We start from the raw sequence: 55,803 nt of genomic DNA on the forward strand, positions 1-55,803 counted from the left end.
ATGAGCTTCTTCATGCGCGCCGTGAAGACGACGCAAGGTGACGAGATCGGTCGCGCCCTGCATGGCCCGCAGGGGTCGGCCGCCGCCTATCTGGTGACGCGGGAGGGCGCGAAGGGGCTATTGTCGGCGCTCGCGGTAATGAAAATGCCGTGGGACGTCGCGCTCGAACGCTTTTGGGATACCGGCCTGAAAGTCTATTCGGTCCGCCAAAACCTGCTTGGCTTTGCCAAGAGCAGCGCGATATCAGGCATAGCCGGCCCCTCGGGCAGCTACAAATCCGCAAGGCTTGGCGGGTGGAGCCGGCTGAGCGCCGGCATGTCACGAGCCTGGGACGAGCTGCACCGCCTGCATCACGTGTTTTTGCGGCCGCCCTTGCCGAAGGAAATCCCGGACTACGCGAGGGACGACGTGCCGCGCAGCACCTTGCTGCAGTTCCTTGCGGCATTCGCCATTCTCGCGCTTGCCTCTGCAGTCTGGCGCGAGGCCGACACCTACCGCTTTGCGGGGATGGCGCTTGCCGTGGTCGCCGCGATCCGCTGGCTCAGGGTGGATCTGTGGACTTACAGCAAGCCGCTGATCGGATGGGTCGGCGGCCTGTGCGTGGGTTGGTCGCTGTATGTCTTCATCCGGCTGGCGATCGTCTATTTCGACAGCCACCAATTGGGCGGCGCCGAAGGCATCTACCTGTTTCCGCTGTTTTATGCGACGACAGGCTTCGCGTTTCTGCTGTTCGTCAGGCGGCCCGAGCGGCTCGTCCTGTGGTTCATGATCCTCAGCCTTGTCTTCCTGGCGGCGGATACAGGCTATTCGGACATCCTTCATGGCACCAGGCCAGTGCCGTGGCTTTTCAACAATCCCATTCATGCATCGTTGGCGGCTGGTTTCATCTTCCTCTGCACGCTGCAGTTCATCGCCCACACCGCTCAGAGAACGGACCTGAGCACCACAACCAGGAGCATGTACTGGGCGCTGTCGGCAGCCGTACTGCTGTTCGCCCTCGTCAACATCATCGCGCTGCGGTCAAAGGGTGTCTGGCTCGCGCTGGCGCTCGTGCTCGTCTTGTTGGCAGTCATGATCCTGGCGAGAGGCCATCGCCGCGAACTGATGGTCGGGGGCGGCGTGCTGGGAATAGTGGCGGCCGGCGTTGTCGCCGCGCAAGGCATCTTCTGGTCCACTGCCGGCGACACCATGATCTTCGTCAGAAGCCTGGTTTCGGACGTCTTGAGCCATGGCGTACTGCCAGCCTTCGACCGCGCCATCGCCAGCAACACGGTTCCGCTTGCGGCCAAGGAACGGCTGATGCTGTGGGCCGACGCGCTCGATATCTGGAAACGCCACCCGATCTTCGGAGCCAGTTCCAGCTGGCTCACCGAATGGCAGAATAGAACCTATCATCCGATGATCTTCAACGTTTTCCACAACGGCTATCTGGAAATAGGTGTGCGCTATGGTGTGGTCGGGCTGGCGTTCTTCGCGTTTCTCTACATCTGGTCGTCCAGGCAGGTTCTGCTGGCCGTGCGGGCCAGGTTGATCGCTCCGGCCGCATGGCCTTGCTACCTCTCGACGCTGGTCTTCTTCGCCATCAGCATCCTTAGCAATTCGAACAACCGGCTGTCGATGGGCGAGGGATTCATGTGGTTCGCCGCCGCGTTCGGCTTCTATTGCTTCTACCTTCGCCAGCAAAACGACCTTGTCGCGCCGAGAACCTATTTCTAGACGGGCTCAGCTCGCCTCGCGCATGGCCTCGGCGGCCTGCAGGTCGACCGAAACGAGCTGGCTGACGCCCTGCTCGGCCATGGTCACGCCGAACAGCCGGTCCATGCGCGCCATGGTGATCGGGTTGTGGGTGATGATGACGAACCGCGTCTCGGTGGTCTTGGCCATCTCATCCATGAGGTTGCAGAAGCGTTCGACATTGTGGTCGTCGAGCGGCGCGTCGACTTCGTCGAGCACGCAGATCGGCGCAGGGTTGGTCAGGAACACGGCGAAGATCAGCGACATCGCCGTCAGCGCCTGCTCGCCGCCCGACAGCAGTGTCATGGTCTGCGGCTTCTTGCCAGGCGGGCGGGCCAGGATTTCGAGCCCCGCCTCGAGCGGATCCTCGGATTCGATCAGCTGCAATTCCGCCGTCCCGCCACCGAACAGATGCGAGAACAACCGCTGGAAGTGGCTGTTGACGACATCGAAGGCGGCCAGCAGCCGCTCGCGGCCTTCGCGGTTGAGGCTCTGGATCGCTTGCCTGAGCTTGCGGATCGCCTCGATGATGTCCTCGCGCTCGGAGACGATCACCTCCAGCCGGTCGGAGAGCTCTTTCTGCTCTTCCTCGGCGCGCAAATTGACGGCGCCGAGCCGTTCGCGTTCGATCTTCAGCCGGTCGAGCTGACGTTCGATCTCGCCCATTTCAGGCATCGGATCGTCGGCTTCCAGGCCGGTATGGCGGATCACCAGATGCGGCGGCGTGTTCAGCGTTTCCTGGATGCGCGCCTCGATCTCCAGCCGGCGCTCGTCGGCCGCGGTCAGCCGTTCCTCGGCGCGGACGCGGGTCTCGCGGGCCTCGGCCAGCGACTGGATGGCGCCGGTGGCCGCTTTGTCCAATTCGGCCTGCCTGTTTTCCGCTTCCTGCAGGCGGTCGGCGGCCGCCTTGCGCAAGGTTTCGGCCTCGGTAAGCTGCGACAGCAGCGCGCGCCGTTTGGCATCGATTTCGTCGGGGGCGTCGGCCAGCCGCTCGCGCTCCGCCTCGGCCTCGGCCTTGCGCTCGCTGAGCGATGCGATCTGCGTCGAGGCATTTTCTGCGCGCACCAGCCAATTGCTGCGTTCGGCGCCGATGGCATCGAGCCGGCGTGCGCGCGCCTCGGCTTCGCGCCGCAACCCCTCATGGACGGCACGGGCGTCGGCAAGGGTGGCGCGGTCGCGGGCGACATTGGCCGAGGACTGTTCGAGCTGCAATTGCAGGTCGCCGAGATCAGGCGCGTCCTGCAGCAGCATCTCGGCCTCGACGAAGGCAGCCGACGTCTCCTCATGGCTGTCGACGATACGGGCACGCGCCTCATCGAGTGCCGCGCGCCGGCTCGACAATTCGCCGCCGGCTTTCTCGGCCTCGGCCAGCGTGTTGCGGGCGGCATCCAGGCGATGCTGGGCGTCGCGTCCGGCCTGGCGTGTGTTGCGCTCGGCCTCACTGGCCAAGCGAAGCGCCTGTTCGGCCTCAGCCAAATTCTCCTCGGCGTGACGCAGGACGAGCGTCGCCTGCACCGCCTCCGCATCGAGCTCCGCAAGCCGGTTCTTCTGCGCCAGGCGTTGCGCCGCGGCGGTCGGCGCATCGGCGCTGGCGGCAAGTCCGTCCCAGCGCCAGAGCGCGCCCTCGCGGCTGACCAGCCTCTGGCCGGGCGCGAGCAGTGCCTGCAGCCGGCGGCCGTCCGCGGCTTCGACAATGCCGATCTGCGCCAGGCGGCGGGCAAGCTGCGCCGGGGCGCGAACCACGCTGGCAAGGTTTTTGATGCCTTCGGGCAGGGGCGCGTCGCCGGGCTGGATCGCGCTTTCACCCCAGTGCACCGGTGCGCTGCGGTCGAGCGGAACGTCGAGGTCTTCGCCAAGGGCGGCGCCCAGCGCCGTTTCGAAACCGCGTTCGACGCTGATCTGTTCCAGCACGGAGGGGAAAAGATCGCCGCTGGCGGCATTCAGGATCTTGGCCAGCGTGCGCGCTTCGGTCTCGATCCGCGCCAGTTCGGCCCTGGCGTCCTGAAGCGGCGGCCGGGCGGTGCTTTCCGCGGCGCGGGCATCGATGACCGACTGTTCGGCTTGCGCCACGGCGGCTTCGGCCTCCTCCAGCAGCGCCATGGCCTGTTCGACCAGCACGCGCTTTTCGGCCGGATCCGGCAGGCCGGCCACCTTGGAGAGGATGTCCGACAATTCGCGGTCGACCTCGGCGAGCTGGCGGGCGAAGCGGTCGCGGCGCTCGGCGGTCTCGCGCAATGTCCGTTCGATCTGGTGGCGCGAGGCGGCGGCCTCGGCCCGTTCGGCGGTCAGCGTGGCCAGTTTGGCTTCGCTGCCGGCAAGCATCGATGCAGCCTGCTCGAATGCCGCGCGGGTGGTGGCCTCGCGCTCGGCGGCGCCGGCGTTCTCGGAATTCAGCGTGGCTTCCTCGGTGCGCAGGCGCTCGAGAACATCGGCATTGTCGCGCACCATCCGCTCCTCGCGGGCGATGTCGCCGTCGAGCTGCTGCAAACGCCGCTCGAGTTCGGCCTGGCGGGCGCGGATGCGGCCTGCCTCCTCCTCGATCTGCGACCTGGCGATCGACAGGCGCTGGAAAGCAGCGGCGGCGGCCGCTTCCGCGTCGCGCAGGTCGGGCAAGCGATGGGCGGCGATGCCCTGCTCCTTGGCCGCGTTCATCTGCGCGGCGGCGCGGTCGCCGACCAGTGCCGTGGCGACAGCCAGCGCCGAGCGCGCCTCGCCTTCCTGCGTCTTGGCCAGCGTCCAGCGCAAGTGCAGCAATGTCGCCTCGGCCTTGCGGATGTCGGCCGACAGGTTCTTGAAGCGGGACGCCTGGCGCGCCTGGCGTTTCAGACTTTCGATCTGGCTTTCGAGCTCGCCGACGACATCGTCCAGGCGTTCGAGGTTTTGTTCGGCCGCCTTCAGCCGCAGTTCGGCTTCGTGGCGGCGTGTGTGCAGGCCGGAAATGCCGGCCGCCTCTTCGAGCAGCGCGCGACGCGCCTGCGGCTTGGCCTGGATCAGTTCGCCGATACGGCCCTGGCCTACCATCGACGGCGAGCGCGCGCCGGTCGACTGGTCGGCGAACAGAAGCTGCACGTCCTTGGCACGCGCTTCCTTGCCGTTGATGCGGTAGAGCGAACCGGCCTCGCGCTCGATGCGTCGCGATACCTGCAATTCGTCGGCATCGTTGAAGGCGGCGGGCGCGGAACGGTCGCTGTTGTCGAGGAAAAGCGTGACCTCGGCGGTGTTGCGCGCGGGCCGGGTGCCCGAACCGGAAAAGATCACGTCGTCCATGCCGGACGCGCGCATGTTCTTGTAGGAGCTTTCGCCCATCACCCAGCGCAGCGCCTCGACCAGGTTCGACTTGCCGCAGCCGTTCGGCCCGACAATGCCCGTCAGGCCGCGTTCGATGACGAACTCGCCGGGCTCGACGAACGACTTGAAACCGAGAAGGCGGAGGCGCGAAAACTTCATTCACGCGCCTCACAGGCGGGTTCCGCGAAAGTGTTCCGAGGTTTTGCGACAAGAAACCGCGTCAAAACGCTAGAGCGGACAGCGCCGGAGCGCTGCCGCTTCAGCACTGAGCCGATGTCAGAGCAGAGGGTCGATGATCGCCGATATTTCCTCAATCGACATCGCCCCTTTGTAGGTCTTACCGTTGATGAAGAAGGTCGGTGTCGAGTCGACCTTGAATTCATTGGCGCCGCGCTTCTGGACCGATCTCACATCGTCCAGAAGTTTCTGGTCCGTCAAGCAGGCCTCGAAGGACTCCTGTGTAAAACCGGCAAGCTTCGAGATTTGCAGCAGCGCATCCTTGGTGTTCTGGACGCCAACCCAGTTCGCCTGCTGCCTGAACAGCACGTCGACCATCGGGAAATAGTTATCCTTGGCGCAGCGCGCCAGCATGAAACCGGCCTCCGCGCTCGGATCGAACGGAAATTCGCGCAGGATGTAGCGGGCCTTGCCGGTATCGATGTACTTCGTCTTCAGTTCCGGGAAGGTGGTCTCGGCGAAATGTGCGCAATGCGGGCAGGTCATCGAGGCGTATTCGACGATGGTGACCTTGGCGTCGTCCTTGCCGAGCTGCTTGTCGGGCAGCGCGCCCGGCTTCAACAGTTCCGCCATGTCGACGGTTCCCTGCGCTTCCGGCACCTGGACCGCCGCCGGCGTGGCCGGCTTTGCGGGAGTGGCCGGGTCAGCAGGCTTCACATCCGCCGCCTTGGCCTGTTCGCCGGAGTCACTGCAGGCGGCGAGCAGGGCGACCGCCGGAATGGCGGCCAGCGAAGACAGGACGTTTCTGCGAGACAGACTTTTGCCGAACGAGGGACGGTTCATACGAATCACCTGACAAGGGTTGAATTTTGCAATGCAAAGGCACGAAAAGGCGAGAGTTGGCGCGAATTAAGGCATCTCCGTCCCCAATCCAATCGCGAAACCTGACAAAGGCGATCACGAATGCGAGATGTTGACGACAAATCCATGACTGCCTTCAAGGGGTTTTCGACTTTTTTTCACCAAGAATGGTCGCGCCAAGCCTTTCCAGCGAGGCGCGCAGTCCTTCATCCTCGATCAATTCGACTGTGCCGGACAATTTCGTCTGCTCCGCGGCCGTCAGGGGCCTGAAGGTCGGCTTGGGCCGTGCTTTATCCGTTGTCACCGGCTTTTGCACGATCCTGATGCGGCCAATGGCGTTGAAGCCAAGAAAGGCATTCACCCTGTTGATGATTTCGCCGGTCTCGTGCTGCAGATGAAGTGCGGCCATGCCTTCGCAGGCGATGACCAGCACGGCCGGCTCGAATGGATCGTCCTCATGCAGGCGGCGCGGCCACTGGATCTTTTCAGGCCGCGAGCGGCTGGCGAGGCGCGGGCCGGCGATCTCTTCCCAGGACTGGACGAGGCCAATCGAGATGCCGGCCCGCTTGCGCAGCACCGGATCGAGGATTTTGGTCGCAAGATCGCTCACCGGGACGGGATTGCCGTAGGGCGTTCTCCCTGCCATGTACGTTCTCCAGCCATCACCCCAGCAGATACCGGCCAGGCCCATACAGATCAATGGCACCAGCAGACCAGACCCGCAAGGCCCAGAGCCACACGACCATGTCGGACAATCCCGCGTCGCGCCTGCTCGCCTGGTACGACGTGCACCACCGCGAATTGCCATGGCGCGTGACCCCGCGCGAGCACGCGCGCGGCGCGAGGCCAGACCCCTACCGCATCTGGCTGTCCGAAGTCATGCTGCAGCAGACCACCGTCGAGGCGGTGAAATCCTATTTCCGCGCTTTTGTCGAGAAGTGGCCCGATGTCGAGGCGCTGGCCGCGGCACCGACCGAGGACGTGATGAAGGCCTGGGCGGGGCTCGGCTATTATTCCCGGGCCCGCAATCTCAAGGCTTGCGCCGATCTGGTGGCGGCGCGTGGCGGCCGATTTCCCGACACGGAGGTTGCCTTGCGAGACCTGCCCGGCATCGGCGCCTATACGTCGGCGGCCATCACGGCGATCGCCTTCGATCGCCCCGCCGCCGTTGTCGACGGCAATGTCGAGCGCGTCATCTCCCGGCTGTTTTCGATCACGACGCCGCTGAGCGAAGCCAAGGGCGAAATCCGCGCCCATGTCGAACGCATGGTGCCGGCGACAAGGCCGGGCGACTTCGCCCAGGCGATGATGGATCTCGGCGCCACGATCTGCACCCCGCGCCGGCCACGCTGCATGCTGTGCCCACTGCGCGAGGACTGCAGCGCCGTCGTTTCAGGCGACCCCGAGCATTTCCCGGTGCGCTTGCCGAAGGCCGACAAGCCGCAGCGGCGCGGCGCGGCTTTCGTGGCCGTGCGCGGTGACGGCGCCATTCTTCTGCGCAAGCGGCCGGACAAGGGCCTGCTCGGCGGCATGACCGAGGTGCCGACGACCGCCTGGACCGCGCGGATCGACGGCGCAATCACCGAGGCGGCGGCGCCTTTCCCCGCCAACTGGCGGCGTGCCGGCCAGATCGCGCATGTCTTCACCCACTTCGCGCTTGAACTCGATGTCTTTCGTGCCGAGGTGGACAGTGCCGCGCCAGCGGGGCATTTCTGGTCGCTAGCCCATGAAATTTCCGGGGAGGCGCTGCCCACTGTCATAAAAAGGGCAATCGAAGCGGCGATACCCGGCGCGACGAAAAAGCCACGCCCGCATTGAAAGAGGCTCCATGACTGAAATCCGCCACATCGTTTTCGACATCGGCAAGGTGCTGGTCCATTACGATCCCAACATTCCGTTCAGCCGGCTGATCCCCGATGAGACGGAGCGGAAATGGTTCTTCGACAATGTCTGCACGCATGACTGGAACATCGAGCAGGACCGCGGCCGCACCTGGGAAGAGGCAGAGGCGCTTGCCATCGCGGAACATCCGGATCACGCGGAAAACATCCGCAATTTCCGTCGCCACTGGCACGAAATGGCACCGCATGCCTATGAAGACAGTGTCGCCATCCTGGAGAGGCTTATCGACACCGGCCACGACGTGACGCTGCTGACCAATTGGGCCGCCGATACGTTCGCCGAGGCACGGGGCCGTTTTCCATTCCTCGATCACCCACGCGGCATAACGGTGTCCGCCGAGATCGGCCTGATCAAGCCCGATCGCAGGATCTACGATCATCACGTCGCCTCATTCGGCCTCGAACCGTCGGCGTCGCTGTTCATCGACGACAGCCAGAAGAATGTCGACGGCGCCAGGGCGGCAGGCTGGCAAGCGGTGCTGTTCACCGACGCCAGGACGCTTCAAGCAGACCTTGAGCGCTTCGGAATCAAGGCGTGATCTGAATCGCTTCCGGCAATCCGCTGAGATTTTGAATCAACCAAAAATCGCACTGGCGGCAGGGGTTCAGCCCCCTGCCCGTTCCATGCCGAGACGAGCGATGCGGCGCAGTTCGTCGATCGGGGTCAAGCCGCCGCTGCGCTCATAGTGCCAGAAGGTCCAGCCGTTGCAGGCGTCCAGCCCCTGCACTTCGGCGCCGATCTTGTGGATCGAGCCGGCACTGTCGCCGATCGCCACCGTGCCGTCGGCGCGCACCTTGGCCGCCCAGCGCTTCTTGGCGTCGTAGAGCGTCGCACCCGGAACCATCAGCCCGGTGTCAATCAGGCTGACGAAGGCGACGCGGGGCTCGGCGCGCTTGCCGGTCAGCACTGTCAGGTCGGCATCTTCCAGCGGCCGCACGGCGTCGATGCGCTCGTTGGCGGCATCGATATAGGCCTGCTCGCGCTCGATGCCGACGAAATGGCGGCCAAGACGCTTGGCCACGGCACCGGTCGTGCCGGAGCCGAAGAAGGGGTCGAGCACGATGTCGCCCGGCTTGGTCGAGGCCATCATGATGCGAGCCAGCAGCGCCTCCGGCTTCTGCGTCGGATGCAATTTGTCGCCATTTTCGTTCTTCAGCCGCTCGCCACCGGTGCAGATCGGGAACAGCCAGTCGGAACGCATCTGGATGTCGTCATTCGACGCCTTGAGCGCCTCGTAATTGAACGTATAGCCCTTGCCCTTCTGGTCGCGCGAGGCCCAGATCATGGTCTCATGCGCGTTCTGGAAGCGGCGGCCGCGAAAATTCGGCATCGGATTGGTCTTGCGCCAGACGACGTCGTTGAGGATCCAGAAGCCCAGGTCCTGCATCTTGGCGCCGACCCGGAAGATGTTGTGATAGGAGCCGATGACCCAGATCGTGCCATTCGGCTTCAGCACGCGGCGCGCCGCCAGCAGCCAGGCGCGGGTGAAGGCGTCGTAGGCCTCGAAGCTCTCGAACTGGTCCCAGTCGTCGTCGACCGCGTCGACCTTGGACTGGTCGGGGCGGTGCAGGTCGCCGTCGAGCTGCAGATTGTAGGGTGGATCGGCGAAGATGACGTCGATCGACTTCTCGGGCAGGCGGTCGAGGGCCGCGACGCAGTCGCCCTTGAGGATCGTGTCCAGCCATTCGGATTGCTGGGGAGCAAGCGAAAGCTCGTCGAGAAGACGCACTGCAGACATTTTTACACCCCAGGCACACGTTACTGTTTTTACTGTCTGTTATGGTTACCGATCAGCGTAAATATTCGGTGAAGGCCGACGCAACGACCTGCCGGGTTTGCGAAGGCGGTGCCATTGGTGTATGCCGCGCCGCCTGAGCCCGTAGCGGCCATCCCTCCATCCTCCTTGTCCCGGATCCTCATGCCCCAGCCAGATCTTGTCATCTTCGATTGCGACGGCGTGCTCGTCGATTCCGAAATCATCGCCGCGCGGGTCGAGGCCGAGCTGATAACCCTGGCCGGATACGAGGTCTCGGCCGAGGAAATCGCCGAGACCTATGCCGGCCTGACCTTCAAGGACATTTTGATGCGGATCGAGGAGAAGTCCAAAATCCCGTTCCAGGTGTCGCTGATCGATCGCGCCGAAGAACTGGTCGACCGGAAGCTGCGCAGCGACGTGCGTGCCATCGAAGGCGTGCGCGAGGCGGTTGCATCGGTCACGACGCAACGCTGCATCTGCTCCAATTCACGCTCGGAGCGAATAGAATTCATGCTGGAGAAGGTGCACCTGCTGCCGTTTTTCGCCGGCCGCATCTTCTCGGCGCTGGAAACGCCCACCGGCAAAACCAAGCCGGCTCCGGACGTCTTCCTGTTGGCGGCGGAGAAACTCAACGCCAAGCCGGCGAACACTTTCGTCATCGAGGATTCCGTGCACGGCGTCCATGGCGCCAGGGCCGCCGGCATGCGCGTGATCGGCTTCACCGGCGCCAGCCACAGCTACCCCGGCCATGCCGATGCGTTGACGGAAGCCGGCGCCGAGACAGTGATCCGTCGCTGGGCGGAACTGAAAAGCGTGATCGCCGCGCTGTCGGAGTGGTCGGCGGACGCCTGACAAGCGTCCAGCCCGATGCACGCGGGTCTAAAGGCCGCTCAGTTGGTCGCTGCCGCCCGCTTCCTGTGGGTCTTCTTCGGCTTGTCCGTCGTCGTCTTGGGCGCGGTTTCGTCATAACCGGCATAGGCCTGATAGTCCTGGGCGGTCGGCGCCGGCACCACCACATTGGAATCGGTGAAGACGAACTGGGTGGCGACCGAGGGATCGGTGACCTGGACCTGATATTGGTGAATCTGCGAGTAGAGCACGTCGGTGCCGTGCATCACCGCGGTGCGGATCGGCATGGTGATGGTTCCGGGCGAGAACTTCGGCCCCGGCACGATCTTGCCGGCGACCGCGATCTTCATCGTCAGCTGCCCGTCGGCACGGCTGCAATCGCGGGTCACGTCGGCGATCGACGCCTGATAGATGATCCTCGCCGAATCGTCCGGCGGCGTGGCCGCGGCGGCGTCGGCCGCAGCCTGGGCGGCAGCGTCGGCCTCGGCGTCGCCGGTCTTTTTGAGCTTCGGCTTGGGCTTCCGGGCTTCGTTGGCATAGGTGTTGAAGAAGGCGGTGCCATCGCGCACCGTCACTCTCGGACAATAGGCGTTCAACTGGCTGGCCAGAATCTTGGGATCCTGTGGCGGTGGCGGGGCGGTCGGATCCTTCTTGCCGAAACCGAGGTTGAGGATGCCATTGTCGCCCGATTGGCAACCGGCGGCGGCGAGCATAAAGCCGGTAAGCGCCAGACCCGCCACAAAGCGACCGCTAAATGTATGAAACGCCATGAAACTCCCACTTCCCTCTCGCAAAGCTGGTGACGTATATCAACGGCGCGGCAAAAATGCGACTGAGCCAGCGCAGAAATTAACCACCTTGTGGTGAACGCAAAGCCACACGGCAAACGGATCTGTGACATGCAATATGTGAGTACCCGTGGGGAAGCGCCCGCGCTTGGATTTTCCGACGCCGTGCTGGCGGGCCTGGCGCGCGATGGCGGGCTCTATGTGCCGCGCGAGTGGCCGCAGTTTTCGCCGTCCGAGATCCGCGCCATGCGCGGCCTTGCCTATCCCGACCTTGCGATCCGCGTGCTGTCGCCCTTCCTTGGCGGCGAAATCGCCGCACCCGTCTTCGAGCGCCTGGTGCGTGAAGCCTATGCCACCTTCCGCCACGAGGCCGTCTGCCCGCTGGTGCAGATCGCTCCCAACACCTTCGTCCTCGAACTCTTCCATGGCCCGACGCTGGCTTTCAAGGACGTGGCGATGCAGTTGCTCGCCCGGCTGATGGACCATGTGCTCGCCGAGCGCGACCAGCATGCCACCATCGTCGGCGCCACGTCGGGCGATACCGGCGGAGCGGCCATCGACGCTTTTGCCGGGCGCAGCCGCACCGACATCTTCATCCTCTTCCCGCATGGGCGCGTCTCGCCCGTGCAGCAGCGGCAGATGACGACATCGACCGCGCAGAACGTTCACGCGCTTGCCATCGAAGGCAATTTCGACGATTGCCAGGGCCTGCTCAAGGACATGTTCAACGATCACGGCTTTCGCGACCGGGTGGCGCTTTCAGGGGTCAACTCGATCAACTGGGCCCGCATCATGGCCCAGATCGTCTATTATTTCTCCTCGGCCTTGTCGCTCGGCGCGCCGGACAGGCCCGTATCCTTCACCGTGCCGACCGGCAATTTCGGCGATATCTTCGCCGGCTACGCGGCCAAGAAGATGGGCCTGCCGATCGAAAGGCTGGTCATCGCCACCAACGACAACGACATATTGGCCCGCACCTTCGAGACCGGCGAATACCGCACAAAGGGCGTCTTCGCGACCACCTCGCCGTCGATGGACATCCAGGTGTCGTCGAATTTCGAGCGCCTGCTGTTCGAGGCCTCCGGCCGCAATGCCTCGACCGTGCGGCGTTACATGGCGGGGCTCAAGCAGTCGGGTGCTTTCACCATCGAAACCCAGGAAATCACTGGGATGCGGACCGAATTCGACGCCGGCCGTGCCGATATGGACCAAGTCGCTGCCACCATCCGCTCGACGCTTGCGGCGAGCAATTACCTGCTCGATCCGCATACGGCGGCAGCGGTCCACGTCGCCGCAGGCAAGCCCGCCGGTGCCGTGCCGATGGTGGTGCTGGGTACGGCTCATCCGGCAAAGTTTCCAGCCGCGGTCAAGGCCGCCAGCGGTATCCACCCCGCCCTGCCCGCATGGCTAGGCGGGTTGATGAAAGCGGAGGAAAAATACACGGTACTTCCATCCGACCTGAAAATGGTGGAAGATTACGTCAGCCGCCGCGCGCGAGCGGCGCGTTAGGGAGTAAGAGCCATATGGGTGTTGAGGTAAGCCGTCTGTCGAACGGCCTGACAGTCGCCACCGAAACCCTTCCAAGTATCGAATCGGTTGCCCTTGGTGCCTGGGTCAAGTCCGGTGCGCGCAACGAGCGTGACGACGAGCATGGCATGGCCCATCTGCTCGAGCACATGGCGTTCAAGGGTACAAAGCGGCGAAGCGCTTTCGAAATAGCCTCGGAAATCGAGGACGTCGGCGGCGAGATCAACGCCGCCACGAGTGTCGAGACGACGTCCTACTATGCGAGGGTGTTGTCCGACGACGTGCCGCTAGCCGTCGATATCCTGTCCGACATCCTGCAGGAGTCCGAATTCGACCCGCAGGAACTCGAGCGCGAGCAGCACGTCATCCTGCAGGAGATCGGCGCCGCGCACGATACGCCCGACGATATCGTCTTCGACCGTTTCACCGAGACGGCCTTTCGCCACCAGACCATCGGCCGCTCGATCCTGGGCACGCCGGAGACCGTCAAATCCTTCACGTCCAAGCAGTTGCATGACTTCATCGAGCGCCAGTATGGCGCCGAGCGGATGGTGATCGTGGCTGCCGGCGACATCAAGCATGACAATTTCGTGCGCGAGGTCGAAAAGCAGCTCGGCGGCTTCCGCAGCAAGGCCGACAGCACCATTCCGCAATACGCGCAATATGTCGGCGGCGATTTCCGCGAGGATCGCGACCTGATGGACGCGCAGATCGTGCTGGGCTTCGAAGGCCGCGCCTACCATGTGCGCGACTTCTACGCCTCGCAGGTGCTGTCTATGATCCTTGGCGGCGGCATGTCATCGCGCCTGTTCCAGGAAGTCCGTGAGAAGCGCGGCCTGTGCTATTCGGTCTATGCCTTCCACTGGGGCTTTTCCGACACCGGCATCTTCGGCGTCCATGCCGCGACCGGGCAGAGCGACATCGCGGAGCTGGTGCCTGTCATCATCGACGAGCTGCAGAAGGCCGGCGAGAGCATCCTGCAGGAAGAACTCGACCGGGCGCGCGCCCAATATCGAGCCGGGCTGATCATGTCCGCCGAAAGCCCGGCCAGCCGTGCCTCGCAGATCGCGCGGCAACTGCTTCTGTTCGGCCGCCCGATCGCCAAGGAAGAGCTGATGGAGCGCCTGTCGGCGCTGACCATCGAACGTCTGACCGACCTGTCGTCGCGGATGTTCTCGACCAAGCCGACGCTTACCGCTGTCGGGCCTGTGGGTACGCTGGCACCATATGAGGCGATCCTCGATTCGCTTCCGGGTACGCAGACCACGGCCCGCAGGCTCGCCGTCTAAGCCCCCAAAGCGTCGTGTTCGCGCTCCCTTTCTTTCGCCGTGACCTGCCGGCACTGAAGGGCGAACGCGTGACGTTGCGCGTGCCGCTGACCAACGACTATCGCGAGTGGTCCGCAGTGCGCGGCGAAAGCCGCGCCTTCCTGGAACCGTGGGAGCCGCGCTGGACGCCCGATGAGCTCGATCGCACGGCATGGCGGCTGCGCATCAGCCGTTACCGCGAGGACTATGCACAAGGAACAGCGATCGCCTTCTTCATCTTCGAGAAGTCGAGTGGCAAGCTGGCGGGCGGAATCACGCTCGGCAACATTCGCCACGGTGTCTCGCAAAGCGGCCATATCGGCTACTGGATCGGCGAGCGCTTCGGCGGCCGCGGCCTGATGACCGACGCGGTCAAGGTGGTGGCCCGCTTCGCCTTCGATACGCTGAGGTTGCACCGGATCGAAGCGGCCTGTATCCCCGACAATATCCGGTCGATCCGCGTGCTTGAAAAAGCCGGATTCCGGCGCGAAGGACTTCTTCGATCCTATCTCAGGATCAATGGCATCTGGCAGGACCACTACCTCTACGCCCGGATCGCGGACGATCCGCCGGGCGCTGGAACGAAGGACTGATTTTGACGAATTTCCTGCGAAACGGGCCGCTGTTCGCCTTTATCATCGCGACGATCCTGACGCTGTGCGCGGCTTCGTCGGCCTTCGCCGTCGAGCCGATCAAGATTGCCCGCGACGACGTCGCGCTCGACCTTTCGGGCGCCGTCGAGATCTACCGCAACCAGGGCGAGAATTTCCAGGTGTCGACCGCGCCCGGGCCGGACGGCATCGTGCGGCGCATCGAGGTCGAGGCCAACGATGCACGCTCGACCGGCGACTGGGCGGTGTTCGCACTCGCCAACACCACCGACCAGCAGCTCGACCGGCTGATCGTCGCGCCGCATTTCAGGCTGGTGAATTCCGGCATCTTCTGGCCCGACCTCGGCTCGACCCGCATCGCTGCCATCACGCCCAGCGAAGGCTTCGCGCTGGACCGCCAGACCAGCCCGGATGCCGACGTGTTCCGGGTGACGCTTAACCCCGGCACGGTGATCACCTTCATCGCCGAACTCGCCTCGCCGAAGCTGCCGCAGGTCTATCTGTGGGATCCGGAATCCTACAAGGACTCGGTCAATTCCTACACGCTGTTTCGCGGCATCGTCATCGGCATTGCCGGCCTTCTGGCGCTGTTCCTGACCATCCTTTTCGTGGTCAAGGGAACCTCGATGTTCCCGGCGACCGCGGCACTCGCCTGGGCGGTGCTCGCCTATATCTGCGTCGATTTCGGTTTCCTCAACAAGATCATAGAGATATCGCCCGGCAACGAGCAGATGTGGCGAGCGGGAACGGAGGTGGCGCTCGCGGCGACCTTCGTGGTCTTCCTGTTCGCCTATCTCAACCTCAACCGATGGCACGGCCATTTCAGCTACGGCGCGCTGGTCTGGATCCTAGGACTTGTGCTGATCGCCGGTGTCGCCATCGTCGATCCGGCGGTTGCCGCCGGCATCGCCAGGATATCCTTCGCCGCCACGGCGCTCACCGGGCTCGGGCTGATCATCTTCCTCGGTATACGCGGTTATGACCGCGCCATCATGCTGGTGCCCAGTTGGGTCATGGTGCTGCTGTGGCTCTGTGGATCGTGGATGGCGATCACTGGCATGCTCGACAACGACATCGCCCAACCGGCGCTCGGCGGCGGCTTGATCCTGATCATCCTGTTGATCGGCTTCACCGTCATGCAGCACGCCTTTGCCGGCGGAGCGCTGCACCAGGGGCTGTTCTCCGACCTCGAGCGGCAGGCGCTGGCGGTGGCCGGATCGGGCGATACGGTGTGGGACTGGGACGTGCTGCGCGACCGCGTCGTCACCAAACCCGACGTCAGCATCCAGCTCGGCCTGGCCCCCAACAGCCTGGGGGGGGCGGCGCGCAACTGGCTGCCGGTGCTGCATGCCGACGACCGCGACACGTTCCGCACGACGCTCGACGTGGTGCTGGAGCACCGCCGCGGACGGGTGTCGCAAAACTTCCGTCTGCGCGGCGCCGACGGGCATTATCATTGGTTCGCCTTGCGCGCCCGCCCGGTCATCGGATCGGACGGCGAGGTCATCCGCTGCGTCGGCACCATGGTCGACGTCACCGAGCAGAAGAAATCCGAGGAAAGGCTGCTGCACGACGCCGTACACGACAATTTGACCGGCCTGCCGAACCGCGAACTGTTCATGAACCGGCTGGAGGCGATCATCTCGATCGCCCGCACCGAGGAGAAAGTCCGGCCGACCGTATTCGTCATCGACATCGACCGCTTCAAGCAGGTCAATGACGGGCTCGGCATCTCGGCCGGCGACACCATCCTGCTCACCATCGCGCGCCGGCTGCATCGGCTCTTGAAGCCGAAGGATTCGCTGTCGCGCTTCGCCGGCGATCAATTCGCCCTGATGCTGCTTTCCGAACAGGACCCTGCCCGCATCGCCGGCGTGGCCGATGCCATCAAGCATGCGATCAACAATCCGATCACCTTCGCCAAGCGCGAGATCGTGCTGACCGCCTCGATCGGCCTGATCACCTGGACCTCGGCGCAAACCTCGGCCGAGGACATGGTCAAGGACGCCGAGCTTGCCATGCATCAGGCCAAGCGTTTCGGCGGCGACAGGATCGAGCCGTTCCGCCCGGCTTTCCGCACCGTCGGTACCGACCGGCTGCAGTTCGAATCCGACCTGCGGCGCGCCATCGAGCGGCGCGAATTCACGCTTGCCTACCAGCCGATCGTACGGTTGGAAGACGGCAGCGTCGCCGGCTTCGAGGCTCTGCTACGCTGGAACCATCCGCGCCGCGGCATGATCCCGCCTGCCGATTTCATCCCGGTCGCCGAAAGCTGTGGGCTGATCGTCCAGCTTGGGCTGTTCGCCATGCAGCAGGCCGCCGAGGATCTCGCCGGGTGGCAAAAGCAGATCGGCGACGCGCCGCTGTCGGTCTCGGTCAACCTCTCCAGCCGCCAGCTCATCCGCCGCGATCTGGTCAGCGACGTCCGCTCCGTCATCGCACGAGCCAACCTGAAGCCGCGCTGCTTCCGGCTCGAACTCACCGAATCCCTGGTGATGGACAATCCGGAACAGACCGCCCACGTGCTGACGAAGCTGAAGCAGCTCGGCATCGGCCTGTCGCTGGACGATTTCGGCACCGGCTATTCCTCGCTCGCCTATCTGACGCGTTTCCCCTTCGACACCATCAAGATCGACAAGAGTTTTGTCGACGACAGCACACCCAAGCGCGCCGTGCTGCTCAAATCCATGGTCAACATGGCGCATGAGCTCGGCCTGTCGGTGGTGGCCGAGGGTATTTCGGACGAACGCGATGCGCTGGAACTGCGCCAGATGGGCTGCGAATATGTGCAGAGCTTCATGTTCGGCGCGCCGATGCCGGGCGACCAGGTGCTGAAGACGCTGAAGGAGCAATATCCGCTGACGCAAGCGTGATGGGGTTCAGACGCGTCGCGGCCGTCCCTTCGTGGTGCAGGATGACGAAGGTGGAGCGCGTCGGTCGGCCTGATGGGTCAGGCGTGTCCAGCGGCGAGGCTGAGATGGGCGAGATCGATGCCGATCGAGGCGAGGATGCGATCGTATTTGCGCTCGATGTCGGCGTCGAACAGAAGTTCGGGACTGGCCGGGCAGGTCAGCCAGCCATTCTCGGCGATCTCGGTTTCCAGCTGGCCGGCGCCCCAGCCGGAATAGCCCAGCGCCATCAGCGCGCGGCGAGGCCCGCGACCGGACGAAATGGCGCGCAATATGTCGACGGTCGCAGTCAGGCAGATGTCATCGGAAACGGACAGCGACGATTCCACCCGGTAGTCGCCGGAATGCAGAACGAAACCCCGGCTGCGATCGACTGGCCCGCCATTGCGCACGACGAAATCGCGCGCCTGCGCGGGCAAGCGGATCGCCTCCTGCTCGTTCATGATGCCGAGCTGCACCAACAGGTCCGGAAACAGCATCTGCTGGGTCTGGTTGATGATCAGGCCCATCGCGCCTTCATCGCTGTGCGCGCAAACATAGATGACCGAGCGCGTGAAACGGTCGTCCTTCATGCCGGGCATGGCAATCAGGAACTGATCGTCGAGAAAGCCGCGCCCAGCGGCTGTCTTCTTGTGGCGCAACAAATCCATGACGGCGAGGGTAACGCGTTTCCCCGGCGCCGAAAAGATGCGCAGCGGTGGATTCGACCAAAGCCATGCCGCCAGGCCGGCATGGTTTGTCCGCAAGGGTCACGCAAATATGATATCGGCAAGGCCATGAAATCATTGCACCGCCACGAACGGACGATCAAATCACCGCCATGCAAAGCTTGAAAATCCTGTTGCTCGGCGCCGCCATCGCATCGGCAAGCATCGTTCCCGCCATAGCCTCCTCGTCGGCATGGTACAGCAGCGAAGGCGGCAAGGTGCGGCTGGTGACATCAGGCAAGCCGGACGATGCCGGCCGCATCCAGGGCGTTCTCGACATTGCGCTCAAGCCGGGCTGGAAGACCTACTGGCGTGATCCCGGCGACGCGGGCGTGCCGCCGCAACTCGATGTTTCCGCCAGCACCAACATCACGGATGCCAAGCTGTCCTTTCCGGCGCCGCAGCGTCATGACGATGGTTATGGCAAATGGGCAGGTTACGACTATCCGGTGTCGCTGCCGGTGGTGTTCACGCTGTCGGCGGTGAAGGATCAGGCCGTCATCGACGCCGACGTCTTTCTCGGCATCTGCGAAACGATCTGCATCCCCGTGCAGACGCGGCTGACCGTCGACCCCGCTTCCGACCCGGACAATGCCGAGGATGCGGCACTGGTGAAGGCGAGCTTCGCGGCGTTGCCCGCACCGGCAAGGTCCGATTTCGGCATCAATGTCCTGCCGGGCGATCATGAGACGCTGGTTGTCGAGGCGAGTTTTCCAGGCGATCCGGAGGCAGCGGATTTCTTCGTCGCCGGCGAGCGGGACTACATGTTCGGGCCCCCTTCGCGCAGCGAAAAGGATGGCAAGCTGATCTTCACCATGCCGATCCTCGACCGCCCTTCGACGACACCAACCGATGGCGGGCTTCACTACACACTGACGAGTTCAGCGGGCGCGGTCGAAGGGCTTCTGCCTTTCCCGTGATGTCCTGCCTCGAGAGTTGCAGGAAGCCGCCGAGTTCGCTACGCAGGCACGCATCCTTCCCATTCCCAAGCGAGGAACTCATGACCATTTCCGTTGGCGACAAGCTGCCTGAGGCGACCTTCAAGACGATGACCGCCGACGGCGCCAAGGCGATCACGTCAGCCGAGATTTTCTCCGGCAAGAAGGTCGTGCTGTTCGGTGTTCCCGGCGCCTTCACGCCGACCTGCAGCAACAACCACCTGCCCGGCTATATCGAGAACCACGACGCCATCCTGGCGCGCGGCGTCGACACCATCGCCGTCGTCTCGGTCAACGACGTCCACGTCATGGGCGCCTGGGCGCGCTTCACCGGCGGCGAGGGCAAGATCCTGTTCCTTGCCGACGGCAATGGCGATTTCGCCAAGGCGGTCGGCCTCGATAACGACCTTTCCGCAGGCGGCATGGGCCTGCGTTCTAAGCGGTTTTCGATGATCATCGACGACGGCAAGGTCACAGCGATCAATGTCGAGACCAAGCCCGGCGTCGACGAGTCCGGTGCGGCTCATATTCTCGGACAGCTCTGAGCTCAACGATGGCGGCGGGCGGGCGAGGCCACAGCGACCGCTCTCGCCCGACGATCGAGTTTGTGGTCCAGAAGTGACAATTCGGGGGGATTCCAACGATGTTTGACGTCTTCTGGCGCGCTGTCGCGATCGGCATCGGCGCCACGGTGCTGATGGATATCTGGGCCTTCTTCCTCCACACCGCATTCGGCCAGCCGCGGCCGAATTGGGGGCCTGTCGGCCGCTGGGTCTGGCACTTGCGCGACAAGGTCTTCCATGACGATATCGGCGATGCCGCGCCCTACGCGAATGAAGTGGCGCTGGGCTGGGCGTTTCATTATTTCGTCGGCATCGTCTACGGCATCATCCTGGTCGTGGTGGCAGGAGCCGCCTGGCTTGCGGCGCCGACCTTCCTGCCGGCTTTCATCCTGGGCATCGTCACCGTCGGCGCCGGCTGGTTCCTGCTGGCGCCTGGGATGGGTGCCGGATGGGCGGCGTCGAAGCGGCCCAACCCGATGCAGATCCGGGCACTCAACCTGGTGTCGCACATCGTGTTCGCGATTGGGCTTTGGGGCACTGCGCTGCTGATCCGCTAGAGAACTAGAACAGACGGTTCAGATCCCGCCGCCCATCCACCACACGAACGATTTCAACCCACTCAACAGGGCCATCGTCGGTGTCCGGTACCGTTTCGTAGAGCAGTACAAACGGCGACTCCACCAGCATTCGTGCGGAAGGCCTGATATCCAGTCGCCTGACACCCATGCGCGGCTGGTCTGCCACCTGTAAGGCCCTCGCTTCCAACTGATCGTAGTAGCGGTCGGCCGCCCGTATGTTTTCGCTGCCTATCATCACGTAGATGTCGATGAGATCCGCCTTGGCTGTGGGTGACAGACAAGCCTAACGGCCATTCGGCGGGACTTCCGTCAGCTTTTGCCGAGCTTCCTTTCGCAACGCGTCGAAATCCACGGGCTCCGGTCTCCCGCTTGCTTTGCCTTCATCCCAGAGCTGCCTCAGCCGGCGGATATCGTCATGCCGCAGTTCGCGCTTGGCCAGCCAATCCCGCACCGCTTCGCGCACAATCTCGCTTGCGGTGGCATACTCGCCCGCTTCCACCGCCTCTCGCATCACTGCGGCCTGTTGCGGGGTCACGGCCACGCTCATTTTTTCCACGTTTGCCATGTTGCTTCCTATTGCTCGATGGTAGGAAATATTACTCCTATCCACACCCTTGAGCAACTCCAACGCCACCAAGAGAGCTTGCCGACCATATGCTTACGCCGGCTGAACGGGTGCGGGTCAAGACTATCTGTCGATCGGCCGCCATCCGTGGATGACTTGGCGCGCGCCGATATCGTAAGCGAAATAGTTGCCGCCGCCCGGTGGCTGGTCCGCTTCGCGGCTGATCGACTGTCCGCTGAGAGACAGCAGCAGGAGCGTGCCGACGCCGCCATGGCCGACGACGGCAATATCGCCGGCCTGCCTGGTGGCCAGCACGGCGTCGACCTCGCTCACGATGCGATGCTGGGCATCGATGGCCCGTTCCCATCCGCGAATGCTGCGGTGTGGGTTGGCGAAGAACTGGTCCGCGACCGCTTCGAACTCCGGCGGCGGCAGGAAACCTGTCGCCGACCGGTCGTTCTCATGCATCGGCTGCCTCACCTCGACTGAAAGGCGCAGATGCCTTGCCAGGATCTCGGCGGTTTCCACCGCCTTGCGCTCAGCCGACGAGACGACACGCCGGATCGGCCCGACCCATGGCTGATCGAGCATGGCAATGGCTCGCGCTCGCCCGATGTCGGACAGGCTCCATTCCGGCACCGGAACACTGGCATCGACCTGAACCTGGGGATGCGTGATGTAGACCAAGGTCGACACGGTAAAAGCTCCTGCCCGCGAGCGGATCGCCCGGCGTTCAGTAACTCTGGGTGGAGCGCCGCGCCTTGGTTGCCGCCGGCTGCTTTGCCGGCGCTGAGGGCTTCGCCGGCGCTGCAGGTTTGAACGGGCCTTTCTTGAACGGCGCCATGCCTTGCCGCGCCAATTCGTCGGCGCGTTCGTTCTCGACATGGCCGTCATGGCCCTTGACCCAGTTCCAGGTGACCTTATGGCGACGGTTGGCCTCGTCCAGCGCCTGCCAGAGTTCACCGTTCTTGACCGGCTTCTTGTCGGCGGTCTTCCAGCCGTTCTTCTTCCAGCCATGGATCCATTTGGAAATGCCGTCCATGACATATTTGCTGTCGGTATGAAGCTCGACCGTGCAGGGTTCCTTCAGCGCATTCAGCGCCGAGATGGCCGCCAGCAACTCCATGCGGTTGTTGGTCGTCTCCGCCTCGCCGCCGGAAAGCTCCTTGGTGGCGCCGTTGAAGCGCAGGATCGCGCCCCAGCCGCCGGGACCCGGATTGCCCGAACAGGCGCCGTCGGTGAAGATTTCAACGTTCTTGCTCATGCCAGCCCATATTCCGAAGCAGATTTGATCGCCCGATGGAACCGCATCCGTCTGATGTATTCGGTCGGGTCGCGTTTCATGACCAGGCCGCCATCGGGAACGGTGAGCCAGTCGTAGAGCCGGGTCAACATGAAACGCAGCGCAGAACCGCGCGCCAGCATCGGCAGCGCCGCCTTTTCCCGGTCGCTCAGGGGGCGCACGCTCTGATAGCCCTCGAGCAGTGCCTTGCCCTTGGTGAGGTTGAAGGAAAAGTCCTTCTCGAAGCACCAGGCGTTGAGGCAGGTGGCAACGTCGTAGGCGTAGAGGTCGTCGCAAGCGAAATAGAAGTCGATCAGGCCGGAGAGCTTCTCGCCGAGGAAGAACACATTGTCCGGGAACAGATCGGCGTGGATGATGCCTTGGGGTAGGTCCTTCGGCCAGTTGCGCTCGAAATCGGCGAAGTCGGCGTCGACCTCGGCCGCTAGGCCCGGCTCGACCTCGTCGGCGCGGGCGCGGGACGCGTCCCACAGCTTGCGCCAACCGTCGATCGCGAGCGCGTTGGGGCGGGTCATCGAAAAATCGGCACCGGCCAAATGGAGGGCCGCCAGCGCCTTGCCGACCTCGGCGCAATGCGTTGCCGCCGGACGCCGCAGCGAAAGCCCTTCGAGGAAGGTGATGATGACCGCAGGCCGGCCGGCCAGCGTACCGATGACGCTCCCGTCATGCGCGGTCACCGGCAGCGGGCAGGACACGCCCTTGTTGGCGAGATGCCTCATCAGGCCGAGGAAAAACGGCAGATCCGCCTTCTCGACGCGCTTTTCGTAAAGCGTCAGGATGTAGGAGCCGCTGGACGTGTGCAGCAGGAAGTTCGAATTCTCGGTGCCTTCCGCGATGCCCTTGTAGGACAGGAGATCGCCGACCGGGTAGTGCTTCAGGAAAGCGCCGAGTTCGCCTTCCGCAACATCGGTATAGACAGCCATGTATCTTACGCAGCCCCGTTGACGAAGGCCATGTCGGCCGGCGTCAATTCGACATCGCGCAATACCCGCATGACCGGGAAATCCTCCGTTTCGGTGGCCGTGATGGCCAGGTCGATGGTCACATCGAAGCGCTGGCGGAACGCGTCGATGATTTCGTCGACGATGATCTCCGGTGCCGACGCCCCAGCGGACAGGCCAAGCGTCGAGATGTTGCCGATGTCATTCCATGGAATCTCGGCGGCGCGCTGCACGAGAAGCGACATCGTGGCGCCGGCACGCTCCGCCACTTCGACAAGGCGGCGCGAATTGGAGGAATTGGGGGCGCCGACGATCAAATAGAGGTCAGCACCCGGCGCGGTATCCTTGACCGCTTCCTGGCGGTTGGTGGTGGCATAGCAGATCGATTCCGCCGCCGGCGCCTGCAGGTCGGGAAAGCGCTCCTGCAGCGCCCGGATGATACCGGCAGTATCCTCGACCGACAGGGTGGTCTGGGTGACGAAGCCAAGCGCCTTGGGGTCGGCGGGCGCAAGCCTGGCGGCATCGGCCTCGGTCTCGACCAGCGTCACGGCACCCTCCGGCAGTTGCCCCATGGTGCCGATCACCTCGGGATGCCCGGCATGCCCGATCAAGAGGACATGCCGGCCGAGCCGCTGATGGCGCATCGCCTGCTTGTGGACCTTGGAGACCAGCGGACAGGTGGCGTCGAGATAGAACAGGTTGCGCGCCTTGGCATCCGCCGGCACCGACTTCGGCACGCCATGCGCGGAGAAGACGACCGGCGACTGCCGGTGTTCGGCCGGAATCTCGGAAAGCTCCTCGATAAAAACTGCGCCAAGGCTTTGCAGTCCCTCGACGACATAACGGTTGTGCACGATCTCGTGGCGGACATAGACCGGCGCGCCATATTTCTTCAGCGCCAGCACGACGATCTGGATGGCACGGTCGACGCCGGCGCAAAAGCCGCGCGGCTGGCAGAGCCGGATCGTCAGCGGAGGCTTGGTGGTTGTCTGAAGCATTAAATCCTGGCCGGTTCGTCAGCGCCGAAATGAGGTGCCTACCCCTGCCCTGTCAAGGGCAATGGTAGAAAGGGCGATATTGGTAGAAGGGGGCTTTGGTCACCTTCAATCCTCTTTCGCGGGACGGCGAAGCCGCAGGACGAGCACGGCGGCCAGTGCCGCGGCAAGCCCATACCAGGTGACAGCATATTGCAGATGGCTGTTCGGAAGGTCGATGATGGTGACGCCTCCGACCGGCAGGCCGCCCGGATTCGGCGTCTTGTCGGCATCGATGAAGATCGGCACCAGTGTGTACCCCGCGGGCAGGCCGGCGCTCGCCGCCATCACGTCGCGGTCCTTCCAATAGAAGATGTTCTTCGCCACGTCGTTGTCGGGAAGCATCATCGACGGCTTTGCCGGCAGCGGATTGCGGGCAAGCCCGGTGACCGTGACCTTGCCAGTCACCTGTCCCTTGGCGCGCTTGGCGGCATCCTTGAGGTCATAGGGGACGAAGCCGCGATTGATCAGGACAAAGCGGCCATCGTCCAGCGCCAGCGGCGTGTAGACGTTGAAGCCGGCCTCGCCTTCCCAGGTTGCATAGAAATGCCGCTCGCCCGAGTGCAGGAAGGTTCCGCTGACGGTGACCGGCGTGTAGTCGACATCCCCGGTGGAGGCGAATTCCTTTTCCACCTCGGCCAGCGGCCGTGGCGCCGCATGGGTGCGCTGGTCGATGGTCTGCAGAAGACCTTCCTTCCAGTGCAGGCGCTGAACCTGCCAGGTGCCGAGCGCCAGCAGGATCAACAGCAGCACAAGGCCAAGGCCGAGCAGCAATAGAGATCGTGGCCGCGAGCGGCCGCTGCCTTTGACGGAGGTCTCGTTCATTCGCCGCGATCCAGCCGGCCCTCGGACGCCTTGTTGGCGTATTGCAGCGTCAGCAGCACGCCCTTGATCAGCCGCAGCGCGGTCAGGCAAAGCACCAGGGCCATCGGAATCCAGACCAGCAGGTGCAGCCAGAGCGGCGGGCTCAGCGTCACTTCGACCCAGAGCGCCAGGCCGACAATGATGAAGCCGATGATCAGGATGACGAAGACCGCCGGCCCGTCGCCGGCATCGGCGAAGGAATAATCGAGGCCGCAATTGACGCAGCGCTTGCCGACGGTGAGGAAGCCGGAAAACAGCCGCCCCTCGCCGCAGCGCGGGCAGCGGCCATGCAGGCCGGCCGAAATCGGCTCGATGGGAGGCCAGATCGCCTTGTCTTCAGTCATGGATGGCCCGTCACTCATGCCTATTGCCCGATCTCGATGGGTGTCCCATCGGCCACCATTGCCCAGATTTCGTTCATGTCCGAGTCCGTAACGGCAATGCAGCCGTCGGTCCAGTCGACCAATTGAAGCAGCCAGCCCCACCAGCCGAAACCGTTTGGCTGGCCGTGGATCATGATCATGCCACCGGCGTCGACATTGCGCGCCTTCGCCGCCGCCAGATCGTCGGCATTGGGATAGGAGACGTGGATCGACTTGTAGGCGATGCTGTTCGGGTTGCGCCAGTCGAGGATATAGCGCCCCTCGGGCGTGCGCTGATCGCCCTCCTGGTGCTTGTGGCCGACCGGAGCGCCACCGAGCGCGATGCCGTAGCTGCGCACCACCTTGCCGTCGCCGATCAGTTCAAGCCGCCGTTCCGCCTTGTGGACACGCACCAGATCGACCTTCTCGGCGGCAGGGGCCGGGAATGCCAGGAGGATGAATGCGCAAATCGCCCAGGAAACCGTCCGCCGCATCGGCAATCGATCGGCGATCATTGCGCCGAAAACAAGAAGGCGCCGAAAAGAAGAAGGCGGCCGCGTCGCCGCGGCCGCCTTCCCGAAATCGAAATGCTAAAGACTGGGTCAGTGGCCTTCGATGACCGCGCCGACCGATCCCCAGACATAGATCGAGGCGAACAGGAACAGCCAGACCACGTCGACGAAGTGCCAGTACCAGGCGGCTGCCTCGAAGCCGAAATGCTGCTTGGGGGTGAAGTCGCCCTTCATCGCACGGATCAGGCAGACCAGCAGGAAGATGGTGCCGATGATGACATGGAAGCCATGGAAGCCGGTCGCCATGAAGAAGGTGGCGCCGTAGATGGAATCTTTGAAGCCGAACGGAGCGTGCATGTACTCGTAGGCCTGGACCATGGTGAAGAGCATGCCGAGGCCGACGGTCAGCACCAGGCCGTTGATCAGCCCCTTGCGATCGCCATGGATGAGCGAATGGTGCGCCCAGGTGACCGTGGTGCCCGACAGAAGCAGGATGACGGTGTTGTAGAGCGGCAGGTGGAAGGGATCGAGAACCTCCATGCCCTTCGGCGGCCAAACGCCACCGGTAAATGCGTGGCGCGCGTAGTTCTGTGCCTCGCCGGCAAAAAGGCTGGCGTCGAAATAGGCCCAGAACCAGGCAACGAAGAACATCACCTCCGAGGCGATGAACATGATCATGCCGTAGCGCAGGTGCAGCGACACGACCCGCGTGTGGTGGCCCTCATGCGCTTCCTTGATGGTGTCCGACCACCAGGCAAACATGGTGTAGAGGACGATCGCGATGCCGATGAAGAACAGCCACGGATTGGCAATGTTGAAGCCGAAGATCGGGAAGGAGCCGCCCTTCAAATATTCCATGAGGCAAACACCGCCGAAAGCGGTGACGAGCGCCCCTACCGATCCCAGGAAGGGCCACGGGCTCGGATCGACGAGATGATAGTCGTGATGTTGTGCGTGCGCGTCTGCCATATCAACCCCCGAGATTTTCGGTATTTGAAATTGTCTTGCTACTGTCCTTTGCCGGCTCCGAGGAGGCGACCGGCTTGTTCTTCTCGATCGGGAACATCGTATAGGACAGAGTGATCGTCTTCATGTCCTTCAGTTCCGGTACGTTCACAATGTCGGGGTCCACATAGAAGACGACCGGCATGTCCAGCGTCTCGCCGGGCTTCAGCGTCGTATCGGTGAAGCAGAAACACTCGACCTTGTTGAAGTACGGGCCAGCCAGTTCCGGCTGCACGTTGAAGGTGGCGCGACCGGTAACGGGACGGTCGAACTTGTTGGTCGCCTGGTAATGCGCCTGCACCGTCTCGCCGATCTTCATCGTCATCGAGCGCTGGACCGGCTGGAATTCCCATGGCACGCCCGCGATGTTGGCGTCGAAGCGGACGGTAATTTCACGGTCAAGCACGCGGCCGGCATACTGCTTTTCGACACGTTGCGTCGTGCCGCCATAGCCTGTCGCCTGGCAGAACATCTTGTAGAGCGGCACGGCGGCATAGGCCATGCCGATCATGCCGGTGAAGAAGGCGAGGCAGACAGCCGCAACGATGCGGTTGCTGTTCCTGCCGGCCGGCTTCCTGGATGTCCCGGCGCTCATCACATCGTGCCCAAATTGTGGCCGAACTTGATGATCGTCGCGATATAGAAAATGACGACCAGCACCGCCAGCGCCAGGCCAATGGCGACGGAACGGCTGCGCCGCGCCTTCTTCTGGCGCTCGGTCAAGGTGACCGTCTCGAGCTTTTCCTCGATCATGGTCATGCCCCACCCATGGCAAGCGCGCGTTCGACCACGCTATCGGCCAGATAGGCGGCGAAGATGGCGAAGAGATAGAGAAGCGAATAAGCGAACAAAGCCTTGGCCGGCTTCATGGCGCGGTCGTCGTCGGCCATGCCGAGCACCTTCCACGCATACCAGACAAAGCCAGCCCCGAGCAGCGCGGCGGCAACGCCATAGATCGGCGTGGTGTAGCCGAGCAGCCACGGCGACACACCAACCGGCGCAAGCACCAGCGCATAGGCGAATATCTGACGGCGGGTGGAGGCGTGGCCAGCGACATTCGGCATCATCGGGATGCCGGCGCGTTCATAGTCCTCGGACTTGAACAGCGCCAAGGCCCAGAAATGCGGCGGCGTCCACAGGAAGATGATCAGGAACAGGACGATGCTTTCGATGCTGACCGACCCGGTCACCGCGGCCCAGCCGATGACCGGCGGGATCGCACCGGCCGCGCCACCGATGACGATGTTCTGCGGTGTCCAGCGCTTCAGCCACATCGTGTAGACGACGGCATAGAAGAAGATGGTGAAAGCCAGCAGCGTCGCCGCCAGCCAGTTGGCGAGCACGCCGAGCGTCATCACCGACAGCGCCGACAGCACCAGCCCGAAGGTCAGCGCCTCGTGCGGCTGGATGCGGCCGGATGGCACCGGACGGCTGGCCGTCCTGGTCATCACCGCATCGATGTCGGCGTCGTACCACATGTTGAGCGCGCCCGAGGCACCGGCGCCGATGGCAATAGCCAGGATGGCGATCACCGCCAGCAACGGGTTGATGGTCACAGGTGCCGCGACTAGGCCGACAAAAGCCGTGAACACCACCAGGGACATGACGCGCGGCTTCAGCAGGGCGAAGAAATCGCCCGCCGTCGCTTCCGACATGCGGAAGCCGGCTTCGTCAATGCTGGTTTCGTCGACTAGGGCCATGCGTACTCAAGTCCATTATTCCGTTGGCCAAAACCGCCGGCGGACCGGCGGCTTCGTATTCGAGCGGGCAGCCGCCTTACTTGATCTTCGGCAGCTGTTCCCATTGGTGGAAAGGCGGCGGCGAAGGCAGCTGCCATTCCAGCGTCGTTGCACCCTCGCCCCACGGATTGGCGCCGGCGATCCGCTTCTTCTGGAAGGCTTCGAACACGCCGTAGAGGAAGATCACCACGCCGACGGCCGAGATATAGGACCCGATCGAAGACACATAGTTCCAGCCGGCAAACGCATCGGGATAGTCGATGGTGCGGCGCGGCATGCCGGCGAGGCCAAGGAAATGCTGCGGGAAGAAGATCAGATTGACGCCGACGAACGTGACCCAGAAGTGGGTGTTGGCGATCACCGGCGAGTACATGTAGCCGGTCATCTTCGGGAACCAGTAGTACCAGCCGGCGAAGATGGCGAACACCGCGCCCAGCGACAGCACGTAGTGGAAGTGGGCGATCACGAAATAGGTGTCATGCAGCGAGCGGTCGAGGCCGGCATTGGCCAGCTGGACGCCGGTGACGCCACCGATGGTGAACAGGAAGATGAAGCCCAGCGCCCACAGCATCGGCGTCTTGAACGAGATCGAACCGCCCCACATCGTGGCGATCCAGGAGAAGATCTTCACGCCGGTCGGCACCGCGATGACCATGGTGGCGAAGACGAAATAGCGTTGCGTGTCGAGCGACAGGCCGGTCGTATACATGTGGTGGGCCCAGACGATGAAGCCGACGGCGCCGATCGCCACCATGGCGTACGCCATGCCGAGATAGCCGAACACCGGCTTCTTCGAGAAGGTCGAGACGATATGGCTGATGATGCCGAAGCCCGGCAGGATCAGAATGTAGACTTCCGGATGACCGAAGAACCAGAACAGGTGCTGGAACAGCAGCGGATCGCCGCCATTGTCCGGCGCGAAGAAAGCCGTGCCGAAATTGCGGTCGGTGAGCAGCATGGTGATGCCGCCAGCCAGGACCGGCAGGGACAACAGCAGCAGGAAGGCGGTGACAAGCACTGACCACGCAAACAGCGGCATCTTGTGCAACGTCATGCCGGGAGCGCGCATGTTGAAGATGGTGGTGATGAAGTTGATGGCGCCGAGGATCGACGAGGCACCGGCGATGTGGATCGACAAGATCGCCAGATCCATGGCCGGCCCGGGCTGGCCCGAGGTCGACAGCGGCGGATAAAGCGTCCAGCCGCCGCCGACGCCATAGGCACCCGGCGCGCTCGGCACGAACATCGAGGTGAGCAGCAGGATGAAGGCCGGCGGCAGCAGCCAGAAGGAGATGTTGTTCATGCGCGGGAACGCCATGTCGGGAGCGCCGATCATGATCGGCACCATCCAGTTGGCGAAACCGCCGATGAGGGCGGGCATGACCATGAAGAAGATCATGATCAGGGCGTGCGCGGTGGCAAAGGCATTGTACATGCTCTTGCCGCCGTCGACCGCGGCGTCACCGTTCATGCCGTAGACCATCTGCGCCAGCCCGCTGAAGATCTGGATGCCAGGCTCCTGCAGCTCCATGCGGATCGCAACCGACAGCGCGCCGCCGATGATGCCAGCCATGATCGCGAAGATCAGGTAGAGCGTACCGATGTCCTTGTGGTTGGTCGAATAAACCCAACGCACCCAGCCGTGATAAGGCTTGTGGTCGTGCCCGTCGTGAGCTGCAGCGTCTGCCATGTTCGGCTCCGTTCCCTAAATCTTGCTAACCCGCGGCATCAATTGCCGGCGGCCGCTACCTTGTTCTGGCCGTCGACCTCGGCCATCAGCGTCTTGTTGGCGCCGGGCAGATCGGTCTTGGCTGCCGCCAGCCAGGTCTTGAACTGCGCATCCGAGACGACACGGATGGCGATCGGCATGAAGGCATGGTCCTTGCCGCAAAGCTGCGAGCACTGGCCATAATAAAGGCCTTCCTTCTCCGCCTTGAACCAGGTCTCGTTGGTGCGTCCCGGAATGGCGTCGATCTTGATGCCGAACGACGGCATGGCGAAGGAGTGGATCACGTCGGTCGCGGTGACAAGCACGCGGGTCATCGTGTTGACCGGCACCACCAGTTCGTTGTCGACGGCGAGCAGACGCGGATAGACCTTGCGATCCTCCTTGCCTGCCTTGGCGCGATCGCCATCCTGGAGGATGGCCGAATTGAAGGAGAGCGTGTTGTCGGTCTGGTACTCGTAATCCCAGTTCCACTGGTTGCCAGTGGCCTTGACGGTCAGCTTGGCGTCTTCCGGCGGGGTGTACTGCGCGGTCAGGAGCTGGAACGAGGGAATGGCGAGGCAAAGCAGGACCACGACCGGGCCGACGGTCCATACCACTTCGATCAGCGTGTTGTGGCTGGTCTTGGAGGGGACCGGGTTCACACTCGCGCGGAATTTCACGATGCAATAGGCGAGGAGGAGCAGCACCAGAATGGTGATCGGGGCGATGAACCACATCGTGTAGTTTCCGAACCATTCGATCTGCCGCATCATGTCGGTCGCCGGCGCCTGGAAGGTCGTCTCCCATTCCACCGGCTGATCGGCCCGGGCGGATGTGCCGGCAAAAATCGTGGCAGCGGCACAAGTGCTCAGAAACCTGGCACTCAGAAACCTGGCACTCGCTGGAAACCTGGCGCTAGCTAGAAAATTTCTCATCGCCCTCTTCGTCTCCCAGTTCCTCGCGGCGGTGCCAACGAGAATAACGAACAATGCCGGGACGGGAATCCCGACAGTCTCAAGCTGGTTCAAACCATACTCTTTTTCCCTCCGCAAGAAAGGAGCGGCCGAAACCGTGCGGCATTTTTGCGCGCAGGCTGGCATGGCTCTTCCGGGGCAGCGGCCGCGACGACGAAACGCGTATGTTCGGCAGGCCACCCGCTTCATGTCGGCAGGACGCGGGGAGCGTCGTAATTCAGGCGAAATTGGCGGGGAAAAGCGCTGCATCGCCTGTTTCGGGACAGTTCGCGTGCGGTCTCGTCCTTTACTTGGCATTGGCGCGGCTTAAAGTGCCGTGATTCGCAATGGAGCCGTCATGAACTCTTGGCTTTCAAGACTGGGGCATACGCGACCGGGGCTTTCGAGCACCTTGGTCAAGGCCATGCTTGTCGCTGCCCTGTCGGCGGCCGGTCTGTTCGTCACCGGTCAGGCCAATGCCGCCCAGCCGAGCGGCACGGTGCGCTCGACGCATGGCGCCTGGTCGATCATCTGCGACACGCCGGCCGGCGCCACCTCGGAACAATGCGTGATGATGCAAAACGTCGTCGCCGAGGATCGTCCGGAAATGGGCCTGTCGGTCGTCGTGTTGCGCACCGCCGACAACAAAGCCGAGATCCTGCGCGTGCTGGCGCCGCTTGGCGTGCTTTTGCCGAACGGGCTCGGCCTCAATGTCGACGGCAAGGATATCGGGCGCGCCTATTTCGTGCGCTGTTTCCAGGACGGATGCTATGCCGAGGTCATCCTCGAAAAGCCGCTGCTCGATACGCTGAAGACCGGCACCTCGGCGACGTTCATTGTCTTCCAGACGCCTGAGGAAGGCATCGGCATCCCGGTAGACCTCAAGGGTTTCGCCGACGGTTTTGCCGCGCTGCCCTGATCCCGGTCCCTTGCACAGAACCGTGAGTGTGACGCGGTTTTCATGACCAGAAAGCGGCGCCCGCATCGAGCGGACGCTGTCATTCGGCGACGTGGATCTCCATTGTCGATTGTCTCGGCGCAGCTTCACGCCTACATCGGGGGAAAGCAGCAATCTTCCCACGAATGGACGCGCCATGAACAGCCTGATCGGCCAATTCGACATTTCAGACGATCGCATCAAGCAGATCGTCGCCGAGACCATCAACGGCGCCGATGACGGCGAACTGTTCATCGAATACAGCGAGAGCGAAGCGCTGATGTTCGACAATGGCCGGCTGAAAACGGCCAATTTCAACACCGACCAGGGCTTTGGCCTGCGCGCGGTCGCGGGTGAAGCCAGCGGCTATGCCCATTCGAGCGACCTATCCGAGGCCTCCCTGCTGCGTGCGGCGGATGCCGTCTCGACCGTCAAGGGCGGCTATTCCGGCACGCTTGCCGCCGCACCCGCCCGCACCAACCGCCATCTTTATGGCGAGGAGAACCCGATCCCCTCGCCTTCCTTCGAGGCCAAGGCAAAGCTGCTGCAGGAAATCGACGCCTGGCTGCGGGCCGAGGATCCGCGCGTGCGCCAGGTGACCGCCTCGCTCGCCGCCTCCTGGCAGCATGTCGAGATCGTGCGCGCCGACGGCCAGATGGTGCGCGACATCCGGCCGCTGGTTCGCATCAACGTCTCGGTCGTGGTCGGCGATGGCGACCGCCAGGAGAGCGGCTCCTACGGCATGGGCGGGCGCAAGGCGTTCGGCGAATTCCTGATCGAGGACAGCTGGAAACACGCTGCAAAAGAGGCGCTGAGGCAAGCGCTGGTCAACCTCGAGGCGATCCCCGCCCCGGCCGGCACCTTCGACATCGTGCTCTCCAGCGGCTGGCCGGGCGTCATGCTGCACGAAGCAGTCGGCCATGGCCTTGAAGGCGACTTCAACCGCAAGAAGACCTCGGCCTTCGCCGGCCTGTTGGGCCAGCAGGTCGCCGCCAAGGGCGTCACCGTCGTCGATGACGGCACGATCCCCGAACGCCGCGGCTCGCTCACCGTCGACGACGAAGGCACGCCTTCGGCCCGCAACGTGCTGATCGAGGACGGCAGACTGGTCGGCTACATGCAGGATCGCCAGAACGCCCGGCTGATGGGCATGAAGGCAACCGGCAACGGCCGGCGCGAAGGCTACGCGCACCAGCCGATGCCGCGCATGACCAACACCTACATGACCGCGGGCGACATGGAGCCCGACGAGATCATCGCCTCGGTCAAGAACGGCATCTACGCCGTCTCGTTCGGCGGCGGCCAGGTCGACATCACGTCCGGGAAATTCGTGTTCGGCTGCACCGAGGCCTACCTGATCGAGAACGGCAAGGTGACGCAGCCGATCAAGGGGGCGATGCTGATCGGCAACGGGCCCGACGCCATGCACCGCGTCTCGATGGTGGGCAACGACATGAAGCTCGACAATGGCATCGGCATGTGCGGCAAGGCCGGACAAGGCGTGCCGGTCGGCGTCGGCCAGCCGCATCTCAGGATGAACCAGATGACGGTCGGCGGCACCCGGGTTTGAGGGCGGGCGCCGTTTCACGATCCCGATGGGCTTTCAGGCTTGAATTCGGTTCGGCTGCGGTCTATCTTACCTTCGTCTTACAAAGTAAGCCACAATGGCCGCTTCCGAAAAACTCACAACGACCGTCTCGACCAAGGGACAAGTCATCCTGCCCAGTGCAATCCGGAAGCGGAGGGATTGGGGTGCCGGAACGCGCCTGCAGGTCGAGGACACACCGGAGGGTGTCCTTTTGAAGCCTGCGCCAGCTTTTGCCGAGACGCGCCCAGAAGACGTGTTTGGTTCCCTGCCCCACAGCGGCAAACCGAAGACGCTGGAAGAAATGGACGCGGGCGTGCTTTCCGAGGCGCGGCGACGCCATGCTCGCGATTGATACCAATGTCATCGTTCGTTACCTGACGAGCGACCATCCGCAGCAATCGCCGCGCGCCCGAGAGCTGATCGACGGTCAGTCGGTCTTTGTCACCATCACGGTGATCCTGGAAGTCGAATGGGTGCTGCGCAGTGCCTATGGTTTCGGACAGGCCGAAGTCGTGCGGGCTCTGCGGGCGTTCGGAGGGCTCCCAACTATCGAGATGGAGGATGCCATGACCGTCTCATCCGCCCTCGATCTGGCCGAGACGGGGATGGATTTCGCGGACGCACTGCATCTCGGCAAGTCGGCGCATTGCTCGGGATTTGCCACCTTCGACCGCAAACTCGTCAAGTCTGCTCGGGCTGCAGGGCATGGCGGCGTGCAAGAGGCATAGCGGGCTCCGAACACAATCGTGTTAGCAAATTATTAATTGTTCAATTGCCTTGGCCGGCGTTTCCGCATTAACTCGTCGCCAATCTTCTCGTTGCGGTGGTGTTGGCAGTGCTGCGTTCCCCTGGCATCCTGACCTCTTCCTTCCTTCTGGGCCTTGCTTCGTTGATCGGTGCGACATCGCTATCTGTCGACCCCTCCGCGGCGCAGTCGACATTGTTCAAGCGGCCGTCGGTTCCGGCCACGAAGGCGCAGCCGATCGCGATCGACCTGCGCTCCGCCGCCGTTGGAGGACGCACCAGCGTTCCCTACGGCTGGGTCGATTTCTGCCATCGCAGGCCGAAAGAATGCAAGGTGCCCGCCCTGCCGGCCACGAGCGTCAAGCTGACCGCGCAGAACCTGCGTATCCTCAAGCGGATAAACCAAAAGGCGAACCGCGCCATCAAGCCGGTCAGCAACTACGAACACTGGGGCACGATGATGGACCACTGGGATTATCCGGTGGACGGCAAGGGCGACTGCAAGATCTACGCCCTCTACAAGCGCAAGCTTCTCATGGAAGCGGGATTTCCCCGGCAGGCGCTGCTGATGACGGTGGTGCGCGACCTGAACAATGAAGGCCACACTATCCTGACGGTGAAGACCGACAGGGGCGATCTCGTCCTGGACAACCTGGCCGATGAAATCCGGCCCTGGAACGCGACCGGCTATTATTTCCTGAAACGCCAGTCGCAGCAGAACCCGAACATCTGGATGTCGATCAACCAGCGCGGCGGCACTCCGAAAACCTGACGTGTCGCCAGGCTCTCAGACCGAGCAGCCGAACTATGCGCCTTTTCCTGGAAATGCTTCCGCTGCGACCGGCCTACTGGTTGCAGGACGGCTCGCCCTCTTGCCCGCAAGATAGCTTCTTCTTGGACTCCTGCGGCTGCGGCAGGCGCTGCTCCTGCATCTGAGGTTTCGGCTGCTCTCGGAATTCCGGCCTCGGTTCCTGTCTTTGCGGCCGCAGCACCTGCTCGTTCGGCCTTTCCTGCATCAACCGGCGCTGCGCGTTCTCGTCCGGCCTGTTGACCTTGAAGTTGCGCTGGACGTCGACCTCGCCACCGGCGGACCCTTCTTCGTTCTGCAGCCTGCGGAACTTCCTGCCCCTGTCGCTCCTGTTGGCCAAACCTTGATCGCCCGGTTCGACGATGGACTGGCCGGGAGACAGATCCCTGCGCATCAGCTTCCTCGGCCTGCCGTTGTTCCGCTCGGAGAACACGTCCGGATTGTTGTTCCTGAACCGCTCCTCAACGCGCGGCCGGTTCTCGGCCGGCATACCGTTGACGGTCGGCAGTTTGCGGAATTTCCTGCCCTTTTTGGTTGCGCTCGAGCCCTGATCACCCGATTCGAAAACAGAGCGGCCGGCGGACAGGTCCTTGCGCCTCAGCTTCTTCGGCCTGCCGCTGCTCTCATCGGAGAAGGCGTTCGGATTGTTCTTCCGGAACTTCTCCCGCGCGCTCGGCTGGTTCTCGTCCGGCATGCCATTGACGGTCGGCAGCTTGCGGAGCTTGCGATTCTTGCCCTGGGCATTGCCGGCTCTGGTCTGCTCATTGCCCTGGCCGGTAGCGGCGGCGCCGGCGTTTCCAGTGGCCTGCTGGCTGTTGTTGCCACCCGCCGCGCCCCGCCCGCTCAAACGCTTCCCTGACTTGTCGCCAGGCAGGTTCTGGTCGCCAGGCAAGTTCTGGTCACTAGGCAAGTTCCGACCGTCGAGCGCCGGCTTGCCGTTGACGAGCGGCAGCCTTTTGCCGTTCGCACCAGGCAGGGCATGGTCGCGCGAAAGCTTGCCGGTCGAGGATCGGGTATCCGACTGCGGAATAGCAGTGCCGGACTGCTGGCCCTCAATGACGCGCTGCCCGGGCTTCAGCGGCAAGCCGGCCTGTTTCTGGCTGCCCTGTTTCCGGTCGCCCAGTTGCTGATTGGTGATCTGACTGGACATGGCCGCCTTCTTCTGCAGCGGCGGCGGCAACGCGACCCTGGCCGCCAGCGCATCCGCGCGGGCACCAACGGCGCCTCCGGTCGTCTGCCGGCCCGTGGTGCGGCCACCCTGAACACCGGCGCTTGGCTGCGCGGCCTGATCGATGGTCTCGTTTTTGATCGTCGTGTTGATATTGTTGATGACGGTCGTGTTGTGGATGTTGTTGAAGATGATGTCGTTCGGCGGCGGCACGATGTGGCGCGGCGGGTTGATGAACACGGGTATCGGCACGAATAAGGGCGTCGGCAGGACGAAGACGTCGACCGGCGGCGGCGGTGGCTCGAGCACGACGAAATCCGGCGGCGGCGGCGGCAGGAAGATCACCGTGATCGGCGGTGGCGGCGCGAAATCGAAATCGTCGAAAAAGATTACTGGACGGTCGACATAGATAATTTCCTCGGGCGGTGGTGGCGCCACGTCGTAGACGATGACGGTGAAGCTCTCCGGCGGTTCCAGCTCGGCGTCGAAATGCTCCAGCCGGCGGCGCGCGTCCCAGGCATGCGGGCCGCGCGCGTAGCGTTCCAGATAGGACCAGTAGGCTTCAGGCGTGTCCGTCATCCAGGTCTCGCGCCAGGTGATCGCCTCACGCCGGGCCGCAATGATGGCGCGCACGCGCTTGGCCATCGGATCGTGCGGATAGGCGTCGAGGAAATCGTCGTAACCGCGCATCGTGTCGCGCTCGAGGGCGGCAACATAGGCGTCATGCGCGTCGAAATCGCGGATCGGCCTGGTTCGCGCCGCCCGGGTCTCCGCGGCCGAAACCTTGGGCGGAGGAGCATCCGCGCTGCGCTCGAAGAAAACGAAAGGCGCCGTGATCTTCGAAGCGCTCCATGGCAGTTCCCCGCCTTGCGTGACCTCGCTGACGCGCAGGCGCGTGCGGTCGAATACGTCCCGTAGCGACAGGCCGCCTTCGCGCATCATCTCGGCAAGCGCCTTGGCGTAGGCTCCGTAGGGCGCTTTGCCCTCCGGCGCGACAGTTCCCGGAGCGGCGTTGAACGCTATCAGCATGTTCGGATCGGGATCGACCAAGGCAAGGCCACCGGCCAGCGGCTCCTTCCACTTTGGGAAGGGATTTGGCCGCGCCGCGTCGAGCACGACGATATTGACCTTGGTCGGCAACCCGGACAGCGGCCTGGTGATATCGGAAATCCGCATCGCCTGAAGCGGGATATCGTTTGGATTGGCGATCTGAGCATCGACCGGCAGGAAGTAGTTCTCACCCTCGAACTGCACGCCATGGCCTGCGAGATAGACGAAAACGACGGCGTCGGGACCGGCGGCGGACACCTTGCCCATGAAATCGCGAAACGCGCCGCGCAGCGAGTCCTGGTCCACGTCACGCGCGCCAACCACGTCGAACCCGGCGGCCTGCAATGTCTGCGCGATCAGGCCGGCGTCATTGGCGGCCGTCGCGAGCTCTCCGGCCTTGTAGGCGCCATTGCCGATGACGAAGGCCAGACGCTTTTCACCTTGCACCACCGCCCCGGTGGCGGCGGTGACCGCGAAAAAAAGGAGAACGAAGACGAGACCAACGAATTTGTGAAGCGTCCGCATTGCAATCCGCAATCCGCTATCCGTCGTCCCTTCAGCCTAACAACGCCGGAAGGGTCGCAATGTTTCCCGAACCGGGCGAAAATAGAGAGACGCAACGCGGCGGCTTTGGGGCGCAATTTCGTCGAAAGAGCACAGGCTTCACAAATTTCCGCGAGCCAGCGACATCGGACTACCGGCGTCGCCTCGGTTTCTCCAGCAAGGCGACGGCCTCGACATGAGGCGACCACAGGAACTGGTCGATCGGCGTAACGCTCTTCAGGGTGTAGCCGCCATCGATGAGGATGCGCAGGTCCCGCGCCAGCGTCACCGGGTTGCAGGACACCGCGGCAACGTAGGCAACATCCGAGCGGGCGATCTGCTTCGACTGGTCCTCGGCACCAGCGCGCGGCGGATCGAACACCAAGCCGTCGAAGGCGTTCAGCTCCTTGAATGTCAGCGGCCGACGGAACAGGTCGCGGCGCTCGCCCGTCACCCGCTTCAGACTGGTCGCGAAACGCGATCCGCGGTCGAGCGCAGAAAGGGCCGCCGCATCGCCTTCCACGGCATGGACTTCCGACTTCGCGGCCAGCCTGAGCGCAAAGCTGCCGCAGCCGGCGAAAAGATCGGCGACCTTCTTGGCACGCTTCAGATGGGCGCCGACAATATCGGCCATGGTCTGCTCGGCTGCCTCGGTCGCCTGCAGGAAGGCGCCGGGCGGCACGGCGACCGCGACGCTGCCGAACATGACCACTGGCTTCCTCGGTTCGATGATGATCTCGTCATCGATGGACAGTCTGGCAAAGCCTTGCGCCATGACGAAATTGGAGGCGATGCGGCGCTGGTTCTCGCCGAGCTTGCCGGATTCATGCGCGGCGACGTCGAGGCCGGAACCGGTCACGGTCACCGCCATCCGGAACGATTTCGTGGTGGCGCAGATCAAGTCCGCGAGCGCCTTAAGCCGGTCGAGCGCGGCGACGATCTCGGGCAGCGAAATCGGACATTCGGATATGGGGATGATTTCGGGCGACAGATGGCGATTGAAGCCGAGCAGCATGCCTGTCTCGGTGCGCCGGGCGGCAAGCACCACACGGCGGCGCGTGTGCGGCGCGCAGGCGACCAGTTCGCCGATGTCGCAATCGATGCCCTTCAGGGCGTGGACCATCTTGTCGCGTTTCCATTGGCGATAGGCTTCGGCCCGGAAATGCTGGAGGGCGCAGCCGCCGCATTCGGTGAAATGGCGGCAGGCGGGATCGATGCGCAGCGGCGAGGCCTCCAGCACCGCCATCAGCATGGCGCGATCCCTTTCGCGCGCGGCGGTGACGGTTTCACCGGGCAGCGTGAAGGGAATGAACAGATCGCCGCTTTCGGTTTCGGCGATGCCGTCGCCCTGGGCGCCAAGCTTTTTGATGGTGAAGCGCGCGCTCATCTATCCTTGACCCCACCGAGCAGGAATTCGCGGTTGCCGTCGCCACCTTCGATCGGCGACAGATGCAGGCCGAGCGAGCGCCAGCCGGGAACGGCGTCGAGCCAATCCTGTAGCAGGCCGGCGACACGGGCAGCGTCGAAGGGATCTTTCAACAGGCCGCCCTTGCCGATCGCCTCGCGACCCGCCTCGAATTGCGGCTTGACCAGAAAGATCGCCCTGGCACCGGCCTTCGCAATGGCAAGCGCCGGCGGCAGCGCGAGTTTCAATGAGATGAAGCTGACATCGGAGACGATGAAATCCGGAATCCTGCCGGCAAGATCGGCGATGGTGAGATCGCGGGCGTTCAGCCCCTCGACGACCGTGACGCGCGAATCTCCGGCAACATCTGGATGCGTCTGGCCGTGACCGACGTCGATCGCCGTGACATGGGATGCGCCGCGTTCGAGCAGCACCTGAGTGAAGCCGCCGGTCGAGGCGCCGACGTCCAGCGCCTCGCTTCCAGCGGGGTCGAGGCCGAAATGGTCAAGCCCGCCGAGCAACTTCAACGCCGCGCGCGACACATAGCCTTGCGCCGGATCATCGATGGTCACAAGACATTGCAGCGAAACGTTCTGACCGGGCTTGCGCGCGATAACACCGTCGACCGTTACCGTGCCGCGCTCGACCGCATCACGGGCACGCGAACGGCTGGCAAACAGCCCGCGCTGGACGAGCAGGTCGTCGAGCCGCTGGCGGGCGCTGGCTGGCAGAGGCGAATTCATTGGCCTTCATGGCGAAAGCCGGCGGTGATGGCAAGGACATTGGGGTGGAACAGAGAACATCGTCGGACAGCGTGCGAAATCCAAGCGACCTGCTGCACTTTGAGGGGCGCGTCCCAAGAACACGATGACAGCGCGGGACCGCACCCCATAAGCGAAACAACCGAGTTGAGGTTACCATGGGCATGAGCTTGTGGTTTAAGGTGGTTGAGACTTGCCTTGCCAGCACAAGGCGGCGAAGAGAGAATGTGCACTGTCACCGCAAATCCGTAATTCCAGTCACAGTACTTCTTGCCCCTATCGCGCGCACTTTTTTCTCCGCATATTACCTATCTATGATCATTCCCAACATGAATAGGAGTGAAAAAAGGCCCTTACATAGAAAATTGCCTTTTTCAGCTTATCGTGCCTCGCCCTGTAGAAAATGTATAAAAGTGATTGATAAATAATAGATATAATTATGACAATTGCGCTAATAGAAATCAGTAGTGCGCCAAAACTTTTCACGTTAACCTCGATGATGCCGTCGACTATAGCAGGCCACCAGAAGCAGGCCGATTACAATGATCGCAAGTCGTCGCCCAATCATTCATCTGCTGGGCGCGAAAGCCCGCGGGCGCACCAGCTCCCATCTGAACATCAGGCCTTGCCCCATCGCAGTCAATGCGCGGCTGGCGCCGCCAGAAGCGGTCGCCGACTTGCCGATCGACCGTTTCGACGGCCTCGACACTTTTGAGGATCTGCCGCGGGACGGCCGCTGCGTACGCGACATGTGGTTCTAGAATATGGTGCGGGGCACTTGCCGGTCGACGGCTGGAGACAGGCCGTCGCCCCGCCCCCCTGAAGCCTGTTCACGCGGATGCTCAGCCGGGGGCGCAGGCGCGGGGTCCGGCACGACCACCAATTGCGGCACCTGCTTGTAGGAAAAGCCGCCCCTGATATCGCCCATCTTGCCGGCGACAATGCCCACTGCTGCCTTTTCGAGATTGCGGTCATAGCTTGTCTCGGCCGCCGCGGGTGCCGCGATGACGGCCAGAAACGCCGCGCCACACAAAAGCGTCTTCATTCCCATTGTCTCCCTGCCTGGCATCGATCTAGCAGGGCGTCGTTGAAAAACGGCCAAGAGATACGGTAAGCAAAACGCCAAATGACAGTGTTAACAATGGGTTATGAAATCAGGCCGGCAAACCGATTCAAGCGCTTGATATGTCGAGTCAGGCGCGCTGGGCGTGGGCCGTATGCCCCAGCGCGGTGAACACGGTGCGCACGATGCCGTCGGCATCGAGACCGGCATCGGCATACATCTTTTCCGGCTTGGCGTGGTCGGTGAAGGTGTCGGGCAACACCAGCGGGCGCACCTTGAGGCCGCTTTCCAGCAATCCTTCATGGGCGAGGAACTGCAGCACGTGGCTGGCGAAGCCGCCCACTGCCCCCTCCTCCACCGTCACAAGAACCTCGTGCGAGCGGGCGAGCCGCCGGATCAGATCCTGGTCGAGCGGCTTGGCGAAGCGAGCATCGGCGACCGTAGTGGAAAGCCCGGCTGCGCCGAGTTCCTCGGCGGCGACCAGACAATCCTGCAAACGCGTACCGAAGGACAGCAGGGCGACCTTGGTGCCTTCCCTGATAATGCGGCCCTTGCCAAGTTCGAGAACCGAGCCGCGTTCCGGCATGTCGACGCCGACGCCGTTGCCGCGCGGATAGCGGAAGGCGATCGGCCCGTCATCATAGCTCGCTGCGGTTCGCACCATATGGCGCAGCTCCGCTTCGTCGGCCGCCGCCATCACGACGAAACCCGGCAGGCTTGCCAGGAAGGTGGTGTCGAAAGCGCCGCAATGGGTGGCGCCGTCGGCGCCGACGAAGCCGGCGCGGTCGATGGGGAAACGCACCGGCAATTTCTGGATCGCGACGTCGTGGACGACCTGGTCGTAGGCGCGCTGCAGGAAGGTCGAATAGATCGCCGCGAACGGCTTGTAGCCTTCGGTGGCGAGGCCGGCCGCGAAGGTGACCGCATGCTGCTCGGCAATGCCGACATCGAAGGTCCTGGCCGGGAACACCTCGCCGAACAGGTCGAGGCCGGTGCCGCCCGGCATGGCGGCGGTGACGGCGACGATGCGGTCGTCCTCGCGGGCCTCCTGGATCAGGCTTTCGGCGAACACCTTGGTGTAGGCCGGCGCGTTGGCCGGCGCCTTGGCCTGCGTGCCGGTGATGACGTCGAACTTGTTGACGCCGTGATATTTGTCGGCGGCGGCTTCGGCCGGCGCATAGCCCTTGCCCTTCTGGGTGACGACATGGATCAGCACCGGGCCTTCGCCATTGTCGCGGACGTTCTTCAGGACCGGGATCAGATGCTCCAGATTGTGCCCGTCGATCGGGCCGATGTGATAGAAGCCGAGCTCCTCGAACAGCGTGCCGCCGGTGACGTAGCCGCGCGCATGTTCGACCGCCCGTGTGATCGCGCGGTCGGCGCGCTTACCCAGGTAGGAGGTCAGCTTCTTGCCGAAGTCGCGCAGGCCGGCATAGGCCTTGCCCGAGGCAAGCCGCGCCAGATAGGCGCTCATGGCGCCGGTCGGCGGCGCGATCGACATGTCGTTGTCGTTGAGGATGACGATGAGACGGGCATCGAGCGCGCCGGCATTGTTCATCGCCTCATAGGCCATGCCGGCCGACATGGCGCCGTCGCCGATGACGGCGATGACATTGTTGCGGCCGCCAGAGAGGTCGCGCGCGGCGGCCATGCCGAGGCCGGCCGATATCGATGTCGAGGAATGGGCGGCGCCAAAGGGATCGTATTCGCTCTCGGCGCGGCGGGTGAAACCGGACAGGCCGCCTTCCTGGCGCAGTGTGCGGATACGGTCGCGGCGGCCGGTCAGGATCTTGTGCGGATAGGCCTGGTGGCCAACATCCCAGATCAGCCGGTCATCCGGCGTGTCGAAGACATAGTGCAGCGCCACCGTCAGTTCGACCACGCCAAGGCCGGCGCCAAGGTGGCCGCCGGTGCGAGACACGGCGTCGATCAGTTCGAGGCGAAGCTCGGACGCAAGCTGAGGCAGCTCGCTCTCGGCAAGCGCGCGCAGATCCGCCGGAATGCGGACCTTGTCGAGAAGCGGCGTCTGCGGCGTTGCGTTCACGGGTGCTCGGGCTTTCTGTTCAACGGCGGGATAGGCCGCCGGCCGGCGAAAGTAAATGCGTGTCAGCGACGCGGATCAATCAGGTCCCCTCGCCGATCTTCTTCAGCCTTCCGGCAACGGAATAAACTCTTCCTCATCTCCTGGAACGATATCGAAGCGGCCCGTCTTCCATTCCTGCTTGGCCTGTTCGATGCGCTCCTTGGACGACGAGACGAAATTCCACCAGATATACCGCTTCGAACCGAGCGAGGCGCCGCCGAACAGCATGAAATGCGCACCGGTTTGCGACGATACGATGATCTCATCGCCGGGACGGAACACCAGCAGACGCTCCGCCGGGAAGACGTCGCCCGAAATCGAGACCTCGCCTTCAAGCGTATAGACGGCGCGTTCTTCGGCATCGGGCGGGATTTTCACACTGGCGCCCGGCGCAAGCCTGAGATCGGCGTAGAGCGTCTCGGAGTCGGTCCTCACCGGGGAGCGCAGTCCCTGGAAATCGCCGATGACGACGCGGCCGCTGACGCCTTCGGCGTCGATATCGGGAAGCCGCAAGACAGCGGTGTTCTCGAACACCGGGGCCACCTCTTCCTTGTCGTCCGGCAGCGCCAGCCACGTCTGCAGGCCGGAGATGGACATCGGCGCGCCGCGCAGTTCTTCGGGCGTGCGCTCGGAGTGCACGATGCCGCGGCCGGCGGTCATCAGGTTCACGTCGCCGGGCTGGATCACCATTTCGGTGCCGAGGGAATCACGATGGCGGATCTTGCCGTCGAACAGATAGGTCACCGTCGACAGGCCTATATGCGGATGCGGGCGGACATCGAGCGCCTGGCCGGCGCGCAGGATCGCCGGTCCCATGCGGTCGAAGAAGATGAACGGACCGACCAGCCGTCTCTTGGCGGTCGGCAAGGCGCGGCGGACTTCAAAGCCGCCAATGTCCTTGGCATTCGGGATGACCATCAGCTCGATCTGGTCGCTTGCGAAGGCGTCGCCGGCTTCGGGATCCTCCCCGGGGAAGAAGCTCATGAACTCTCCTTGTCGGCGGCCAAGGACCGCCCTGGCCACATCAGGCGAAGCGGATCGCCGCCTTTGCCCGCAGTTTGGCCGCAACCTCTTCGCGATTGCGCGGATGCTGGTTGGTTTCAAGCGAATCGAGAAGCTCGCGTGCCGATGCCGCGATAGCTTCGACCGCATGGTCGAACGCGTGCTGGTTCTGCTTCGAGGGCCGCGTCGTTCCGCTCAGCTTGCGGACGAACTGAAGTGCCGCGTCGCGGACTTCGTCGTTGGTTGCCGGCGGATCAAAATTGAACAGGGTCTTGATGTTTCTGCACATCGCTTCCGTATCTCCTCTTGTCCTGGAGCCGTTTCAATCGGGACGAACTCTAATCCTCAAACATGATCGTGTCCAAAAACCGGTGAGACCGCGCTCCAAGAGCGGTTCACCCTATCTCTTTGTTTTAACGCAATTCCGGACGGAAAACCGTCTCACACTTTTCCTGGAATTGCTCTAGTCCGCGTCGAGCGGCTCCGTCCCGACTGGCTTGCCGTCGCGCGACAGCCTGATCTTCTCGACCTTGTCCTCGGCGGCCTTCAACAGCCGGTCGCAATGCACCTTCAACGCCTCGCCGCGCTCATAGATCTTGATCGACTGGTCGAGCGGTACGTCGCCGCGCTCCAGATCATCGACGATCTTCTCCAGCGCGTCGAGTGCCTGTTCGAAGCTCATCGCCTTGACGTCTTCGTTGGTCTCACCAGCCATCATTCATCCTTTCATCAGTCGCCCGACATGGGCGGCGACCGAAAATGCCAATCCCTGCAGATCGTAGCCGCCCTCGAGCAGGCTGACGAGCCGGTTGCGGCTGTGGCGCGCGGCGCGCTGCATCAGCTGGCCGGTCGCCCAATCGAAATCGTCCTCGGTCAGGTTGATCTCGGCCAGCGGGTCGCGGTGGTGCGCATCGAAGCCCGCGGAAATGATGATCAAATCCGGCGCGAAATTGTCGAGCGCCGGCAGCACGCGCGACAGGAAGGCGTCGCGAAATACCTCACTGCCGGTCTGCGGCGCAAGCGGCGCGTTGACGATGTTGCCGGCGCCGGTCTCGTCCTTCGCGCCGGTGCCGGGGTAGAGCGGCATCTGATGCGTGGAGCAATAGAGCACCGAAGGATCGTCCCAGAAAATGTCCTGCGTGCCGTTGCCGTGATGCACGTCCCAGTCGACGACCGCGACGCGTTCGACGCCATGCTTCTTCTGTGCATAACGCGCGGCGATGGCCGCCGTGTTGAAGAGGCAGAAGCCCATGGCCGTGGTTTTTTCGGCATGGTGGCCAGGGGGCCGCGCTGCGACGAACACATTGTCGGCGCGGCCCTCAAAGACATCGTCGACGGCCGCATTGGCGGCGCCGATCGCCGCGATCGCAGCTTGCCAGCTCTTCGGGCTGGCGGTGGTGTCGGCATCGATGCGGGCGATGCCTTGGTCAGGGATGGCGGCGCGCACGCGGGCGACGAAATCGGCGGGATGCGCGTAGAGGATGGTGGCCTCGTCACCTTCCGGCGCCTTGACACGATCGAGTGCGGCGAAGGCCTCGTCGTCGAGCACCCGCTCGATGGCGCGCAAGCGGTCCGGCCGCTCGGGGTGGCCAGGCGGCGTGATGTGTTCGAGGAAGATCGGATGCGTGTAGAGACGAGTGGCCATGCTCCCTATCTAGTGCCCCGGCGCCGCGATGGCCATGCATCGCGGCTCGATCGCTGGGGAAAATCACGCCTGCGTCCATTGGCGTCGCTGCGGGGATTGGCGCCCTGGGCGGTTCGGCGTAAGGTCGCGGACACTGCCTGGTGCCCGCCGCAAGCGGGAGAATCGGGAACACGGTTGAATTCCGTGGCGTGCCCAACGCTGTGAGGGGGACCGCGCCGGTAAATGCCACTGTCGATGACGGGAAGGCATCGGACGCGGGTTGATCCCAAGCCAGAAGACCGGCCTGGCAGACATCGTCATCCGCATGGTCAGGCGGCTGGCATCGATAGCAATCGCAAGGGGACAAGCGATGCCGGAACACATGACCGCTCCTGGTAGCGACGGATTTGACCAGATGGCGCGAGACGCGGTCTACCGCGCCATGTTCACGCGGCGTGACGTGCGCAGCCATTTCCTGCCCGACGCGCTCGACGACGAGGTGCTGGCGCGGCTGCTGCTTGCCGCCCACCACGCGCCGTCGGTCGGCTTCATGCAGCCGTGGAACTTCATCGTCATCCGCGATGCCGCACGGCGCGCGGAAGTGCGCGACCTGTTCCTCGCCGCGCGCGAACAGGAACTTCCGGCCATCGAACAGGAAAGGCAGGCGCTCTACCGCAAGCTCAAGCTGGAAGGCATCTGCGAAAGCGCGCTCAACATCTGCATCACCTGCGACCGGCAGCGGTCGAAGGGTTCGCCGCTGGGACGCTGGCACAATCCGGAAATGGACCTCTACAGCACGGTCTGCGCGGTGCAGAATTTCTGGCTGGCGGCGCGCGCCGAGGGCGTCGGCGTCGGCTGGGTCAGCATCATCGAGTCGCAAGCGCTGAAGAGCCTGCTGGCTATTCCCGATCACGTGACGCCGGTCGCCTATCTCTGCGTCGGCCGGGTCTCCGAATTCGCGCCGAAACCGGACCTCGAAACCCATGGCTGGGGCCGACGCCTGCCGCTGCCCGAACTGATCAAGAGCGAGACTTTTTGCGGTCAGGGCGAGGTGCGGCTCAAATCGACGGTTGCACGCCTCAACGCCGTCAATGCCGCGCCGGCAAGCCCGGCCGATCAGCGTGTCGCGCCCGCCGTATCCCAGCGCGAGCCGCCGAAGGAGGCCAGCGCCTTGTCCTTGAGTTCCCTGAATTTCGACGATGCCTCGGAGAGCCGAGCGTCCCAGGCGGGATCGGGCACCTGGCCCTCAATGGTCTTGAAATAGACCTGCATCAGGCAAGCGATGGCGAAGGGCTCGATGAAAGCCGCCTTGAACGCCCAGGCAAAGACGATGGCGAGCACGAAGGCCCAACCAGCCAGTTGCCCCGGCATGATGAAGAGAATTGCGGCGGCAGGAGCCAGCATAGCCAAGAAGATGACGAAAGAGACGCCCCACATGATGACTGCCAGCCAGACGGCGTTCTTGACCATGGTCTTGCCGTTCTGGGCGTAGAGCACCACGCCTTGGCGCGCTGTCTCGAAGGGCGAGGACGAATTGATGCGGATATTGTAGCCGAGGATGATCTCGTCGACATAGGTCAGCGATAGGCGGATCACCGTGTTGATGAAGGAGACCAGGCCGCTCAGGCCCGGAATCGGCAGGAAGGCGGCAATGCCGCCAAGCAGGCCGGTGATGGCGCGGATGGCGCCCTTGACCAATTGGTCGACGACGAAAAGGATGTTGGCCTCGGCGAACCGCTCGGTCACGACTTGCCTGGCATAGGCGATCTGGTCCTGGCCGCCGGGAACGTCCTGGCCGTCAATCAGATGGACCATGACGGCGATATGGCCGGCCTTGACGACATAGAGGATGTATTCGCGGATCCAGTAGACGGCGATCGAGACGATGCCGAAGCCGACCACGCCGCCCCATAGGGCAAAGGACATCGGCCCGTCGGGATCTGTGGAGATATGGCCGACGCCATAGCCGACCGAGGCACCGGTGCCGGTCGCCATGATGTAGGCCAGCGTGATGCCGAAATAGACGATCATGCGAAAGACAATGAAGGGCCAGGTCCGCATCATGATGGACACCGACCTGCCGATATCGAAATCCCACATGCCCCGAATCCCCTCAGAGATGGCTGGGGAGGATGCGCTCAACCCGAAGATTGTCAATCGTGGGCGTATCCCGGACCGCGGACGGGATATCAGTTCGGCTGCGAACCCGGTTTCCTGAGCAGGCCTTCGAGCAGTTGCTTGAACGCCACCACCACCTTCCTCGATGTCGCCTCGGGATCGTTCGAATTGGCGATCCGCTGCGCCGCCTGGCTGCTGGCGCCGTTGATCAGCCGTGCGGCGGTTTCGGGGTCGACGCTCGGGACGACCACCCCCTCCCCTTGCAGCGCGGCAAGATGATCGGTCATTGAGCCGACGCAGGCATTGGCATTCGACCATTGTGCCGGATCCCCCAGCACGGCCGGGCCGTCGCGGAACATGATGCGCTGGATCTCCGGCTCCAGCGCCATCTCGATATAGGTCGTGCACTCGTCGACGAAGTGTTGCCAGCGGTTCGGCGCTCTCGATGCGACCTCATTCACCCGAGCCGCCATCTCGGCGTCGATTTCGGCGATGACCGCCTCCAGCAACCCCTTCTTGTCTCCGAAGTGATGATAGAGAGCGCCGCGCGTCAGCCCGGCCGACGCGGTGAAATCATCCATGGACGCCTCGGCGTAGCCGATGGTGCCGAAGGCCTGGCGGGCCGCGGCGATCAGCTTGGCGCGCGTCTCGGCGATCATCTCCTTGCGTGGTTTGTGCATTCCGGCTGGCCCTATTCACATACGTCTCGTATGCCAATTGACATACGCGACGTATGGTCTATCTAACACTCATACGCCTCGTATGTAATTGTCGAATTGTCCTTTGTCGAGGAACAGCATCATGCAGAACCCCTATTCGGAAATCTTTCGCGCCCCTGGCGCCAAGGGCTTTGCAACTGCCGGCTTCATGGCGCGCTTGCCGATCGCCATGGCTCCGATCGGCATCGTGGCGATGCTGTCGCAGACACACGGCGAGTACTGGCTGGCGGGCGCCGTTTCGGCGACATTCGCGCTGGCCAACGCTTTCCTGGCGCCGCAAATATCAAGGCTGGTGGACCGCTTTGGCCAGACCCCAATTGTCCTGCCCACCACCATCATCTCCGTGCTTGCTTTCCTCATGCTGATTGCAGCGGCCAATCAGGACTGGCCTATGTGGACGCTGTTCGTGTCCGCGCTGCTGGCGGCAGCCATGCCCAGCATGCCGGCAATGGTACGGGCGCGCTGGACCGAGATTTTCCGGGGCCGGCCTCAGATGAACACCGCGTTCGCCTTCGAATCGGCGGCGGACGAGTTGGTCTATATCGCCGGAGCATCCCTGTCGGTGGGCCTCAGTGCCGGCCTGTTCCCGGAGGCGGGCATGCTGGCGAGCACGTTGTTTCTCGCCGTCGGATCGATGGCCTTCATCCTGCAGCGCTCGACCGAGCCGAAAGTGCGACCGGTAGCCAATGGCTCCGGCGGTTCGGCGATCCGCCTGCGGCCGGTGCAGATCATCACCTTTGCCCTGATCTTCATCGGCGCGACGTTCGCCACGACCGAAGTGAGCACCGTGGCGATCACCAAGGAACTCGGCCAGCCGGGTGCCGCGAGCCTGGTCATCGGCGTCTATGCGCTGGGATCGTTCGCGCTGGGCATCGTCGTCGGCGCGTTCAACCTCAAGGCGCCGCTGCAACGCCAACTTGCCATTGCGGTCGCCCTGGTCGCGCTCGGCACCCTGCTGCCGCTCACCGCCGACAGCGTGCCGCTGCTGGCGCTGACCGTCTTCATCAGCGGCGTCGCGATCTCGCCTACCTTCATCACGGCGTTCGGCCTGATCGAACGACATGTGCCGGAAGCGATGCTGACCGAGGGGATCACCTGGGTGATGACAGGCATCGGCATCGGCATGGCGCTGGGGTCGTTCACCGCCGGTGCGGTGGTGGACGCGTTCGGCGCCCAGAACGGGTTCTGGGTTTCGGTGGCATCAGGCACCATTGCGCTGGTCACGGTACTATTTGGGCAGAGCAGCCTCGCCATCCACAATTGCGAGCTGGATGGATGCGAAGCGGCGGTCGTTCCTGCTGAATGATCCACGAAGCGCCCGGTTTGAACGGACCGGGCGCTATCATCACTGGCAGTTCAGATGATTTCGGTTTTGGCGATATGGATGCCAAACCCTTCGAGGCCGACATAGTGGCGTTCGCGCGAGGCGATCAAATTGATCGAGGAGATGCCGAGATCCTTGAGGATCTGAGCGCCGAGGCCGATTTCGCGCCATTCATTCTCGCGCCGGCGGGCCTCCTCATGATCCTCGCGCTCGCCGCTCGCCGGGCGCTTGCGCTCCTGGTGCGCGACACCGACGGAGCCCTCACGCAGATAGACGATGACGCCGCGCTTGCGCTCGCCCATTGCCTTCATGATGGCGTCCAGCCGGTGACTGGTGCCGAAGACGTCGGTCACCACATCCTCGGAATGCAGGCGCACAGGCACCTCTTCTCCATCGCGGATGTCGCCGAAGACAACGGCGACGTGGTGCATGGAATCCCAGGGCAGCGTGTAGGTGAAGACCTGCGCCTTGCCGCCGAGTGTGTCGATCTCCGAGCAGGCCACGCGTTCAACCAGCGTTTCCTTGCGCTGGCGATAAGCAATGAGATCGGCGACCGACACCTGCTTGAGACCATGCTCTACGGCAAAGGCCGCGACCTGCGGGCCGCGCTTGACGGTGCCGTCGTCATTGACCAGTTCCGAGATCACACCGATCGGCGGCAGGCCGGCGAGCTTGCACAGGTCGACCGCTGCTTCGGTATGGCCGGAGCGCATCAGCACGCCGCCCTCGCGCGAGATGAGCGGGAAGATATGGCCGGGGCGGACGAAATCGGAAGCGCCGACATTGCCGTTGGCGAGGTTGCGAACGGTCAACGTGCGGTCGTCAGCCGAAATGCCCGTCGTGGTGCCGTGCTTGAAATCGACGCTGACGGTGAAAGCGGTGGTGTGGGCCGAATCATTGTCGGCGACCATCGGCTGCAAATTGAGGCGCTTGGCCTCCTCGCGCGGCATCGGGGTGCAGACGATGCCGGAGGTGTTGCGCACGATGAAGGCCATCTTCTCCGGCGTGCAATGAACGGCGGCGACGATCAGGTCGCCCTCGTTCTCGCGCCCGTCATCGTCCATGACGACGACGATCTCGCCGCGTTCGAAGGCACGCAGGGCTTCGACGATCTTCTTCTGGTCGTAAGGCATGGAATGCTCGCTTCGCTCGCGGGAATAGGGAGTAGGCAATAGGGCAGTAGGTGAAAGAAAAAAAGGCCTACTGCCTATTCCCTACTGCCTACTCCCTTCCCCGTCTGTCCCCGATGGCGCAGATAATGATCGGCGATGGCGCAGGCAACCATGGCCTCGCCGATCGGCACGGCGCGGATGCCGACGCAGGGGTCGTGCCGGCCCTTGGTCATCACCTCGACGTCGTTGCCGTCCTTGTCGATCGACTTTCGCGGCGTCAGGATCGACGAGGTCGGCTTGACGGCGAAGCGCGCGACGATCGCCTGGCCGGTCGAGATGCCGCCGAGGATACCGCCGGCATTGTTGGACAGGAACACCGGTTTGCCGTCATTGCCCATGCGCATCTCGTCGGCATTCTTTTCGCCGGTGATGCGGGCGGCCTCGAAGCCGTTGCCGATCTCGACGCCCTTGACGGCGTTGATCGACATCAGGCCCGACGCGATGTCCTGGTCGAGCTTGGCATAGATCGGCGCGCCAAGGCCTGGCGGAACGCCGTCGGCGACGATCTCGATCACCGCGCCGACCGAGGAACCGGCCTTGCGGATGCCGTCGAGATACTGAGTGAAGACGGGAACGGAAGCCGGATCGGGCGTGAAGAACGGATTTTCCGCATCGCCGATGAAGTTCCAGTTCCAGTTGGCGCGATCAATGGACTTTTCGCCCATCGACACCAGCGCGCCGCGCACCACCATGCCGGGCACCACCTTGCGGGCGAGCGCGCCGGCCGCCACGCGCGCGGCCGTCTCGCGGGCCGAGGAGCGGCCGCCGCCACGGTAATCGCGTATGCCGTATTTGACGTCATAGGTGTAGTCGGCATGACCCGGCCGGTACTGGCGGGCGATTTCGCCATAGTCCTTCGAACGCTGATCGACATTTTCGATCAACATCGAGACCGGCGTGCCGGTGGTGATCATCGTCTCGCCGTCCTCGTCGAGGACGAAGCCCGACAGCACCTTCACCTCGTCGGGTTCGCGGCGCTGGGTGACGAAGCGCGACTGGCCCGGCCGGCGCTTGTCGAGTTCGGCCTGGATCTCCAGCCGGGTGAAGCGGATGCCGGGCGGACAGCCGTCCACCACACAGCCTAGTGCGGCGCCATGGCTTTCACCCCAGGTGGTGACACGGAAAAGATGGCCGAACGTGTTGTGAGACATGGAAAAGTGCCCTGATCGGCAGCCGAGCCGGTTGAAGCCTGCGTTCTATTGGCGTTTTCCACAGGGGTCAAACTGTGATCCGGCGGATTTAGTTTTGACACATTCGGTTGGTTTCTGCTCTGCTCCATTCGCCGTTGAGGATCCGCCGCCACCGTGCCGGCGCAATGACCAAAGAGGACGATGATGCGTACCCTGATTGGCGCTGTTGCCGCCACGCTGCTGCTTTCCACCGCCGCTTTCGCCGGCCAGACCGAAGGCCTGATCAAGAAGATCGACAAGGATGCGCTGACGCTGACGCTGGACGACGGCAAATCCTACAAGCTGAACGCCGAGACCGATCTCGACGCGCTGAAGCCGGGCATGGACATCGTCATCGCCTACGACGTGACCAATGGCGAAAACGTCGTCACCGATATGCAGCTGCCGGACAGCGACACGAACTAAGCGCGTCGCGTTTGAACGGGTTCAGGTGACCTAAAGCCACTCCAGGCTCTTGCCTTCGAGCTTGAGCACGCGATCCTGTGGTATCTCCAGGTTCGCTGCCTCGTCCTCCGCCATATCAAGCACGAAACGGAACAAGGTGCGCATGACGCCGCCATGCGTCACGCAGACAGTTTGCCGGTTCAGCGCATCGAACCAGGGTTTGACCCGCTCGAGCAGCATCCGGTAACTCTCGGCGCCTTCGCCCGGCGGCTGAAAGTTCCATTTGTCCAAAGCGCGCGTCCTACTCGCGCCGGGATATCGGGTCTCGAGTTCGGCGAAGGTGGATCCTTGCCAATCGCCGAAATTGACTTCGACGAGGCGGGGATCGGTCCGATAGGCATCCGGATCGAGTTGCATCGCGGCGCGGATACGTTCCATCGTTTCGCGCGTCCGCTTCATCGGACTGGCGACGAAATCGAAATTCTCCGGATCATGGACAAGTTCGGCCAGCCGAACGCCGTTTCCGGTCGCCTGTTCGCGGCCAAGAGCATTGAGATCGGTGTCGGCCTGCCCTTGCAGCCGGAACTCGGCGTTCCACGCGGTCTGGCCGTGGCGCACGATATAAACCAGCGGGTACATCAGATCTTCCGGTGGTCGGGCCTGGGCCTGGGCGGAGGGGATTAGTCCTTGACCGTCGAAATATCAGGCGCGTCGACCGCCTTCATGCCGACGACGTGATAGCCGGAATCGACGTGGTGCACTTCGCCGGTGACGCCACGCGACAGGTCTGACAGGAAATAGACGCCGGAATCGCCGACCTCTTCCTGGGTAACCGTCTGCTTCAGCGGCGAATTGTATTCGTTCCACTTCAGGATGTAGCGGAAGTCGCCGATGCCGGAAGCGGCCAGCGTCTTGATCGGGCCGGCGGAGATCGCGTTGACGCGGATCTTCTTGGAGCCGAGATCGACGGCCAGGTAGCGCACGCTGGCTTCGAGCGCGGCCTTGGCAACGCCCATGACGTTGTAGTGCGGCATCACCTTCTCGGCGCCGTAGTAGGTCAGCGTCAAAAGCGACCCGCCATCGGTCATCAGCGCCTCGGCGCGCTTGGCGATGGTGGTGAAGGAATAGACCGAAATGTCCATGGTGCGCAGGAAGTTGTCGCGCGTCGTCTCGACATAGCGGCCGGTCAGCTCGTCCTTGTCGGAAAAAGCGATGGCATGGACGAGGAAATCGAGCTTGCCCCCCCAATGCTTGGCGACATTGGCAAAAACCTCGTCGAGGCTCGCCGGATCGGTGACGTCGCAATGGCCGGCGACAAAGGCGCCCAGTTCCGTGGCCAACGGCTCGACGCGCTTCTTGAAGGCCTCGCCCTGATAGGTCAGCGCGATTTCCGCGCCGTGATCGACGCACGCCTTGGCGATGCCATAGGCGATCGACCTGTTGTTCGCGACGCCGAGAATAAGGCCGCGTTTGCCGGCCATCAGGCCCTGTCCACCCGCCATGTGCGTGCTCTCCGCAAGATCTTCTGCTTTGTGGAGTGCCTATCGCACAGGCACAAAGCCCCTTCAAGCGTTCAAACCGGACAGTTCGGGGGACAAAAGCCGTCGATCAGCCTTTTTGGCCGCGCAGCAGCGCTTCGAGCGCGCTGTCGCCGCTCTCCGGCAGCATGATGCGCACATGGACATAGAGATCGCCATGGCCGCCGGCTTTTTCCGGCAGGCCCCTGCCCTTGAGGCGCAGGACCTTGTCCGAGCTCGACCAGGCAGGAACGTTGACCGCGAGCCTGCCGGTCGGCGTCTCGACCGGCACCTTGGCGCCCAGTGCCGCGTCCGCCAGCGACACCGGCAGGTCGGCGTGCAGGTCGCGACCCTCTATCCGGTAACGCGGGTGCCTGCGGATATGGATCTTGACCAGCGCGTCGCCGGGCTGGCCCGGTCCCTGCTCGCCCTGCCCCTTCAGCCGGATGGTCTGGCCGTCCTCGACATAGGCCGGCAGCTTGACCGCCACCTTGCGGCCATCCGGGAACATCGCCGTCACCTTTTCGGCATTCGCCGCTTCCTCGATGGTGATGTCGAGCGTCACGTTCAGATCGGCAGCGGTCGCGGGCTGGCGGCGGTCGCCCATGCCGGCACCGCGCGCGCCCGAAAAGGCGTCGCCGAAAATCTGGCTGAAAATATCGCTGTTGCCGTCGAACGGATCGCCACCGGGGCGCCCCGACCGGAATTCGAATCGCGAGCCGCCGGCCCCCTGCTGTCGACGAAACCCGCCAAAGGGATCGCCACCGGCCGCGCCCTCGAAACCCTGGAAGCGCGGCTTGCCGTCGGCGTCGATCTCGCCGCGATCGAAGGCGGCACGGTTTTTCTCGTCGCCGACGATCTCATAGGCCTGGTTGGCCGCGGCAAAACGATCCTTCGCCTTGGGATCATTCGGATTCTGGTCCGGATGATGTTTCTTGGCGAGCTTCCGGTATGCCGATTTTATGTCCTTGGCCGATGCGTTCTTTGCAACGCCCAGCACCTCATACGGGTCGCGCATGCGTCCTGCCCTGGAAATGAGTTGAGTCCATACTTGCCTCCTATATGCGCTCGCATAGGAAGAAATTCCAGTGCCGGACCGTCATATCAAGGGCGGAAATCGAGGGC

General features: G+C 63.5%; 55 protein-coding genes, 2 pseudogenes and 1 riboswitch (1 of these 58 cut by a window edge). Of the genes and pseudogenes, 20 read left to right on the forward strand and 37 right to left on the reverse strand.

Annotated elements, in window-relative coordinates:
- Positions 1-1,716, forward strand: partial view of an O-antigen ligase family protein gene (locus FJ978_RS23385; RefSeq protein ID WP_013896629.1) — the 3' portion only. It extends 375 nt beyond the left edge of the window; the window shows 1,716 of its 2,091 coding nt (coding positions 376-2,091); the start codon falls outside the window, past its left edge; its stop codon occupies positions 1,714-1,716.
- Between the two features lie 6 nt (positions 1,717-1,722).
- On the opposite strand, the gene smc is transcribed toward FJ978_RS23385, so the two are convergent.
- From smc to FJ978_RS23400, 3 genes are all read right to left on the reverse strand, one after another.
- Entirely contained in the window at positions 1,723-5,181 is a 3,459-nt protein-coding gene (gene smc / locus FJ978_RS23390) for a chromosome segregation protein SMC (protein ID WP_140574329.1), read from the reverse strand.
- 117 nt (positions 5,182-5,298) lie between these two features.
- Positions 5,299-6,042 carry a DsbA family protein gene (locus tag FJ978_RS23395; RefSeq protein WP_013896631.1) on the reverse strand — a complete coding sequence of 248 codons (744 nt, stop codon included), beginning with the start codon at positions 6,040-6,042 and terminating at the stop codon, positions 5,299-5,301.
- A 154-nt stretch (positions 6,043-6,196) separates the two neighbouring features.
- On the reverse strand, positions 6,197-6,706 hold the full coding sequence (locus FJ978_RS23400; RefSeq protein WP_013896632.1) for a DUF721 domain-containing protein: 510 nt from the start codon (positions 6,704-6,706) through the stop codon (positions 6,197-6,199).
- 53 nt (positions 6,707-6,759) lie between these two features.
- Between FJ978_RS23400 and mutY the strand changes: the two genes are divergently transcribed.
- Entirely contained in the window at positions 6,760-7,878 is a 1,119-nt protein-coding gene (gene mutY, locus FJ978_RS23405; protein WP_140574331.1) for an A/G-specific adenine glycosylase, read from the forward strand.
- A 10-nt stretch (positions 7,879-7,888) separates the two neighbouring features.
- On the forward strand, positions 7,889-8,500 hold the full coding sequence (locus FJ978_RS23410) for an HAD family phosphatase (protein WP_140574333.1): 612 nt from the start codon (positions 7,889-7,891) through the stop codon (positions 8,498-8,500).
- 66 nt (positions 8,501-8,566) lie between these two features.
- On the opposite strand, the gene FJ978_RS23415 is transcribed toward FJ978_RS23410, so the two are convergent.
- Complete coding sequence (locus FJ978_RS23415; RefSeq protein ID WP_140574335.1) at positions 8,567-9,700, reverse strand: site-specific DNA-methyltransferase; 1,134 nt, start codon at positions 9,698-9,700, stop codon at positions 8,567-8,569.
- Positions 9,701-9,880: 180 nt separating this feature from the next.
- On the opposite strand from FJ978_RS23415, the gene FJ978_RS23420 reads away from it, so the two are divergent.
- Positions 9,881-10,570 carry an HAD family phosphatase gene (locus tag FJ978_RS23420; protein ID WP_013896636.1) on the forward strand — a complete coding sequence of 230 codons (690 nt, stop codon included), beginning with the start codon at positions 9,881-9,883 and terminating at the stop codon, positions 10,568-10,570.
- A 38-nt stretch (positions 10,571-10,608) separates the two neighbouring features.
- On the opposite strand, the gene FJ978_RS23425 is transcribed toward FJ978_RS23420, so the two are convergent.
- The gene (locus tag FJ978_RS23425) at positions 10,609-11,337 is read right to left on the reverse strand and encodes a hypothetical protein (RefSeq protein WP_140574337.1); all 729 of its coding nucleotides are present in this window, start codon (positions 11,335-11,337) and stop codon (positions 10,609-10,611) included.
- 129 nt (positions 11,338-11,466) lie between these two features.
- On the opposite strand from FJ978_RS23425, the gene thrC reads away from it, so the two are divergent.
- From thrC to FJ978_RS23445, 4 genes are read left to right on the forward strand one after another with little or no spacing between them, the layout of a single operon-like run.
- Positions 11,467-12,864, forward strand: coding sequence for a threonine synthase (gene thrC / locus FJ978_RS23430; protein ID WP_140574339.1), 1,398 nt, complete (start codon positions 11,467-11,469; stop codon positions 12,862-12,864).
- Positions 12,865-12,878: 14 nt separating this feature from the next.
- Positions 12,879-14,171: a pitrilysin family protein gene (locus tag FJ978_RS23435; RefSeq protein ID WP_013896639.1), complete on the forward strand. Its 1,293-nt coding sequence runs from the start codon at positions 12,879-12,881 to the stop codon at positions 14,169-14,171.
- Between the two features lie 14 nt (positions 14,172-14,185).
- A complete protein-coding gene (locus FJ978_RS23440) occupies positions 14,186-14,782 on the forward strand; it encodes a GNAT family protein (RefSeq protein ID WP_013896640.1) in 597 nt (198 codons plus the stop codon).
- 2 nt (positions 14,783-14,784) lie between these two features.
- Positions 14,785-17,673, forward strand: a complete 2,889-nt coding sequence (locus FJ978_RS23445) for an EAL domain-containing protein (RefSeq protein ID WP_140574341.1) — start codon at positions 14,785-14,787, stop codon at positions 17,671-17,673.
- Positions 17,674-17,750: 77 nt separating this feature from the next.
- Here the strand turns inward: FJ978_RS23445 and FJ978_RS23450 are convergent, their stop codons facing one another.
- Positions 17,751-18,359, reverse strand: coding sequence for a YqgE/AlgH family protein (locus FJ978_RS23450; RefSeq protein ID WP_013896642.1), 609 nt, complete (start codon positions 18,357-18,359; stop codon positions 17,751-17,753).
- Between the two features lie 170 nt (positions 18,360-18,529).
- Here FJ978_RS23450 and FJ978_RS23455 point away from each other — a divergent pair, with 170 nt between their 5' ends.
- The 3 genes from FJ978_RS23455 to FJ978_RS23465 all read left to right on the forward strand — a co-directional run bounded on the left by FJ978_RS23455 (position 18,530) and on the right by FJ978_RS23465 (position 20,474).
- Entirely contained in the window at positions 18,530-19,336 is an 807-nt protein-coding gene (locus FJ978_RS23455) for a protein-disulfide reductase DsbD domain-containing protein (protein ID WP_140574343.1), read from the forward strand.
- 80 nt (positions 19,337-19,416) lie between these two features.
- Complete coding sequence (locus tag FJ978_RS23460) at positions 19,417-19,899, forward strand: peroxiredoxin (RefSeq protein WP_140574345.1); 483 nt, start codon at positions 19,417-19,419, stop codon at positions 19,897-19,899.
- 98 nt (positions 19,900-19,997) lie between these two features.
- Entirely contained in the window at positions 19,998-20,474 is a 477-nt protein-coding gene (locus tag FJ978_RS23465) for a DUF2938 domain-containing protein (RefSeq protein WP_140574347.1), read from the forward strand.
- Positions 20,475-20,478: 4 nt separating this feature from the next.
- Here the strand turns inward: FJ978_RS23465 and FJ978_RS23470 are convergent, their stop codons facing one another.
- From FJ978_RS23470 to coxB, 15 genes are all read right to left on the reverse strand, one after another.
- On the reverse strand, positions 20,479-20,730 hold the full coding sequence (locus FJ978_RS23470; protein ID WP_140574349.1) for a type II toxin-antitoxin system RelE/ParE family toxin: 252 nt from the start codon (positions 20,728-20,730) through the stop codon (positions 20,479-20,481).
- A 48-nt stretch (positions 20,731-20,778) separates the two neighbouring features.
- Positions 20,779-21,060, reverse strand: a complete 282-nt coding sequence (locus FJ978_RS23475; protein ID WP_013896647.1) for a type II toxin-antitoxin system ParD family antitoxin — start codon at positions 21,058-21,060, stop codon at positions 20,779-20,781.
- Positions 21,061-21,183: 123 nt separating this feature from the next.
- Entirely contained in the window at positions 21,184-21,756 is a 573-nt protein-coding gene (locus FJ978_RS23480; RefSeq protein WP_140574351.1) for a histidine phosphatase family protein, read from the reverse strand.
- Between the two features lie 37 nt (positions 21,757-21,793).
- On the reverse strand, positions 21,794-22,324 hold the full coding sequence (rnhA, locus tag FJ978_RS23485; RefSeq protein ID WP_013896649.1) for a ribonuclease HI: 531 nt from the start codon (positions 22,322-22,324) through the stop codon (positions 21,794-21,796).
- Positions 22,321-23,283 carry a homoserine kinase gene (locus FJ978_RS23490; RefSeq protein ID WP_140574353.1) on the reverse strand — a complete coding sequence of 321 codons (963 nt, stop codon included), beginning with the start codon at positions 23,281-23,283 and terminating at the stop codon, positions 22,321-22,323. The genes rnhA and FJ978_RS23490 overlap by 4 nt, the downstream gene beginning before the upstream one ends.
- A 5-nt stretch (positions 23,284-23,288) precedes the next feature.
- A complete protein-coding gene (ispH, locus tag FJ978_RS23495) occupies positions 23,289-24,299 on the reverse strand; it encodes a 4-hydroxy-3-methylbut-2-enyl diphosphate reductase (RefSeq protein WP_140574355.1) in 1,011 nt (336 codons plus the stop codon).
- Between the two features lie 105 nt (positions 24,300-24,404).
- Positions 24,405-25,160 (reverse strand): SURF1 family protein, encoded by a 756-nt coding sequence (locus FJ978_RS23500; RefSeq protein ID WP_181176729.1) that lies wholly within the window; start codon positions 25,158-25,160, stop codon positions 24,405-24,407.
- Complete coding sequence (locus FJ978_RS23505; protein WP_023764484.1) at positions 25,157-25,543, reverse strand: DUF983 domain-containing protein; 387 nt, start codon at positions 25,541-25,543, stop codon at positions 25,157-25,159. Before FJ978_RS23505 ends, FJ978_RS23500 begins: the two co-directional genes overlap by 4 nt.
- Before the next feature lie 20 nt (positions 25,544-25,563).
- Positions 25,564-26,055 carry a L,D-transpeptidase family protein gene (locus FJ978_RS23510; protein ID WP_140574357.1) on the reverse strand — a complete coding sequence of 164 codons (492 nt, stop codon included), beginning with the start codon at positions 26,053-26,055 and terminating at the stop codon, positions 25,564-25,566.
- Positions 26,056-26,163: 108 nt separating this feature from the next.
- On the reverse strand, positions 26,164-27,042 hold the full coding sequence (locus FJ978_RS23515; protein WP_013896655.1) for a cytochrome c oxidase subunit 3: 879 nt from the start codon (positions 27,040-27,042) through the stop codon (positions 26,164-26,166).
- Position 27,043: 1 nt separating this feature from the next.
- Positions 27,044-27,673 carry a cytochrome c oxidase assembly protein gene (locus FJ978_RS23520; protein WP_140574359.1) on the reverse strand — a complete coding sequence of 210 codons (630 nt, stop codon included), beginning with the start codon at positions 27,671-27,673 and terminating at the stop codon, positions 27,044-27,046.
- The gene (locus FJ978_RS23525; protein ID WP_013896657.1) at positions 27,673-27,837 is read right to left on the reverse strand and encodes a hypothetical protein; all 165 of its coding nucleotides are present in this window, start codon (positions 27,835-27,837) and stop codon (positions 27,673-27,675) included. Before FJ978_RS23525 ends, FJ978_RS23520 begins: the two co-directional genes overlap by 1 nt.
- Positions 27,834-28,778 (reverse strand): heme o synthase, encoded by a 945-nt coding sequence (locus tag FJ978_RS23530; RefSeq protein WP_140574361.1) that lies wholly within the window; start codon positions 28,776-28,778, stop codon positions 27,834-27,836. The genes FJ978_RS23525 and FJ978_RS23530 overlap by 4 nt, the downstream gene beginning before the upstream one ends.
- Positions 28,779-28,854: 76 nt before the next feature.
- On the reverse strand, positions 28,855-30,507 hold the full coding sequence (ctaD, locus tag FJ978_RS23535; RefSeq protein ID WP_013896659.1) for a cytochrome c oxidase subunit I: 1,653 nt from the start codon (positions 30,505-30,507) through the stop codon (positions 28,855-28,857).
- A gap of 38 nt (positions 30,508-30,545) precedes the next feature.
- The gene (gene coxB, locus FJ978_RS23540) at positions 30,546-31,577 is read right to left on the reverse strand and encodes a cytochrome c oxidase subunit II (protein ID WP_181180429.1); all 1,032 of its coding nucleotides are present in this window, start codon (positions 31,575-31,577) and stop codon (positions 30,546-30,548) included.
- Positions 31,578-31,836: 259 nt separating this feature from the next.
- Here coxB and FJ978_RS23545 point away from each other — a divergent pair, with 259 nt between their 5' ends.
- From FJ978_RS23545 to FJ978_RS23565, 5 genes are all read left to right on the forward strand, one after another.
- The gene (locus tag FJ978_RS23545; protein ID WP_140574365.1) at positions 31,837-32,397 is read left to right on the forward strand and encodes an invasion associated locus B family protein; all 561 of its coding nucleotides are present in this window, start codon (positions 31,837-31,839) and stop codon (positions 32,395-32,397) included.
- Positions 32,398-32,572: 175 nt separating this feature from the next.
- A complete protein-coding gene (tldD, locus tag FJ978_RS23550; RefSeq protein ID WP_140574367.1) occupies positions 32,573-33,985 on the forward strand; it encodes a metalloprotease TldD in 1,413 nt (470 codons plus the stop codon).
- A 94-nt stretch (positions 33,986-34,079) separates the two neighbouring features.
- Entirely contained in the window at positions 34,080-34,355 is a 276-nt protein-coding gene (locus FJ978_RS23555; RefSeq protein ID WP_140574369.1) for an AbrB/MazE/SpoVT family DNA-binding domain-containing protein, read from the forward strand.
- Positions 34,342-34,731: a type II toxin-antitoxin system VapC family toxin gene (locus FJ978_RS23560; protein ID WP_013896664.1), complete on the forward strand. Its 390-nt coding sequence runs from the start codon at positions 34,342-34,344 to the stop codon at positions 34,729-34,731. The genes FJ978_RS23555 and FJ978_RS23560 overlap by 14 nt, the downstream gene beginning before the upstream one ends.
- A gap of 107 nt (positions 34,732-34,838) precedes the next feature.
- The gene (locus tag FJ978_RS23565; protein ID WP_181176727.1) at positions 34,839-35,519 is read left to right on the forward strand and encodes a transglutaminase-like cysteine peptidase; all 681 of its coding nucleotides are present in this window, start codon (positions 34,839-34,841) and stop codon (positions 35,517-35,519) included.
- Positions 35,520-35,592: 73 nt separating this feature from the next.
- On the opposite strand, the gene FJ978_RS23570 is transcribed toward FJ978_RS23565, so the two are convergent.
- The 3 genes from FJ978_RS23570 to FJ978_RS23580 form a co-directional block, all read right to left on the reverse strand.
- The gene (locus FJ978_RS23570; protein ID WP_013896666.1) at positions 35,593-38,298 is read right to left on the reverse strand and encodes a caspase domain-containing protein; all 2,706 of its coding nucleotides are present in this window, start codon (positions 38,296-38,298) and stop codon (positions 35,593-35,595) included.
- A gap of 169 nt (positions 38,299-38,467) precedes the next feature.
- Positions 38,468-39,703, reverse strand: a complete 1,236-nt coding sequence (locus FJ978_RS23575; protein WP_013896667.1) for a class I SAM-dependent RNA methyltransferase — start codon at positions 39,701-39,703, stop codon at positions 38,468-38,470.
- The gene (locus tag FJ978_RS23580; protein ID WP_013896668.1) at positions 39,700-40,464 is read right to left on the reverse strand and encodes a TlyA family RNA methyltransferase; all 765 of its coding nucleotides are present in this window, start codon (positions 40,462-40,464) and stop codon (positions 39,700-39,702) included. The genes FJ978_RS23575 and FJ978_RS23580 overlap by 4 nt, the downstream gene beginning before the upstream one ends.
- A 650-nt stretch (positions 40,465-41,114) precedes the next feature.
- On the opposite strand from FJ978_RS23580, the pseudogene FJ978_RS23585 reads away from it, so the two are divergent.
- Positions 41,115-41,243, forward strand: a pseudogene (locus tag FJ978_RS23585) (GFA family protein); the annotation flags it as partial.
- On the opposite strand, the gene FJ978_RS23590 reads toward FJ978_RS23585, so the two are convergent.
- The 6 genes from FJ978_RS23590 to FJ978_RS23615 all read right to left on the reverse strand — a co-directional run bounded on the left by FJ978_RS23590 (position 41,240) and on the right by FJ978_RS23615 (position 46,275).
- Positions 41,240-41,527, reverse strand: a complete 288-nt coding sequence (locus FJ978_RS23590; RefSeq protein ID WP_013896670.1) for a hypothetical protein — start codon at positions 41,525-41,527, stop codon at positions 41,240-41,242. The pseudogene FJ978_RS23585 and the gene FJ978_RS23590 overlap by 4 nt on opposite strands.
- Before the next feature lie 148 nt (positions 41,528-41,675).
- Positions 41,676-43,589, reverse strand: a complete 1,914-nt coding sequence (dxs, locus tag FJ978_RS23595; RefSeq protein WP_013896671.1) for a 1-deoxy-D-xylulose-5-phosphate synthase — start codon at positions 43,587-43,589, stop codon at positions 41,676-41,678.
- Positions 43,590-43,691: 102 nt separating this feature from the next.
- Complete coding sequence (locus FJ978_RS23600; RefSeq protein WP_013896672.1) at positions 43,692-44,612, reverse strand: pirin family protein; 921 nt, start codon at positions 44,610-44,612, stop codon at positions 43,692-43,694.
- A 40-nt stretch (positions 44,613-44,652) separates the two neighbouring features.
- Entirely contained in the window at positions 44,653-44,919 is a 267-nt protein-coding gene (locus FJ978_RS23605; RefSeq protein WP_010914875.1) for a DUF2277 domain-containing protein, read from the reverse strand.
- 174 nt (positions 44,920-45,093) lie between these two features.
- The gene (locus FJ978_RS23610) at positions 45,094-45,345 is read right to left on the reverse strand and encodes an exodeoxyribonuclease VII small subunit (protein ID WP_013896673.1); all 252 of its coding nucleotides are present in this window, start codon (positions 45,343-45,345) and stop codon (positions 45,094-45,096) included.
- A 3-nt stretch (positions 45,346-45,348) separates the two neighbouring features.
- Entirely contained in the window at positions 45,349-46,275 is a 927-nt protein-coding gene (locus FJ978_RS23615; protein WP_013896674.1) for a histone deacetylase family protein, read from the reverse strand.
- Positions 46,276-46,396: 121 nt separating this feature from the next.
- Positions 46,397-46,577, forward strand: a riboswitch (cobalamin riboswitch).
- A gap of 47 nt (positions 46,578-46,624) precedes the next feature.
- On the opposite strand from FJ978_RS23615, the pseudogene bluB reads away from it, so the two are divergent.
- Positions 46,625-47,305 (forward strand): annotated as a pseudogene (bluB, locus tag FJ978_RS33270) (5,6-dimethylbenzimidazole synthase); the annotation flags it as partial.
- Between the two features lie 65 nt (positions 47,306-47,370).
- Here the strand turns inward: bluB and FJ978_RS23625 are convergent.
- Together FJ978_RS23625 and FJ978_RS23630 are read right to left on the reverse strand one after the other, a co-directional pair.
- Complete coding sequence (locus tag FJ978_RS23625; RefSeq protein ID WP_013896676.1) at positions 47,371-48,354, reverse strand: hypothetical protein; 984 nt, start codon at positions 48,352-48,354, stop codon at positions 47,371-47,373.
- Between the two features lie 89 nt (positions 48,355-48,443).
- Positions 48,444-49,052: a TetR/AcrR family transcriptional regulator gene (locus FJ978_RS23630; RefSeq protein ID WP_140574371.1), complete on the reverse strand. Its 609-nt coding sequence runs from the start codon at positions 49,050-49,052 to the stop codon at positions 48,444-48,446.
- 121 nt (positions 49,053-49,173) lie between these two features.
- Between FJ978_RS23630 and FJ978_RS23635 the strand changes: the two genes are divergently transcribed.
- Positions 49,174-50,397 (forward strand): MFS transporter, encoded by a 1,224-nt coding sequence (locus tag FJ978_RS23635; protein ID WP_140574373.1) that lies wholly within the window; start codon positions 49,174-49,176, stop codon positions 50,395-50,397.
- A gap of 50 nt (positions 50,398-50,447) precedes the next feature.
- On the opposite strand, the gene ribB is transcribed toward FJ978_RS23635, so the two are convergent.
- Together ribB and aroC are read right to left on the reverse strand one after the other, a co-directional pair.
- Positions 50,448-51,548 (reverse strand): 3,4-dihydroxy-2-butanone-4-phosphate synthase, encoded by a 1,101-nt coding sequence (gene ribB, locus FJ978_RS23640; protein ID WP_140574375.1) that lies wholly within the window; start codon positions 51,546-51,548, stop codon positions 50,448-50,450.
- 74 nt (positions 51,549-51,622) lie between these two features.
- Positions 51,623-52,738, reverse strand: a complete 1,116-nt coding sequence (gene aroC / locus FJ978_RS23645) for a chorismate synthase (RefSeq protein WP_140574377.1) — start codon at positions 52,736-52,738, stop codon at positions 51,623-51,625.
- A gap of 183 nt (positions 52,739-52,921) precedes the next feature.
- Here aroC and FJ978_RS23650 point away from each other — a divergent pair, with 183 nt between their 5' ends.
- Positions 52,922-53,182 (forward strand): DUF1344 domain-containing protein, encoded by a 261-nt coding sequence (locus tag FJ978_RS23650; protein ID WP_013896681.1) that lies wholly within the window; start codon positions 52,922-52,924, stop codon positions 53,180-53,182.
- 30 nt (positions 53,183-53,212) lie between these two features.
- On the opposite strand, the gene FJ978_RS23655 is transcribed toward FJ978_RS23650, so the two are convergent.
- From FJ978_RS23655 to FJ978_RS23665, 3 genes are all read right to left on the reverse strand, one after another.
- Complete coding sequence (locus tag FJ978_RS23655) at positions 53,213-53,800, reverse strand: histidine phosphatase family protein (RefSeq protein ID WP_140574379.1); 588 nt, start codon at positions 53,798-53,800, stop codon at positions 53,213-53,215.
- 41 nt (positions 53,801-53,841) lie between these two features.
- Positions 53,842-54,663: an enoyl-ACP reductase FabI gene (gene fabI / locus FJ978_RS23660; RefSeq protein ID WP_013896683.1), complete on the reverse strand. Its 822-nt coding sequence runs from the start codon at positions 54,661-54,663 to the stop codon at positions 53,842-53,844.
- A 106-nt stretch (positions 54,664-54,769) separates the two neighbouring features.
- Entirely contained in the window at positions 54,770-55,696 is a 927-nt protein-coding gene (locus FJ978_RS23665; RefSeq protein ID WP_140574381.1) for a J domain-containing protein, read from the reverse strand.
- Positions 55,697-55,803: the final 107 nt, after the last annotated feature.

The sequence above is a fragment of the Mesorhizobium sp. B1-1-7 genome (assembly GCF_006442705.1).
Classification (GTDB): Bacteria; Pseudomonadota; Alphaproteobacteria; order Rhizobiales; family Rhizobiaceae; genus Mesorhizobium; species Mesorhizobium opportunistum.

Bases quoted from the DNA above. Each gene is read 5' to 3' on its own strand.
- smc (WP_140574329.1), bottom strand. From the start codon at position 5,181: ATGAAGTTTTCGCGCCTCCGCCTTCTCGGTTTCAAGTCGTTCGTCGAG.
- FJ978_RS23395 (WP_013896631.1), bottom strand. From the start codon at position 6,042: ATGAACCGTCCCTCGTTCGGCAAAAGTCTGTCTCGCAGAAACGTCCTG.
- FJ978_RS23400 (WP_013896632.1), bottom strand. From the start codon at position 6,706: ATGGCAGGGAGAACGCCCTACGGCAATCCCGTCCCGGTGAGCGATCTT.
- mutY (WP_140574331.1), top strand. From the start codon at position 6,760: ATGGCACCAGCAGACCAGACCCGCAAGGCCCAGAGCCACACGACCATG.
- FJ978_RS23410 (WP_140574333.1), top strand. From the start codon at position 7,889: ATGACTGAAATCCGCCACATCGTTTTCGACATCGGCAAGGTGCTGGTC.
- FJ978_RS23415 (WP_140574335.1), bottom strand. From the start codon at position 9,700: ATGTCTGCAGTGCGTCTTCTCGACGAGCTTTCGCTTGCTCCCCAGCAA.
- FJ978_RS23420 (WP_013896636.1), top strand. From the start codon at position 9,881: ATGCCCCAGCCAGATCTTGTCATCTTCGATTGCGACGGCGTGCTCGTC.
- FJ978_RS23425 (WP_140574337.1), bottom strand. From the start codon at position 11,337: ATGGCGTTTCATACATTTAGCGGTCGCTTTGTGGCGGGTCTGGCGCTT.
- thrC (WP_140574339.1), top strand. From the start codon at position 11,467: ATGCAATATGTGAGTACCCGTGGGGAAGCGCCCGCGCTTGGATTTTCC.
- FJ978_RS23435 (WP_013896639.1), top strand. From the start codon at position 12,879: ATGGGTGTTGAGGTAAGCCGTCTGTCGAACGGCCTGACAGTCGCCACC.
- FJ978_RS23450 (WP_013896642.1), bottom strand. From the start codon at position 18,359: ATGGATTTGTTGCGCCACAAGAAGACAGCCGCTGGGCGCGGCTTTCTC.
- FJ978_RS23455 (WP_140574343.1), top strand. From the start codon at position 18,530: ATGCAAAGCTTGAAAATCCTGTTGCTCGGCGCCGCCATCGCATCGGCA.
- FJ978_RS23460 (WP_140574345.1), top strand. From the start codon at position 19,417: ATGACCATTTCCGTTGGCGACAAGCTGCCTGAGGCGACCTTCAAGACG.
- FJ978_RS23465 (WP_140574347.1), top strand. From the start codon at position 19,998: ATGTTTGACGTCTTCTGGCGCGCTGTCGCGATCGGCATCGGCGCCACG.
- FJ978_RS23470 (WP_140574349.1), bottom strand. From the start codon at position 20,730: ATGATAGGCAGCGAAAACATACGGGCGGCCGACCGCTACTACGATCAG.
- FJ978_RS23475 (WP_013896647.1), bottom strand. From the start codon at position 21,060: ATGGCAAACGTGGAAAAAATGAGCGTGGCCGTGACCCCGCAACAGGCC.
- rnhA (WP_013896649.1), bottom strand. From the start codon at position 22,324: ATGAGCAAGAACGTTGAAATCTTCACCGACGGCGCCTGTTCGGGCAAT.
- FJ978_RS23490 (WP_140574353.1), bottom strand. From the start codon at position 23,283: ATGGCTGTCTATACCGATGTTGCGGAAGGCGAACTCGGCGCTTTCCTG.
- ispH (WP_140574355.1), bottom strand. From the start codon at position 24,299: ATGCTTCAGACAACCACCAAGCCTCCGCTGACGATCCGGCTCTGCCAG.
- FJ978_RS23500 (WP_181176729.1), bottom strand. From the start codon at position 25,160: ATGAACGAGACCTCCGTCAAAGGCAGCGGCCGCTCGCGGCCACGATCT.
- FJ978_RS23505 (WP_023764484.1), bottom strand. From the start codon at position 25,543: ATGACTGAAGACAAGGCGATCTGGCCTCCCATCGAGCCGATTTCGGCC.
- FJ978_RS23510 (WP_140574357.1), bottom strand. From the start codon at position 26,055: ATGCGGCGGACGGTTTCCTGGGCGATTTGCGCATTCATCCTCCTGGCA.
- FJ978_RS23515 (WP_013896655.1), bottom strand. From the start codon at position 27,042: ATGGCAGACGCGCACGCACAACATCACGACTATCATCTCGTCGATCCG.
- FJ978_RS23520 (WP_140574359.1), bottom strand. From the start codon at position 27,673: ATGAGCGCCGGGACATCCAGGAAGCCGGCCGGCAGGAACAGCAACCGC.
- FJ978_RS23525 (WP_013896657.1), bottom strand. From the start codon at position 27,837: ATGACCATGATCGAGGAAAAGCTCGAGACGGTCACCTTGACCGAGCGC.
- FJ978_RS23530 (WP_140574361.1), bottom strand. From the start codon at position 28,778: ATGGCCCTAGTCGACGAAACCAGCATTGACGAAGCCGGCTTCCGCATG.
- ctaD (WP_013896659.1), bottom strand. From the start codon at position 30,507: ATGGCAGACGCTGCAGCTCACGACGGGCACGACCACAAGCCTTATCAC.
- FJ978_RS23545 (WP_140574365.1), top strand. From the start codon at position 31,837: ATGAACTCTTGGCTTTCAAGACTGGGGCATACGCGACCGGGGCTTTCG.
- tldD (WP_140574367.1), top strand. From the start codon at position 32,573: ATGAACAGCCTGATCGGCCAATTCGACATTTCAGACGATCGCATCAAG.
- FJ978_RS23555 (WP_140574369.1), top strand. From the start codon at position 34,080: ATGGCCGCTTCCGAAAAACTCACAACGACCGTCTCGACCAAGGGACAA.
- FJ978_RS23560 (WP_013896664.1), top strand. From the start codon at position 34,342: ATGCTCGCGATTGATACCAATGTCATCGTTCGTTACCTGACGAGCGAC.
- FJ978_RS23570 (WP_013896666.1), bottom strand. From the start codon at position 38,298: ATGCGGACGCTTCACAAATTCGTTGGTCTCGTCTTCGTTCTCCTTTTT.
- FJ978_RS23575 (WP_013896667.1), bottom strand. From the start codon at position 39,703: ATGAGCGCGCGCTTCACCATCAAAAAGCTTGGCGCCCAGGGCGACGGC.
- FJ978_RS23580 (WP_013896668.1), bottom strand. From the start codon at position 40,464: ATGAATTCGCCTCTGCCAGCCAGCGCCCGCCAGCGGCTCGACGACCTG.
- FJ978_RS23590 (WP_013896670.1), bottom strand. From the start codon at position 41,527: ATGAAGACGCTTTTGTGTGGCGCGGCGTTTCTGGCCGTCATCGCGGCA.
- FJ978_RS23600 (WP_013896672.1), bottom strand. From the start codon at position 44,612: ATGAGCTTCTTCCCCGGGGAGGATCCCGAAGCCGGCGACGCCTTCGCA.
- FJ978_RS23605 (WP_010914875.1), bottom strand. From the start codon at position 44,919: ATGTGCAGAAACATCAAGACCCTGTTCAATTTTGATCCGCCGGCAACC.
- FJ978_RS23610 (WP_013896673.1), bottom strand. From the start codon at position 45,345: ATGGCTGGTGAGACCAACGAAGACGTCAAGGCGATGAGCTTCGAACAG.
- FJ978_RS23615 (WP_013896674.1), bottom strand. From the start codon at position 46,275: ATGGCCACTCGTCTCTACACGCATCCGATCTTCCTCGAACACATCACG.
- FJ978_RS23625 (WP_013896676.1), bottom strand. From the start codon at position 48,354: ATGTGGGATTTCGATATCGGCAGGTCGGTGTCCATCATGATGCGGACC.
- FJ978_RS23630 (WP_140574371.1), bottom strand. From the start codon at position 49,052: ATGCACAAACCACGCAAGGAGATGATCGCCGAGACGCGCGCCAAGCTG.
- FJ978_RS23635 (WP_140574373.1), top strand. From the start codon at position 49,174: ATGCAGAACCCCTATTCGGAAATCTTTCGCGCCCCTGGCGCCAAGGGC.
- ribB (WP_140574375.1), bottom strand. From the start codon at position 51,548: ATGCCTTACGACCAGAAGAAGATCGTCGAAGCCCTGCGTGCCTTCGAA.
- aroC (WP_140574377.1), bottom strand. From the start codon at position 52,738: ATGTCTCACAACACGTTCGGCCATCTTTTCCGTGTCACCACCTGGGGT.
- FJ978_RS23650 (WP_013896681.1), top strand. From the start codon at position 52,922: ATGCGTACCCTGATTGGCGCTGTTGCCGCCACGCTGCTGCTTTCCACC.
- FJ978_RS23655 (WP_140574379.1), bottom strand. From the start codon at position 53,800: ATGTACCCGCTGGTTTATATCGTGCGCCACGGCCAGACCGCGTGGAAC.
- fabI (WP_013896683.1), bottom strand. From the start codon at position 54,663: ATGGCGGGTGGACAGGGCCTGATGGCCGGCAAACGCGGCCTTATTCTC.
- FJ978_RS23665 (WP_140574381.1), bottom strand. From the start codon at position 55,696: ATGCGCGACCCGTATGAGGTGCTGGGCGTTGCAAAGAACGCATCGGCC.